The 55,835-nt window shown below is 67.7% G+C and carries 56 protein-coding genes (2 of these 56 only partly in view); 25 read left to right on the forward strand and 31 right to left on the reverse strand.

Features of this window, described 5'->3' with window-relative positions:
• The 17 genes from sdhD to accD form a co-directional block, all read left to right on the forward strand.
• Positions 1 to 49: the 3' portion of a succinate dehydrogenase, hydrophobic membrane anchor protein gene (gene sdhD / locus AC1DMS_RS11190; RefSeq protein WP_012746574.1), read on the forward strand. Its footprint begins 317 nt before the window's first position; only the last 49 of its 366 coding nucleotides appear in the window; its start codon lies beyond the left edge, outside the window; it ends in the stop codon at positions 47 to 49.
• Positions 50 to 56: 7 nt separating this feature from the next.
• Positions 57 to 1,865 carry a succinate dehydrogenase flavoprotein subunit gene (gene sdhA / locus AC1DMS_RS11195; protein ID WP_478181004.1) on the forward strand — a complete coding sequence of 603 codons (1,809 nt, stop codon included), beginning with the start codon at positions 57 to 59 and terminating at the stop codon, positions 1,863 to 1,865.
• A gap of 27 nt (positions 1,866 to 1,892) precedes the next feature.
• Complete coding sequence (locus AC1DMS_RS11200) at positions 1,893 to 2,594, forward strand: succinate dehydrogenase iron-sulfur subunit (RefSeq protein WP_012746572.1); 702 nt, start codon at positions 1,893 to 1,895, stop codon at positions 2,592 to 2,594.
• Positions 2,595 to 2,613: 19 nt separating this feature from the next.
• Positions 2,614 to 2,937: an FAD assembly factor SdhE gene (locus AC1DMS_RS11205; RefSeq protein WP_012746571.1), complete on the forward strand. Its 324-nt coding sequence runs from the start codon at positions 2,614 to 2,616 to the stop codon at positions 2,935 to 2,937.
• 24 nt (positions 2,938 to 2,961) lie between these two features.
• On the forward strand, positions 2,962 to 4,272 hold the full coding sequence (gene gltA / locus AC1DMS_RS11210) for a citrate synthase (protein WP_012746570.1): 1,311 nt from the start codon (positions 2,962 to 2,964) through the stop codon (positions 4,270 to 4,272).
• Positions 4,273 to 4,421: 149 nt separating this feature from the next.
• A complete protein-coding gene (locus tag AC1DMS_RS11215; RefSeq protein ID WP_012746569.1) occupies positions 4,422 to 4,562 on the forward strand; it encodes an entericidin A/B family lipoprotein in 141 nt (46 codons plus the stop codon).
• 182 nt (positions 4,563 to 4,744) lie between these two features.
• Complete coding sequence (locus tag AC1DMS_RS11220; RefSeq protein WP_062362750.1) at positions 4,745 to 5,692, forward strand: LysR family transcriptional regulator; 948 nt, start codon at positions 4,745 to 4,747, stop codon at positions 5,690 to 5,692.
• Positions 5,693 to 5,739: 47 nt separating this feature from the next.
• Positions 5,740 to 7,161: a 3-isopropylmalate dehydratase large subunit gene (gene leuC / locus AC1DMS_RS11225; RefSeq protein ID WP_062362753.1), complete on the forward strand. Its 1,422-nt coding sequence runs from the start codon at positions 5,740 to 5,742 to the stop codon at positions 7,159 to 7,161.
• Positions 7,162 to 7,179: 18 nt separating this feature from the next.
• Entirely contained in the window at positions 7,180 to 7,830 is a 651-nt protein-coding gene (gene leuD / locus AC1DMS_RS11230) for a 3-isopropylmalate dehydratase small subunit (protein WP_062362756.1), read from the forward strand.
• A 41-nt stretch (positions 7,831 to 7,871) separates the two neighbouring features.
• Entirely contained in the window at positions 7,872 to 8,960 is a 1,089-nt protein-coding gene (gene leuB / locus AC1DMS_RS11235; RefSeq protein ID WP_012746565.1) for a 3-isopropylmalate dehydrogenase, read from the forward strand.
• A gap of 90 nt (positions 8,961 to 9,050) precedes the next feature.
• Positions 9,051 to 10,193 carry an aspartate-semialdehyde dehydrogenase gene (gene asd, locus AC1DMS_RS11240; protein ID WP_012746564.1) on the forward strand — a complete coding sequence of 381 codons (1,143 nt, stop codon included), beginning with the start codon at positions 9,051 to 9,053 and terminating at the stop codon, positions 10,191 to 10,193.
• Positions 10,194 to 10,417: 224 nt separating this feature from the next.
• The gene (locus tag AC1DMS_RS11245; RefSeq protein WP_418156337.1) at positions 10,418 to 13,168 is read left to right on the forward strand and encodes a FimV/HubP family polar landmark protein; all 2,751 of its coding nucleotides are present in this window, start codon (positions 10,418 to 10,420) and stop codon (positions 13,166 to 13,168) included.
• Between the two features lie 33 nt (positions 13,169 to 13,201).
• The gene (gene truA, locus AC1DMS_RS11250) at positions 13,202 to 14,014 is read left to right on the forward strand and encodes a tRNA pseudouridine(38-40) synthase TruA (protein ID WP_012746562.1); all 813 of its coding nucleotides are present in this window, start codon (positions 13,202 to 13,204) and stop codon (positions 14,012 to 14,014) included.
• Positions 14,011 to 14,706, forward strand: coding sequence for a phosphoribosylanthranilate isomerase (locus tag AC1DMS_RS11255; protein WP_018903261.1), 696 nt, complete (start codon positions 14,011 to 14,013; stop codon positions 14,704 to 14,706). The genes truA and AC1DMS_RS11255 overlap by 4 nt, the downstream gene beginning before the upstream one ends.
• Positions 14,707 to 14,755: 49 nt before the next feature.
• Positions 14,756 to 16,033 (forward strand): tryptophan synthase subunit beta, encoded by a 1,278-nt coding sequence (trpB, locus tag AC1DMS_RS11260; RefSeq protein ID WP_062362763.1) that lies wholly within the window; start codon positions 14,756 to 14,758, stop codon positions 16,031 to 16,033.
• Between the two features lie 71 nt (positions 16,034 to 16,104).
• Complete coding sequence (trpA, locus tag AC1DMS_RS11265) at positions 16,105 to 16,962, forward strand: tryptophan synthase subunit alpha (RefSeq protein WP_049808435.1); 858 nt, start codon at positions 16,105 to 16,107, stop codon at positions 16,960 to 16,962.
• A gap of 63 nt (positions 16,963 to 17,025) precedes the next feature.
• Entirely contained in the window at positions 17,026 to 17,898 is an 873-nt protein-coding gene (accD, locus tag AC1DMS_RS11270; RefSeq protein WP_012746558.1) for an acetyl-CoA carboxylase, carboxyltransferase subunit beta, read from the forward strand.
• A gap of 12 nt (positions 17,899 to 17,910) precedes the next feature.
• Here the strand turns inward: accD and AC1DMS_RS11275 are convergent, their stop codons facing one another.
• A complete protein-coding gene (locus AC1DMS_RS11275; RefSeq protein ID WP_012746557.1) occupies positions 17,911 to 18,471 on the reverse strand; it encodes a YggT family protein in 561 nt (186 codons plus the stop codon).
• A 49-nt stretch (positions 18,472 to 18,520) separates the two neighbouring features.
• On the opposite strand from AC1DMS_RS11275, the gene AC1DMS_RS11280 reads away from it, so the two are divergent.
• The 4 genes from AC1DMS_RS11280 to AC1DMS_RS11295 all read left to right on the forward strand — a co-directional run bounded on the left by AC1DMS_RS11280 (position 18,521) and on the right by AC1DMS_RS11295 (position 22,654).
• Positions 18,521 to 19,168, forward strand: a complete 648-nt coding sequence (locus tag AC1DMS_RS11280; protein WP_230537723.1) for an LON peptidase substrate-binding domain-containing protein — start codon at positions 18,521 to 18,523, stop codon at positions 19,166 to 19,168.
• 123 nt (positions 19,169 to 19,291) lie between these two features.
• The gene (gene lysS, locus AC1DMS_RS11285) at positions 19,292 to 20,854 is read left to right on the forward strand and encodes a lysine--tRNA ligase (RefSeq protein WP_478181005.1); all 1,563 of its coding nucleotides are present in this window, start codon (positions 19,292 to 19,294) and stop codon (positions 20,852 to 20,854) included.
• A complete protein-coding gene (locus AC1DMS_RS11290) occupies positions 20,851 to 22,119 on the forward strand; it encodes an Hsp70 family protein (RefSeq protein WP_478181006.1) in 1,269 nt (422 codons plus the stop codon). The genes lysS and AC1DMS_RS11290 overlap by 4 nt, the downstream gene beginning before the upstream one ends.
• Position 22,120: 1 nt before the next feature.
• Entirely contained in the window at positions 22,121 to 22,654 is a 534-nt protein-coding gene (locus AC1DMS_RS11295; protein WP_478181007.1) for a M48 metallopeptidase family protein, read from the forward strand.
• Between the two features lie 7 nt (positions 22,655 to 22,661).
• On the opposite strand, the gene nagZ is transcribed toward AC1DMS_RS11295, so the two are convergent.
• The 22 genes from nagZ to AC1DMS_RS11405 form a co-directional block, all read right to left on the reverse strand.
• Positions 22,662 to 23,768, reverse strand: a complete 1,107-nt coding sequence (nagZ, locus tag AC1DMS_RS11300) for a beta-N-acetylhexosaminidase (protein ID WP_012746552.1) — start codon at positions 23,766 to 23,768, stop codon at positions 22,662 to 22,664.
• Complete coding sequence (gene acpS, locus AC1DMS_RS11305; RefSeq protein ID WP_012746551.1) at positions 23,765 to 24,157, reverse strand: holo-ACP synthase; 393 nt, start codon at positions 24,155 to 24,157, stop codon at positions 23,765 to 23,767. Before acpS ends, nagZ begins: the two co-directional genes overlap by 4 nt.
• A gap of 13 nt (positions 24,158 to 24,170) precedes the next feature.
• A complete protein-coding gene (locus AC1DMS_RS11310) occupies positions 24,171 to 24,935 on the reverse strand; it encodes a pyridoxine 5'-phosphate synthase (RefSeq protein WP_436287356.1) in 765 nt (254 codons plus the stop codon).
• Complete coding sequence (recO, locus tag AC1DMS_RS11315; RefSeq protein WP_012746549.1) at positions 24,932 to 25,705, reverse strand: DNA repair protein RecO; 774 nt, start codon at positions 25,703 to 25,705, stop codon at positions 24,932 to 24,934. Before recO ends, AC1DMS_RS11310 begins: the two co-directional genes overlap by 4 nt.
• A gap of 1 nt (position 25,706) precedes the next feature.
• On the reverse strand, positions 25,707 to 26,672 hold the full coding sequence (era, locus tag AC1DMS_RS11320) for a GTPase Era (protein WP_018903253.1): 966 nt from the start codon (positions 26,670 to 26,672) through the stop codon (positions 25,707 to 25,709).
• A 7-nt stretch (positions 26,673 to 26,679) separates the two neighbouring features.
• The gene (gene rnc, locus AC1DMS_RS11325; protein ID WP_012746547.1) at positions 26,680 to 27,366 is read right to left on the reverse strand and encodes a ribonuclease III; all 687 of its coding nucleotides are present in this window, start codon (positions 27,364 to 27,366) and stop codon (positions 26,680 to 26,682) included.
• Between the two features lie 17 nt (positions 27,367 to 27,383).
• Positions 27,384 to 27,752, reverse strand: a complete 369-nt coding sequence (locus AC1DMS_RS11330; protein WP_478181008.1) for a DUF4845 domain-containing protein — start codon at positions 27,750 to 27,752, stop codon at positions 27,384 to 27,386.
• 31 nt (positions 27,753 to 27,783) lie between these two features.
• Positions 27,784 to 28,749 (reverse strand): signal peptidase I, encoded by a 966-nt coding sequence (gene lepB, locus AC1DMS_RS11335; RefSeq protein ID WP_436287355.1) that lies wholly within the window; start codon positions 28,747 to 28,749, stop codon positions 27,784 to 27,786.
• Between the two features lie 8 nt (positions 28,750 to 28,757).
• Positions 28,758 to 30,569, reverse strand: coding sequence for a translation elongation factor 4 (lepA, locus tag AC1DMS_RS11340; RefSeq protein WP_012746544.1), 1,812 nt, complete (start codon positions 30,567 to 30,569; stop codon positions 28,758 to 28,760).
• Between the two features lie 522 nt (positions 30,570 to 31,091).
• Entirely contained in the window at positions 31,092 to 32,582 is a 1,491-nt protein-coding gene (locus tag AC1DMS_RS11345) for a DegQ family serine endoprotease (protein WP_012746543.1), read from the reverse strand.
• A 99-nt stretch (positions 32,583 to 32,681) separates the two neighbouring features.
• On the reverse strand, positions 32,682 to 33,752 hold the full coding sequence (locus AC1DMS_RS11350; protein ID WP_012746542.1) for a MucB/RseB C-terminal domain-containing protein: 1,071 nt from the start codon (positions 33,750 to 33,752) through the stop codon (positions 32,682 to 32,684).
• A gap of 20 nt (positions 33,753 to 33,772) precedes the next feature.
• Complete coding sequence (locus AC1DMS_RS11355; RefSeq protein WP_062362774.1) at positions 33,773 to 34,441, reverse strand: sigma-E factor negative regulatory protein; 669 nt, start codon at positions 34,439 to 34,441, stop codon at positions 33,773 to 33,775.
• Positions 34,442 to 34,458: 17 nt separating this feature from the next.
• On the reverse strand, positions 34,459 to 35,133 hold the full coding sequence (gene rpoE / locus AC1DMS_RS11360) for an RNA polymerase sigma factor RpoE (protein WP_012746540.1): 675 nt from the start codon (positions 35,131 to 35,133) through the stop codon (positions 34,459 to 34,461).
• A 9-nt stretch (positions 35,134 to 35,142) separates the two neighbouring features.
• Positions 35,143 to 35,625: a hypothetical protein gene (locus tag AC1DMS_RS11365; protein WP_012746539.1), complete on the reverse strand. Its 483-nt coding sequence runs from the start codon at positions 35,623 to 35,625 to the stop codon at positions 35,143 to 35,145.
• Between the two features lie 13 nt (positions 35,626 to 35,638).
• Positions 35,639 to 36,883, reverse strand: coding sequence for a beta-ketoacyl-ACP synthase II (fabF, locus tag AC1DMS_RS11370; protein WP_012746538.1), 1,245 nt, complete (start codon positions 36,881 to 36,883; stop codon positions 35,639 to 35,641).
• 95 nt (positions 36,884 to 36,978) lie between these two features.
• On the reverse strand, positions 36,979 to 37,218 hold the full coding sequence (gene acpP / locus AC1DMS_RS11375) for an acyl carrier protein (RefSeq protein ID WP_007830471.1): 240 nt from the start codon (positions 37,216 to 37,218) through the stop codon (positions 36,979 to 36,981).
• 98 nt (positions 37,219 to 37,316) lie between these two features.
• Positions 37,317 to 38,060: a 3-oxoacyl-ACP reductase FabG gene (fabG, locus tag AC1DMS_RS11380; protein WP_012746537.1), complete on the reverse strand. Its 744-nt coding sequence runs from the start codon at positions 38,058 to 38,060 to the stop codon at positions 37,317 to 37,319.
• Between the two features lie 26 nt (positions 38,061 to 38,086).
• Positions 38,087 to 39,040 (reverse strand): ACP S-malonyltransferase, encoded by a 954-nt coding sequence (fabD, locus tag AC1DMS_RS11385; protein ID WP_027729509.1) that lies wholly within the window; start codon positions 39,038 to 39,040, stop codon positions 38,087 to 38,089.
• A gap of 52 nt (positions 39,041 to 39,092) precedes the next feature.
• The gene (locus tag AC1DMS_RS11390) at positions 39,093 to 40,070 is read right to left on the reverse strand and encodes a beta-ketoacyl-ACP synthase III (RefSeq protein ID WP_012746535.1); all 978 of its coding nucleotides are present in this window, start codon (positions 40,068 to 40,070) and stop codon (positions 39,093 to 39,095) included.
• Entirely contained in the window at positions 40,070 to 41,167 is a 1,098-nt protein-coding gene (plsX, locus tag AC1DMS_RS11395; RefSeq protein ID WP_080515724.1) for a phosphate acyltransferase PlsX, read from the reverse strand. Before plsX ends, AC1DMS_RS11390 begins: the two co-directional genes overlap by 1 nt.
• A 61-nt stretch (positions 41,168 to 41,228) precedes the next feature.
• On the reverse strand, positions 41,229 to 41,411 hold the full coding sequence (rpmF, locus tag AC1DMS_RS11400) for a 50S ribosomal protein L32 (protein WP_007830466.1): 183 nt from the start codon (positions 41,409 to 41,411) through the stop codon (positions 41,229 to 41,231).
• A 146-nt stretch (positions 41,412 to 41,557) separates the two neighbouring features.
• A complete protein-coding gene (locus tag AC1DMS_RS11405) occupies positions 41,558 to 42,115 on the reverse strand; it encodes a YceD family protein (protein ID WP_027729511.1) in 558 nt (185 codons plus the stop codon).
• Between the two features lie 83 nt (positions 42,116 to 42,198).
• On the opposite strand from AC1DMS_RS11405, the gene AC1DMS_RS11410 reads away from it, so the two are divergent.
• The 3 genes from AC1DMS_RS11410 to AC1DMS_RS11420 are packed head-to-tail and all read left to right on the forward strand — an operon-like array spanning position 42,199 to position 44,698.
• On the forward strand, positions 42,199 to 42,780 hold the full coding sequence (locus AC1DMS_RS11410) for a Maf family protein (protein WP_027729512.1): 582 nt from the start codon (positions 42,199 to 42,201) through the stop codon (positions 42,778 to 42,780).
• Positions 42,777 to 43,541: an SAM-dependent methyltransferase gene (locus tag AC1DMS_RS11415; protein ID WP_027729531.1), complete on the forward strand. Its 765-nt coding sequence runs from the start codon at positions 42,777 to 42,779 to the stop codon at positions 43,539 to 43,541. The genes AC1DMS_RS11410 and AC1DMS_RS11415 overlap by 4 nt, the downstream gene beginning before the upstream one ends.
• A 2-nt stretch (positions 43,542 to 43,543) precedes the next feature.
• Positions 43,544 to 44,698 carry an MFS transporter gene (locus tag AC1DMS_RS11420; RefSeq protein ID WP_027729532.1) on the forward strand — a complete coding sequence of 385 codons (1,155 nt, stop codon included), beginning with the start codon at positions 43,544 to 43,546 and terminating at the stop codon, positions 44,696 to 44,698.
• 21 nt (positions 44,699 to 44,719) lie between these two features.
• Here AC1DMS_RS11420 and AC1DMS_RS11425 read toward each other — a convergent pair whose 3' ends face one another.
• Genes AC1DMS_RS11425 through AC1DMS_RS11440 form a run of 4 tightly spaced genes read right to left on the reverse strand, consistent with a single transcriptional unit; the run spans position 44,720 to position 47,924 of the window.
• Positions 44,720 to 45,763: a S49 family peptidase gene (locus AC1DMS_RS11425; RefSeq protein ID WP_012746529.1), complete on the reverse strand. Its 1,044-nt coding sequence runs from the start codon at positions 45,761 to 45,763 to the stop codon at positions 44,720 to 44,722.
• 2 nt (positions 45,764 to 45,765) lie between these two features.
• Positions 45,766 to 46,137 carry a Rieske (2Fe-2S) protein gene (locus AC1DMS_RS11430; RefSeq protein WP_012746528.1) on the reverse strand — a complete coding sequence of 124 codons (372 nt, stop codon included), beginning with the start codon at positions 46,135 to 46,137 and terminating at the stop codon, positions 45,766 to 45,768.
• A 10-nt stretch (positions 46,138 to 46,147) separates the two neighbouring features.
• Positions 46,148 to 46,819, reverse strand: a complete 672-nt coding sequence (locus AC1DMS_RS11435; protein WP_012746527.1) for an HAD family hydrolase — start codon at positions 46,817 to 46,819, stop codon at positions 46,148 to 46,150.
• Positions 46,812 to 47,924, reverse strand: coding sequence for an RluA family pseudouridine synthase (locus AC1DMS_RS11440; RefSeq protein ID WP_478181009.1), 1,113 nt, complete (start codon positions 47,922 to 47,924; stop codon positions 46,812 to 46,814). Before AC1DMS_RS11440 ends, AC1DMS_RS11435 begins: the two co-directional genes overlap by 8 nt.
• A gap of 559 nt (positions 47,925 to 48,483) precedes the next feature.
• Between AC1DMS_RS11440 and AC1DMS_RS11445 the strand changes: the two genes are divergently transcribed.
• Complete coding sequence (locus tag AC1DMS_RS11445) at positions 48,484 to 51,702, forward strand: Rne/Rng family ribonuclease (RefSeq protein WP_478181010.1); 3,219 nt, start codon at positions 48,484 to 48,486, stop codon at positions 51,700 to 51,702.
• A 114-nt stretch (positions 51,703 to 51,816) separates the two neighbouring features.
• Here AC1DMS_RS11445 and AC1DMS_RS11450 read toward each other — a convergent pair whose 3' ends face one another.
• The 4 genes in view from AC1DMS_RS11450 to hemC are tightly spaced (at most 17 nt apart) and all read right to left on the reverse strand, a layout consistent with a single transcriptional unit that may run on beyond the window.
• Positions 51,817 to 53,100 (reverse strand): heme biosynthesis HemY N-terminal domain-containing protein, encoded by a 1,284-nt coding sequence (locus AC1DMS_RS11450; RefSeq protein WP_478181011.1) that lies wholly within the window; start codon positions 53,098 to 53,100, stop codon positions 51,817 to 51,819.
• Between the two features lies 1 nt (position 53,101).
• Complete coding sequence (locus AC1DMS_RS11455) at positions 53,102 to 54,193, reverse strand: uroporphyrinogen-III C-methyltransferase (RefSeq protein WP_478181012.1); 1,092 nt, start codon at positions 54,191 to 54,193, stop codon at positions 53,102 to 53,104.
• The gene (locus AC1DMS_RS11460; protein WP_478181013.1) at positions 54,190 to 54,963 is read right to left on the reverse strand and encodes a uroporphyrinogen-III synthase; all 774 of its coding nucleotides are present in this window, start codon (positions 54,961 to 54,963) and stop codon (positions 54,190 to 54,192) included. Before AC1DMS_RS11460 ends, AC1DMS_RS11455 begins: the two co-directional genes overlap by 4 nt.
• A 17-nt stretch (positions 54,964 to 54,980) precedes the next feature.
• Positions 54,981 to 55,835, reverse strand: the 3' portion of a protein-coding gene (gene hemC / locus AC1DMS_RS11465) for a hydroxymethylbilane synthase (RefSeq protein ID WP_478181014.1). 72 nt of this gene lie beyond the right edge of the window; the window shows 855 of its 927 coding nt (coding positions 73-927); the start codon falls outside the window, past its right edge; it ends in the stop codon at positions 54,981 to 54,983.

Here is a 55,835-nt window from a genome sequence, read left to right on the forward strand (position 1 = left end):
GCTTGTCGGTTGTGCGGGTTGGGCCATTCAAGTGCTTTGGAAGATCTGACCCCACCATGACCTACACAAAAGAACAAATCACCAAGCGCAAGTTCGACGTCGTGATCGTCGGTGCCGGCGGCTCCGGCATGCGCGCCTCGCTGCAGCTGGCCCGCGCGGGCCTGAACGTGGCGGTGCTCTCCAAGGTGTTCCCCACGCGTTCGCACACCGTCGCCGCCCAAGGCGGCGTGGGCGCATCGCTCGGCAACATGAGCGAGGACAACTGGCACTACCACTTCTACGACACGATCAAGGGCTCCGACTGGCTCGGCGACCAGGACGCGATCGAGTTCATGTGCCGCGAAGCCCCGAAGGTCGTGTACGAGCTCGAGCACTTCGGCATGCCCTTCGACCGCAACCCCGACGGCACGATCTACCAGCGCCCCTTCGGCGGCCACACGGCCAACTACGGCGAGAAGCCCGTGCAGCGCGCCTGCGCCGCGGCCGACCGCACCGGCCATGCGATGCTGCACACGCTCTACCAGAAGAACGTCGAGGCCCGCACCCAGTTCTTCGTCGAGTGGATGGCGCTCGACCTGATCCGCGACGCCGAAGGCGACGTGGTCGGCGTGACGGCGCTCGAAATGGAAACCGGCGACCTGCACATCCTGCAGGCCAAGACCGTGCTGCTGGCCACCGGCGGCGCGGGCCGCATCTTCCAGGCCTCCACCAATGCCTTCATCAACACCGGCGACGGCCTGGGCATGGCCGCGCGTTCGGGCATTCCGCTGCAGGACATGGAGTTCTGGCAGTTCCACCCGACCGGCGTGGCCGGCGCCGGCGTGCTGCTGACCGAAGGCTGCCGCGGCGAAGGCGCGATCCTGCTCAACAGCAACGGCGAGCGCTTCATGGAGCGCTATGCGCCCACGCTGAAGGACCTCGCGCCGCGCGACTTCGTCTCGCGCTCGATGGACCAGGAAATCAAGGAAGGCCGCGGCTGCGGCCCCAACAAGGACTACGTGCTGCTGAAGCTCGACCACCTCGGTGCCGAGACCATCCACAAGCGCCTGCCCTCGGTGTATGAAATTGGCGTGAACTTCGCCAACGTCGACATCACGAAGGAGCCGATCCCCGTGGTGCCCACCATCCACTACCAGATGGGCGGCATCCCGACCAACATCAACGGCCAGGTCGTGGTGCAGCAGGGCGACCAGAACAGCGCCGTGGTGAACGGCCTCTACGCGGTGGGCGAATGCTCCTGCGTGAGCGTGCACGGCGCCAACCGCCTGGGCACCAATTCGCTGCTCGACCTGCTGGTGTTCGGCCGCGCGGCCGGCAACCACATCGTCGAGTTCAACGACAAGCTCAAGGAACACAAGCCGCTGCCGGCCGATGCCGCCGACCGCACGCTGGAGCGCCTGAACCGCCTCGAGGCCGCCACCGGCGGCGAATACGCACAGGACGTGGCGGGCGAGATCCGCGCCGTCATGCAGCAGCACGCCGCCGTGTTCCGCAAGCAGGCTTCGATGGACGAAGGCGTGGTCAAGATCGCCGCCGTGCGCGAGCGCGTCAACGCCATTGGCCTGAAGGACAAGTCGAAGGTGTTCAACACCGCGCGCATCGAGGCGCTCGAAGTCGACAACCTGATCGAAGTGGCGCAGGCCACCATGGTCTCGGCCGCCGCCCGCAAGGAATGCCGCGGCGCGCACACGGTCGAGGACTACGAACGCCCGGCCGACGACCCGGTCGCGCCGCTCGGCCGCGACGACGCCAACTGGATGAAGCACACGCTCTGGTACAGCCAGGACAACCGCCTCTCCTACAAGCCGGTCAACCTCAAGCCGCTGACGGTCGACTCCGTTCCTCCCAAGGTCCGTACGTTCTAAGCAAGAACAACATCACAAGGTTTCACGATGAAGCGCACATTCCAGATCTACCGCTACGACCCGGACAAGGACGCCAAGCCCTACATGCAGACCGTCGAGATCGAACTCGACGGCCATGAGCGCATGCTGCTCGACGCCCTGATGAAGCTCAAGGCGCAGGATCCCACGCTGTCGTTCCGCCGCTCCTGCCGCGAAGGCGTCTGCGGCTCCGACGCGATGAACATCAACGGCAAGAACGGCCTGGCCTGCCTGACCAACATGCTCACGCTCAAGGGCACCATCGTGCTCAAGCCGCTGCCGGGCCTGCCCGTCATCCGCGACCTGATCGTGGACATGACGCAGTTCTTCAAGCAGTACAACTCGATCAAGCCGTACCTGCAGAACGACAACGTGCCGCCCGAGAAGGAACGCCTGCAGTCGCCCGAGGAGCGCGACGAACTCAACGGCCTGTACGAGTGCATCCTGTGCGCGAGCTGCTCCACCAGCTGCCCGAGCTTCTGGTGGAACCCCGACAAGTTCGTGGGCCCGGCAGGCCTCTTGCAGGCCTACCGCTTCATCGCCGACAGCCGCGACGAAGCCACCGCCGAACGCCTGGACAACCTCGAAGACCCGTACCGCCTGTTCCGCTGCCACACGATCATGAACTGCGTCGACGTGTGCCCGAAGAACCTGAACCCCACCAAGGCGATCGGCAAGATCAAGGAACTGATGGTGCGCCGCGCCATCTGATCCTTTTCCGAGAGAAACCATGCAAACCGCCGCCGACCCGTCCGAGCCGATCAGCGAACGCGCGCTGAGCAAGCTGAAATGGCGCTGCCGGCGCGGCCTGCTCGAGAACGACCTGTTCATCGCCCGCTTCTTCGAGCGGCACGAATCCCGCATGACCAATGGCCAGGCGGGAGCGATGGAGACCTTGATGGACCTGTCGGACAACGACCTCCTCGATCTTCTCCTGCGAAGAAAGGAGCCCGAGCCCGCATGGGCCGGGGCCGAGGTGGTCGAGTTGCTGCAGCTGATGCGCACCGACGGCGCGCAGCGCCCCGCAACCTCCGTTTCCTCTTCGCCCTCCTGAATACTCCTCTGAAAGAAACCCGAAATGAAAGCTTCCGATACCAAGGCCACGCTGTCGTTCAGCAACGGCGGGGACAGCGTCGAACTGCCGATCTACAAGGGCACCGTCGGCCCCGACGTGATCGACATCCGCAAGCTCTATGCGCAGACCGGCATGTTCACCTATGACCCGGGCTTCATGTCGACCGCCGCCTGCCAGTCGGCCATCACGTACATCGACGGCGACAAGGGCGAGCTGCTGTACCGCGGCTACCCCATCGAGCAGCTCGCCACCAACTGCGACTTCCTCGAGACCTGCCACCTGCTGCTGTACGGCGAGCTGCCGGACCAGGCCAAGAAGACCAACTTCACCAAGCTCGTGACCAACCACACGATGGTCAACGAGCAGATGCAGTTCTTCCTGCGGGGCTTCCGCCGCGACGCGCATCCGATGGCCATCATGACCGGCCTGGTGGGCGCGCTGTCGGCCTTCTATCACGACAGCACGGACATCAACAATCCCGAGCACCGCGAGATCGCCGCGATCCGCCTGATCGCGAAGATGCCCACGCTCGTGGCCATGGCCTACAAGTACACCGTGGGCCAGCCCTACATGTACCCGAAGAACGAACTCAGCTATGCAGGCAACTTCCTGCACATGATGTTCGCCACGCCGTGCGAGGAGTACAAGGTGAACCCGGTGCTCGAGCGCGCGCTCGACCGCATCTTCATCCTGCATGCGGACCACGAGCAGAACGCCTCGACCTCGACCGTGCGCCTGTGCGGCTCGTCGGGCACCAACCCCTTCGCGGCCATCGCAGCCGGCGTGGCCTGCCTCTGGGGCCCGGCCCACGGCGGCGCCAACGAAGCGGCGCTCAACATGCTCTACGACATCCAGAAGGAAGGCGGCGTGGAGAAGATCGGCGAGTTCATCAAGAAGGTCAAGGACAAGAACTCGAACGTCAAGCTCATGGGCTTCGGCCACCGCGTGTACAAGAACTACGACCCGCGCGCCAAGCTGATGCAGGAAACCTGCAACGAAGTGCTGACCGAGCTGGGCCTGGAACAAGACCCGCTGTTCAAGCTCGCCAAGGAACTCGAGAAGATCGCGCTGGAAGACGAGTACTTCGTGTCGCGCAAGCTCTACCCGAACGTCGACTTCTACTCGGGCATCGTCCAGCGCGCCATCGGCATCCCGGTGCCGCTGTTCACCGCGATCTTCGCGCTGGCCCGTACCGTGGGCTGGATTGCCCAGCTCAACGAAATGATCGGCGACCCCGAGTACAAGATCGGCCGCCCGCGCCAGCTGTTCGAAGGCTCGCCCAAGCGCGACGTGCAGCCCATCGGCAAGCGCTGAACGCGCGCTGCTTGCGCTCAAGCCGGAAAGCTGCCCTCGGGCAGCTTTTTTGCGTCTTGGCTGACAGGGCCGGCGGCGGGGCGTCGATACGTTGTGCATCGGAGGCTCGACTTCGGGCCGCCTTTCTCAACGCCTTCAGGAGACCCGTCATGAAGCAACTTGCCGCGCTGATCGCCGTCGCTTTCACACTTGCCATTCCGCTGGGGGGCTGCAACACCTTCAGGGGTGCCGGCCAGGACATCCAGAAGAGTGGCGAAAAGATGGAAGACGCCGCCAAGAAGCGCCAGTAGGCACACCCGAGCCCCGCGCGCCCCGCCCCTCGCCGCAAAGCGAGGCGCGGGGCGTTTTGCCGTGTGGGGCGGCCGGGACTCGTCGCCCCAGGGCAATGAACCCATCGCACATGGCGATGGCAGGGCCGTCAAAACCCTGGGAAAATGACGAACTCATCGCCAGACGCGATGCCCAAAGCCCCATGAGCACTTCCGAACGCAATTTCGCCCGGCGCATCGACCTCACGTCGCTGCAGCTGTTCGTGGCCGTTTGCGAACTCGGCAGCATCGGGCGCGCCGCGGAGCGTGAATTCATTGCCGCCTCGGCCATCAGCAAGCGGCTGTCGGACCTGGAAGCCACGCTGGGCACCACCCTGCTCTACCGCCATGCGCGCGGCGTCGATCTTTCCCCCGCGGGCGAAAGCCTGCTGCACCATGCGCGCTCGGTGCTCTACAGCCTCGAGAAGATGCAGGGCGAGCTCAGCGAATACGCCGAGGGCGTGCGCGGCCACGTGCGCGTGCATGCCAACATCTCGGCCATCGTGCAGTTCCTGCCGGAAGACCTCGGCGCCTTCACGCGCGAGCACGATGCGATCAAGATCGACCTCGAAGAGCACTTGAGCAACGAAGTGGTGCGCGCGGTCCAGGAAGGCGCGGCCGACCTCGGCATCTGCCACATACCCGACGGCACGAACGAGCTGCAGACCCTGCCCTACCGCCACGACCGGCTGGTGCTGATCGCGCCCGCCGGGCATCCGCTCACGGCGACGCAGGGGCCGATCGACTTTGCCGCCTCGCTCGATTTCGACCACGTCGGCCTGCACACCAACAGCTCGATCTACGTGGCCATGCACCAGGCCGCGCTCGAGGCGGGCCGCAGCGTGAAGCTGCGCATCCACGTGACCGGGCTGGACGCCATGTGCCGCATGATCGACAACGGCCTGGGCGTCGGCGTGATGCCGCAGCGCGCCTTCGAGCTGCTGCAGGCGGGCATCGGCAGCCGCCTTCGCAGCGTGACGCTCAACGACGCCTGGTCCCGGCGCGAGATCCGCCTGGCGGCGCGCGACTTCTCCACCCTGCCGGTGGCCGCGCGCACGCTGGTCAACCACCTGCACACGCCGGCGGCGGCCGCCGAGCCGCTCGCCGCCTAGAACGCAAGACAATCACCTCCCCACGAAAGACAAGAGAAGATAACGACATGGCACGCACGCTCTACGACAAGATCTGGGACGAACACGTCGTCCACACCGAGGAAGACGGCACCGCGATCCTCTACATCGACCGCCACCTGGTGCACGAAGTCACCAGCCCGCAGGCCTTCGAGGGCCTGCGCGAGGCCGGCCGCAAGCTGTGGCGCATCAGCTCGGTGGTGGCCACGGCCGACCACAACACGCCCACCACCGGCTGGGAGCGCGGCTACGAAGGCATTGCCGATCCGACCAGCAAGGAGCAGGTCACCACGCTCGACAAGAACATCGCGGAATTCGGCGCCGCCGCGTTCTTTCCATTCCTGAGCAAGCGCCAGGGCATCGTGCACGTGATCGGCCCTGAATCGGGCGCCACGCTGCCGGGCATGACGGTGGTCTGCGGCGACTCGCACACCTCCACCCACGGCGCCTTCGGTGCGCTCGCGCACGGCATCGGCACCAGCGAGGTCGAGCACGTCATGGCCACGCAGACGCTGCTCGGCAAGAAGGCGAAGAACATGCTCGTGAAGGTCGAGGGCAAGCTGCCTTTCGGCTGCACCGCCAAGGACATCGTGCTGGCCATCATCGGCAAGATCGGCACGGCCGGCGGCACGGGCTACACGATCGAATTCGCAGGCTCGGCCATCCGCGACCTGAGCATGGAAGGCCGCATGACGGTCTGCAACATGGCCATCGAGGCCGGTGCGCGCGCCGGCCTCGTGGCGGTCGACGAAAAGACCATCGGCTACATCAAGGGCCGGCCGCTCGCGCCCACCGGTGTGGAGTGGGACCAGGCCGTGGCCTACTGGCGCACGCTGCAGTCCGACCCCCACGCCGCGTTCGACGCCGTGGTCGAGCTCGACGCCACGCAGATCCAGCCGCAGGTCACCTGGGGCACCTCGCCCGAGATGGTGGTCGACATCAACGGCCGCGTGCCCGATCCCGACAAGGAAAAGGACGCCAGCAAGCGCAGCGCCATCGAGCGCGCGCTGGTCTACATGGGCCTGGAGCCGAACAAGGCAATGAACGACATCTTCGTCGACAAGGTGTTCATCGGCTCGTGCACCAACAGCCGCATCGAGGACATGCGCGAAGCCGCCGCCGTGGTGAAGAAGCTCGGCCAGAAGGTGGCCAAGAACGTCAAGCTCGCGATGGTGGTGCCCGGCTCGGGCGTGGTGAAGGAACAGGCCGAGCGCGAAGGGCTCGATGTGATCTTCAAGGCCGCGGGATTCGAATGGCGCGAGCCCGGCTGCTCGATGTGCCTGGCGATGAACGCCGACCGCCTGGAACCCGGCGAGCGCTGCGCCTCCACCAGCAACCGCAACTTCGAAGGCCGCCAGGGCGCCGGCGGCCGCACCCACCTCGTGAGCCCGGCCATGGCCGCCGCTGCCGCGGTGCACGGCCACTTCGTCGACGTGCGCACCTTCGCCTGAACACAGAGAGAAATTCACATGCAGAAATTCACCGTGCACAAGGGCCTCGTGGCCCCGATGGACCGCGAGAACGTCGACACCGACGCGATCATTCCGAAGCAGTTCCTCAAGTCGATCCGCAAGACCGGCTTCGGCCAGAACCTGTTCGACGAATGGCGTTACCTGGACGCCGGCTTTCCGGGCCAGGACCCGCAAAGCCGCAAGCCCAACCCCGACTTCGTGCTGAACCAGCCGCGCTATGCCGGCGCCTCGATCCTCTTGGCGCGCAAGAACTTCGGCTGCGGCTCGTCGCGCGAGCACGCGCCGTGGGCGCTCGACCAGTACGGCTTCCGCGCGATCATCGCGCCGAGCTATGCCGACATCTTCTTCAACAACAGCTTCAAGAACGGCCTGCTGCCGATCGTGCTGCCCGAGGCGCAGGTGGCGCAGCTGTTCGACGAGACCTTCGCCTTTCCCGGCTACACGCTCACCATCGACCTGGAGCGCCAGGTGGTCGTGAAGCCCGATGGCGGCGAGTTCGCGTTCGACGTGCAGGCCTTCCGCAAGTACTGCCTGATCAACGGCCTGGACGACATCGGCCTCACGCTGCGCCACAAGGACAAGATCAAGGCCTTCGAGGCCGAGCGGCTGGCGCAGAAGCCCTGGCTCGCGCACACGATGATCTCGTGATCGACCGCATTTCCTTTCTCTAGAAACTTCAGACCCCAATCATGAAAATCGCAGTTCTCCCGGGCGACGGCATCGGCACCGAAATCGTGGCCGAAGCCATCCGCGTGCTCGACGCGCTCGACCTCTCCTTCGAGATGGAAACCGCGCTGGTCGGCGGCGCGGCCTACGAGGCCCACGGCCACCCGCTGCCCGAAGCCACGCTCAAGCTCGCCAAGGAAGCCGATGCAGTGCTGTTCGGTGCGGTCGGCGACTGGAAGTACGACAAGCTCGACCGACCGCTGCGCCCCGAGCAGGCCATCCTGGGCCTGCGCAAGAACCTGGGTCTGTTCGCGAACTTCCGCCCGGCCATCTGCTACGAGCAGCTGGTGGGCGCCTCGAGCCTCAAGCCCGAGCTGATTGCGGGCCTGGACATCCTCATCATCCGCGAGCTCACCGGCGACATCTACTTCGGCCAGCCGCGCGGCCGCCGCACGGCCGTCGACGGGCATTTCCCGGGTGCCGACGAAGCCTTCGACACCATGCGCTACTCGCGCCCCGAGGTCGAGCGCATCGCCCGCGTGGCCTTCGAGGCCGCGCGCAAGCGCAGCAAGCGCGTGACCAGCGTCGACAAGGCCAACGTGCTGGAGACCTTCCAGTTCTGGAAGGACATCGTGACCGAGGTGCACAAGGACTATCCGGACATCGAGCTCGACCACATGTACGTCGACAACGCGGCCATGCAGCTCGTGAAGGCGCCCAAGAAGTTCGACGTGATCGTCACCGGCAACATGTTCGGCGACATCCTCTCGGACGAGGCCGCCATGCTCACCGGCTCCATCGGCATGCTGCCCTCGGCGTCGCTCAATTCGAGCAACCAGGGCCTGTACGAGCCCAGCCACGGCAGCGCACCCGACATTGCGGGCAAAGGGGTTGCCAATCCATTGGCTACAATACTGTCCGCTGCCATGATGCTCCGTTTTTCACTCAACCAAGCCGAAGCTGCCGACCGGATCGAGTCGGCGGTCAAGCACGTGCTCGCCTCCGGGCTGCGCACCGGTGACATCTGGTCAGAAGGCACGAAGCGCGTCGGCACCCGCGAAATGGGCGACGCGGTTGTTGCAGCAATCACCAAAAAGACGATTACCGGCTAACCGCAGCCCGCTTCGTCACGCCCCTCCCCGGCTCGACGAGTCGGGGGCAAGAAAAGACAACTTCTTTCTTTTTCAAAAGGGCAAACTGAAATGGCGAACGCATCTCAACCTCTGGTCGGCCTCGTGGGCTGGCGCGGCATGGTCGGCTCGGTCCTGATGGACCGCATGCAGGCCGAAGGCGACTTCGGGCTCATCGAGCCGGTCTTCTTCTCGACCTCCAACGCCGGCGGCAAGGCCCCGGCCATGGCCAGGAACGAGACCGCGCTCAAGGATGCGAACGACATCGAGGCGCTCAAGAAGTGCGACATCGTCATCACCTGCCAGGGCGGCGACTACACCAGCGAGGTGTTCCCCAAGCTGCGCGCCGCGGGCTGGAGCGGCCACTGGATCGACGCCGCCTCCACCCTGCGCATGCAGGATGACGCGGTCATCGTGCTCGACCCCGTCAACCTGCCGGTGATCCAGAACGCGCTCGCCAAGGGCGGCAAGAACTGGATCGGCGGCAACTGCACCGTCAGCTGCATGCTGATGGGCGTGGGCGCCCTCTACAAGGCGGGCCTGGTCGAATGGATGACCAGCATGACCTACCAGGCGGCTTCGGGCGGCGGCGCGCAGCACATGCGCGAGCTGCTGACGCAGTTCGGCACGCTCAACGCCGAGGTGCGCGCCCTGCTGGACGACCCCAAGTCGGCCATCCTCGAGATCGACCGCAAGGTGCTGCACAGGCAGCAGAACCTGAGCGCCGCTGAAACCGCCAACTTCGGCGCACCGCTGGGCGGCTCGCTGATCCCCTGGATCGACAAGGACCTGGGCGACGGCATGTCCAAGGAAGAATGGAAGGCCGGCGCGGAAACCAACAAGATCCTCGGCCAGGGCGCGGGCTTCGGCACCGCCGCCGTGCCGGTCGACGGCTTCTGCGTGCGCATCGGCGCCATGCGCTGCCACAGCCAGGCCCTGACCTTCAAGCTCAAGAAGGACGTGCCCGTGGCCGACATCGAAGCGCTGATCGCCGCCGACAACCCCTGGGCCAGCGTGGTGCCGAACACGCGCGAAGCGACCCTGAAGGACCTGACGCCGGTGGCCGTGACGGGCACCATGAACATCCCGGTCGGCCGCATCCGCAAGCTGGCGATGGGCCCCGAGTACGTCGGCGCCTTCACCATCGGCGACCAGCTGCTGTGGGGCGCGGCCGAACCGCTGCGCCGCATGCTGCGCATCCTGCTCGAGGCTTGATGGGGGCGCGCAGGCTCTCCACAGACCCAAAGTGTTGCCATCCGGCAACACTGAATGTGTGCGTAAGTATGCGCGCACTGGGTAGAACAGGCGCACCGCCTTGTCAGTACCCGGTGATGATGCTAACGTCCTCTTACAAATTCTGGGCCTGAGCCGCCCCTATCAGCATGACAAGACATCTGTTGCCCGCGGCCCGCCCATCGGCCGCTCGCCCCTCCCTGCCCTTGAACGGTCTTCGCCTCTCCGTTCTGGGCACGGCGGTTGCCGTGGTCCTGGGTATTGCAAGCACCGACGCCAGCGCTTTCGCGCTCGGGCAGCTGAAGGTGCAATCGGCGCTGGGCGAACCGCTTCGCGCCGAAATCGACGTGACCGAAATGGCTGCCGCCGAAGCGGAAAGCCTGAAGATCAACGTCGCCAGCGCCGATGCCTTCAAGAACGCGGGCGTTCCTTACAACGCTGCGCTCAGCGACGTCAAGGCCACGCTGCAGCGCCGCGCCGGCGGCCAGTACGTGGTACGGCTCACCGGCAGCCGTCCGCTCAACGATCCCTTCGTCGACCTGCTGCTCGAAGCCAATGGCTCGTCGGGCCGCATGGTGCGCGACTACACCGTGCTGCTCGATCCGCCGGCCACCCGCCAGGCGGCGCCGAGCGCGCCCATCGCGCCCGCCACGCCCCAGGTGAGCACGCCGCCCGCGGAGCGTCCGGCTGCCGCGGCAGCCCGCGCACGCCGCGAGCGCGCGCCCGTCGCACCAGTCACCGCTCCCGCGGCACCAGCAGCGCCTGCCGCTGCCGCACCGCAGGCGCCCAGCGCCGCAGCACCGGCCCGCCCGGCTGGCGGCGGCGAACAGGTCACGGTCCAGCGCGGCGACACCGCCAGCAAGATCGCCGGGGCCCACAAGCCTGCCGAGGTTTCGCTCGACCAGATGCTGGTGGCCATGCTGCTTGCCAATCCCGATGCATTCGTTGGCGGCAACGTCAACCGCATGAGGGCTGGCGCCGTGCTCGACCTGCCGAGCGCCGCCGAAGCCAGCGCGATCCTGCCGTCGGAAGCGCGCCGCACCATCACCGCGCAGAGCCGCGACTTCGGCGCCTACCGCCAGCGCCTTGCCGAGAACGCACCCACGTCCAACGTGGCCGCCGCCGACCGCAAGGCTTCGGGCAAGCTGCAGGCCAACGTCGAGGACCGCAATGCCGCGGCAAGCGCGCCCGACAAGCTGACGATCTCGCAGGGCGGCGCAGCAGCCCGCGCCGCCGAAGAAAAGGTTGCGCAAGCCCGCCAGGCGCAGGACAGCAACAACCGAGTGGCCGAGCTCTCGAAGAACATCAACGAACTGGCCAAGCTCAAGGCAGCCACTGGTTCGGCGGCGCCAGCCGCCGGCTCGGCGCCGGCACCCGCCCCGGCAGCGCCCGGCATTCCGGTTCCCAACCCGGGTGGCGCCGCAACCACGGCACCGGCCGCAGCGGCGCCTGCAGCCGCCGCACCCGCCCCGGCTGCTGCGCCTGCGGCCGCGTCCGCCGCCCCGGCCACGACGCCTACTGCCGCTTCGGCACCAGCGGCACCGGCAGCGACTCCTGCGCCTGCACCAGCGGTACCGGCAGCTGCCGCTCCCGCCGCTCCGGCGGCCGAGCCCGTGCCTGCTGCAACTTCCGAGGCTGCGCCGGCCGCTCCCGCAGCGGCGGCAAGCGCCCCGGCCGCCGCACCGGCACCCAAGCCGGTCGTCAAGGCAGCGCCTCCGCCGCCCCCGGCCGAACGCGGCTTCTTCGAAGAGCTGATGGACAACCCGCTGATGCTCGGCGGCGCGGCGCTGATCGCCTTGCTGGTCGGCTTCCTGCTTTACCGTGTCCTGGGCCGCCGCCGCGAAGAAATGAGCGAGAGCGTGTTCCTCGAAAGCCGCATTCCGAAGGATTCGTTCTTCGGCGCCAGCGGCGGCGAATCGGTCGACACCAAGCAGCGTGGCGATTCCACCGTGTCGTCGCTGTCGTACTCGCCGAGCCAGCTCGATGCGGGCGATGTCGATCCCGTGGCCGAAGCCGACGTGTACCTGGCCTACGGCCGCGACCTGCAGGCCGAGGAAATCCTGCGCGAAGCCCTGCGCGTGAATCCGGACCGCACGGCCATCCACCTCAAGCTGCTCGAGATCCATGCCAAGCGCCGCGACGTGCGGGCCTATGAAGGCCTTGCCACCGAAGTGCACAAGCTGACCAACGGCGCCGGTGCCGATTGGAACCGCGTGGTCGAGATGGGCAAGGACCTCGATCCGGGCAATCCGCTGTACGACTCGGGCGCGCCCCGCGTGAGCCCGGCCGAAAGCGCCGCCTTTGCAGGCGCCCTGGCCACGGCCGCGGCCAAACCCGCGCCGGCCCCGGTGGCGGCACCCGCCCCCGCGCCCGTCGCGGCCACGCCGGCCTTCGTGCCCTCGGTCGCGCCGCTGGACTTCGATCTGGACCTGAGCCAGCCGCCGGCACCGGCGCCCGCTCCGGCCCCGGTGAGTGCCAGCCTGCCGAAGACGGCCTATGCGCCGCCGGCCGCCAGCAGCGCACCGCTGTCCAACGGCCATGCGCATGCGCCCACGGCACCGGTCGACCTGGAAAACGACTTCGACACCGCCCCCGGCGCGCTGTCGCCGATCACCCGCCCCGGCGCGCTCGGCGAAGCCGATGCCAACACCCGGCCGGCCGGCCTGCGCGGCAACCTGCCCGCGGACTCGGGCTTCATCGAATTCGACATGAGTGCACTGGCCGGCCTGCCCGCCCGCCAGGTGGCCGGTACCACCGATGCAGCAGCCAGGCCCGCCGAAGCCGCGCAGGACGACGATGGCGACGAGAGCCCCCATGCCGTCAAGCTGTCGCTGGCGCGCGAGCTGCAGGCCATCGGCGACGTCGAAGGCGCCCGCTCGCTGGTCGAGGAAGTCGAGGCCGAAAGTGCCGGCGACCTCAAGTCGCAGGCGAGGCAATTGCTCGCCGAGCTGCGCTGACGAGCGGCTTTTTCCGCTGTTCTTCCTGAATTCGTGAGGCTGGCGCTAGGCATCCGCTACAACGGCCAGGCGTACGAGGGCTGGCAGAGCCAGCGTTCGGGCCGCACGGTGCAGGACAAGCTCGAAGCGGCGCTCGCCAAGTTCGCGGCGCAGCCCATCGGCACGCTGTGCGCCGGCCGCACCGATGCCGGCGTGCATGCGCTGATGCAGGTGGTGCACTTCGACACCACCGTCGAACGCGAGCCCTTCTCCTGGATGCGCGGCACCAACCGCTTCCTGCCCGACGACATCGCGGTGCAGTGGGCGCAGCCGGTGCCGGACGAATTCCATTGCCGCGCCAGTGCGCTGGCGCGGCGCTACCTCTACGTGCTGTCGCAGTCGCCCGTGCGGCCCAGCCTCGATTCGGGCCGGGTCGGCTGGTCGATGCATCCGCTCGACGGCGATGCGATGCGCGCCGCCGCCGCCCTCTTGGTGGGCAAGCACGACTTCAGCTCCTTCCGCGCCTCGGCCTGCCAGGCCCGCTCGCCGGTCAAGGACCTGCGGCGCATCGAGATCACGCGAGTCGGCAGCGGCGACCGCTGCCGCTGGCACTTCGAGTTCGAGGCCGATGCCTTCCTGCACCACATGATCCGCAACCTGATGGGCTGCCTCGTGCGCATCGGCCGCGGCGACGAACGGCCCGAATGGATCACCGAAGTGCTCGAGGCGCGCAGCCGCAAGGTGGCGGCGCCCACCTTCTCGGCCAACGGGCTGTATTTTCTCGGGCCGTTGTACGACGCCAAGTGGGGTCTGCCGGCCGAGGCCACGCTGCAGGCCGGCGGCGCTCCTTATGATGGGCCGCCATGACTGCCGCTCCCCGCACCCGCATCAAGATCTGCGGCCTCACGCGCGAGGCCGACGTGGATGCCGCGATCGAGGCCGGCGCCGATGCCATCGGCTTCGTGCTCTACGCGAAAAGCCCCCGCGCCGTGACGGCCGAGCGCGCCGCCGAACTCGCCTCGCGCCTGCCGCCCTTCATCACGCCGGTGCTGCTGTTCGTGAACGAGGATGCTCCCAAAGTCATAGCAGCGCTTTCCCGCGTGAAGGGCGCGATCGCGCAGTTCCACGGCGAAGAAACGCCCGAACAGTGCGAGCAGGCCACCGGCCCGGGGCGCTTTCGCTACATGCGCGCGGCCCGTATTCCGCTGGGCGCCGCCGGAGCCGGCTTCGACCTCGTAAAATACGCGTCCGATTACTCCCACGCCCAGGCCATCCTGCTCGACGCCCATGTCGAAGGTTATGGCGGTGGCGGCAAGGCATTCGATTGGTCACTTCTTCCACCCGCCGTCGACGCTCACCTCGTCTTGAGTGGTGGGCTCACACCTGCAAACGTGAGCGATGGCATTCGCATCCTGCGGACGCGCTGCAAGACGCTGTCCGTTGATGTGAGCTCGGGCGTCGAAATCGACGGTCCCGGGAACAAGGGCCTGAAGGACGCCGGAAAGATCCGGCAATTCGTCGCCGCCGTCAGGGCCGCCGACGCCTCCTTCTCCAGTTAGCCGCCGCACCCGATCGTGATTTCGGGCTGCGGCCCAACGATCGAGAACCATGCGAACCAACTACCAGCAACCCGACGCCACCGGCCACTTCGGCAACTACGGCGGCACCTTCGCGAGCGAGACGCTCACCCACGCGATCAACGAGCTGCGTGACGCCTACGCGAAGTACAAGGACGATCCGGCCTTCCTCGCCGAATTCCACTACGAACTCAAGCACTTCGTCGGCCGCCCCTCGCCGGTCTACCACGCGGCGCGCACCAGCCGCGAGATGGGTGGCGCGCAGATCTACCTCAAGCGCGAAGACCTCAACCACACCGGCGCCCACAAGATCAACAACGTGATCGGCCAGGCGATGCTCGCGCGCCGCATGGGCAAGCCCCGCGTGATCGCCGAAACCGGCGCCGGCCAGCATGGCGTGGCCACCGCCACCATCTGCGCGCGCTACGGCCTCGAATGCGTGGTCTACATGGGCAGCCAGGACGTGAAGCGCCAGAGCCCCAACGTCTACCGCATGAACCTGCTCGGCGCCACCGTGGTGCCGGTGGAGTCGGGCAGCAAGACGCTGAAGGATGCGCTCAACGAGGCCATGCGCGACTGGGTCACGAACGTGGAGAACACCTTCTACATCATCGGCACCGTGGCCGGCCCGCATCCCTACCCGACCATGGTGCGCGACTTCCAGAGCGTGATCGGCACGGAGTGCATCGACCAGATGCCCGCCATGCTCGCGGCCCAGGGCATCACCGGCGAGGCCGAAGGCCGGCAGCCCGACGTGGTGGTGGCCTGCGTGGGCGGCGGCAGCAACGCGATGGGCATCTTCCATCCCTACATCCCGTTCGAAGGCACGCGCCTGATCGGCGTGGAGGCCGCGGGCGAGGGGCTCGACAGCGGCAAGCACTCGGCATCCATCCTGCGCGGCAGCCCCGGCGTGCTGCACGGCAACCGCACCTACCTGCTGCAGAACGAGGACGGCCAGGTGACCGAAACGCACAGCATCAGCGCCGGCCTCGACTACCCCGGCGTGGGCCCCGAGCACGCCTACCTGGCCGACATCGGCCGCGCCGAGTACGTCGGCATCACCGACACCGAGGCACTCGAAGCCTTTCACTACCTGTGCCGCACCGAAGGCATCATTCCGGCCCTCGAATCGAGCCACGCCGTGGCCTACGCCATGAAACTCGCCAAGACCATGCGGCCGGACCAGTCGATCCTCGTGAACCTCTCGGGCCGCGGCGACAAGGACATCGGCACCGTCGCCGACCTGTCGGGTGTCGACTTCTACGACCGGCCGTCGATGCGCGGCCTGAGCGTGAAGGGAGGCAAGTGATGAGCACCGCAGGACCGCTCCAAGGTGCGAACGCCCCCTCGGGGGGCAGCGCAGCACACGAAGTGGCGAGCGTGGGGGCCCGCGCTGGCCGCATTGCCGCCACCTTCGACGCGCTGAAAAAAGACGGCCGCCGCGCCCTGATTCCCTACGTCACCGCCGGCTTCCCCTTTGCCGACATCACGCCCGAGCTGATGCACGGCATGGTCGAGGCCGGCGCCGACGTGATCGAGCTCGGCGTGCCGTTCTCCGACCCGATGGCCGATGGCCCCGTGATCCAGAAGGCCGGCGAGGCCGCGCTGGCGCTGGGCGTCGGCATGAAGCAGGTGCTCGCCATGGTGGCCGCCTTCCGCCAGAAGGACGCGGCGACGCCCGTGGTGCTGATGGGCTATGCGAACCCGGTCGAGCGCTACGACCTCGTGCATGGCAAGAAGGCCTTCATCCGCGATGCGTCGGCTGCAGGCGTCGACGGCCTGCTGGTGGTCGACTACCCGCCCGAGGAGTGCGAGGCTTTCGCCGCCGACCTCAAGGCGGCGGGCATCGACCTGATCTTTCTGCTCGCCCCCACCAGCACCAGCGAGCGCATGGCGCAGGTTGCGCGCATCGCGAGCGGCTATGTCTACTACGTGTCGCTCAAGGGAGTGACGGGCGCCGGCCACCTCGACACCGAGGCGGTCGGCCAGATGATCCCGCGCATCCGCGAGCACGTGAGCATCCCGGTGGGCGTGGGCTTCGGCATCCGCGACGCGCGCACGGCACAGGCCGTGGGTTCGGCCGCCGATGCGGTCGTGATCGGCACCAGGATCATCCAGCTGATCGACGGACAGCCGCGCGAGAAGGTGGTGCCTGCGGTGCGCGAATTCCTCGCCGGCATCCGCGAGGCGCTCGACGCCCTGCCGGCGGCTACCCCCAAGAACGCGGCTGGCCGATAATCGCTGCTGCCCTCACCCAGCCCCTCTCCCGCACGCGGGCGGGGGGAGCTAAATCGGAGTCCTATGAGCTGGCTTGAAAAACTGCTACCCGCCAAGATCGCACAAACCGACCCGTCGGAGCGCCGCCAGGTGCCCGAGGGCCTGTGGATCAAGTGCCCCGCCTGCGAGACCGTTCTCTACAAGACCGACCTCGAACACAACCAGAACGTCTGCCCGAGCTGCAGCCACCACCACCGCATCGGCGCTCGCGCGCGGCTCGATGCCTTCCTCGACGCCGAGGGCCGCTACGAAGTCGGCCAGGAAGTGCTCCCGGTCGACGCGCTCAAGTTCAAGGACAGCCGCAAGTACCCCGAACGGCTCAAGGAAGCGCTCGAGAACACCGGCGAGACCGACGCCCTGGTCGTCATGGGCGGCTCGGTCCACAGCATCAGCGTGGTCGTGGCCTGCTTCGAATTCGAGTTCATGGGCGGCAGCATGGGCAGCGTGGTCGGCGAGCGCTTCGTGCGCGGCGTCGAGACGGCCATCGAGCAGAAGGTGCCGTTCATCTGCTTCACCGCCACCGGCGGCGCCCGCATGCAGGAAGGCCTGCTCTCGCTGATGCAGATGGCCAAGACCAACGCGGCGCTCACGCGCCTCGCCAAGAAGGGCCTGCCCTACATCAGCGTGCTGACCGACCCGACCATGGGCGGCGTCTCGGCCGGCTTCGCCTTCGTGGGCGACGTGGTCATTGCCGAACCCAAGGCGCTGATCGGCTTTGCCGGCCCGCGCGTGATCGAATCGACCGTGCGCGTGACCTTGCCCGAAGGCTTCCAGCGCGCGGAGTTCCTGCAGACCAAGGGCGCGATCGACTTCATCAGCGACCGCCGCGAGCTGCGCAAGACCATTGCGAGCACGCTCGCCATGCTGCTGCGCCAGCCGGCCGACGCGGTCAGCTGAACGAAAGACCGATCAGGCACCCAGCTGGTAAGCCAGCACCAGCAGGTTGCCCAGCACGATCGCAATCACCTGCAGCACCACGATCGCGGCCAGGGGCGACAGGTCCACGCCGCCGATCAGCGGGATGAACCGGCGGAACGGCCGCACCAGCGGCTCGGCCAGCCGCGAGATCAGGTCGAGCAGCATCGGCGACGCGCCCGGTATCCACGACAGCACGGCATAGACCACCAGCAGCGCCGTCAGCCCCGACACCGCGAGCTGCAGCAGCCCCACCAGCGAAACGAGCGGCAGGGTGGCAATCCGGCCCAGGTTGCCGATCAGGAGCCACAGCAGCAGGAACTTGGCCAGCACGAGCAGCCAGGCCGCGATGGCGCTCGCCAGGTCCCAGCGCTTCACCGGCGGCACGATGCGGCGCAGCGGCAGCACGATCCAGTCGGTGATCGCGAATATGAAGCGCCCGAGCGGATTGCCGAAAGGCACGCGGTGGTACTGCATGTAAAGGCGCAGCAGGCAGGCGCCGCCGAGCAGGCCGACGATCACGTCGAGAAGGAACGAGGGGATCTGGTAGAGCATGGGGCGTGGTCGTGAGGGGAATGCGATGATAGCCATGCAAGGTTCATCGATGACCACACAGCCCCTTTTGCATTCACTGCCATTGTTCCCGCTCGGCACGGTCCTGTTTCCGGACGGCGTGCTCCCGCTGCGTATTTTCGAAGTACGTTATCTCGACATGATCGGCAAATGCCGCAAGGCCGACGCGCCCTTCGGCGTGGTCAGCCTCACGAGCGGCAGCGAGGTGCGCAAGGCCGGCGCCGAGGCGGAGAGCTTCGCGGCCGTCGGCACGCTGGCGGTCATCCGCGAATTCGATTCGCCGCAAAGCGGCCTGCTGCAGATCGAATGCGTCGGCACGCAGCGCTTCCGGGTCCGCGCCGCCGAACTGCAGAAATACGGCTTGTGGGTTGCCGAAGTCGAGGCCGTGGCCGAAGACACGGCGCTCGAAATTCCAGGGGACCTCCAGCACACCGCCACGGCGCTGCGGCGCCTCGTCAATACCCTCGAAGAACGCCGCCGCGCGCAGGGCGCCGAGGCCCTGCGCCTGCCCGTCGGCGAGCCCTACCGCTTCGACGATTGCGGCTGGGTGGCCAACCGCTGGTGCGAACTGGTGCCCATGCAGCTCGAACTGCGGCAGCGGCTCATGGAGCTCGACAGTCCGCTGATGCGGCTCGAGCTGGTCAGCGATCTGCTGGCACGTGCGGGCATCACTGAATAGATTGCTACTTCTTTCATAGCGTTTCGAGCAGGATTGGCGGGCACTGGAGGCCGGTTCCGTTTGCACCCGATCGGCTAAAATGCCGGGTTGCGCTCGCTTTTGTTGCGCCCCCACCCGCACTTCATGTCCGACCACCTGATCCCCTCCATTCCCACGCCCGCCGCAGCTCCGGCCGCCGCGCCCGCCGTCGACGACAACCAGCTCATCGCGGAGCGCCGCGAAAAGCTCAAGCTGATGCGCGCCGCCCAGGCCGAGGGCAAGGGGGTCGCGTTTCCGAACGACTTCAAGCCGGGCCACCGCGCCGCCGCGCTGATCGAGGCGCATGGCGCCGCCGATGCCGAAGCGCTCGAGGCGCAGGCCGTTGCCGTGAGCGTGGCCGGCCGCATGATGCTCAAGCGCGTGATGGGCAAGGCCAGCTTCGCCACGGTGCAGGATGCCACCAGCCGCATCCAGCTCTACGTCACGCGCGATGCCATCGGCGAGGAAGCCTACGCCGAGTTCAAGCGCTGGGACCTGGGCGACATCGTGGGCGCCGAAGGCACGCTGATGAAGACCAAGACCGGCGAGCTGTCGGTCAAGGTCACCAAGCTGCGCCTGCTCACCAAGAGCCTGCGCCCGCTGCCCGACAAGTTCCACGGCATGGCCGACCAGGAGCAGAAGTACCGCCAGCGCTACGTCGACCTGATCACCGACGAAACCGCCCGCGTGCGCTTCACCGCGCGCAGCAAGGCCGTGAGCGCGCTGCGCGAATTCATGGTGGGCCACGGCTTCCTCGAAGTCGAGACGCCGATGCTGCACCCCATTCCCGGCGGCGCCAATGCCAAGCCCTTCAAGACGCACCACAACGCGCTCGACCAGGAGATGTTCCTGCGCATCGCGCCCGAGCTCTACCTCAAGCGCCTGATCGTCGGCGGCTTCGAGCGCGTGTTCGAGATCAACCGGAGCTACCGCAACGAGGGCATCTCGGTGCGGCACAACCCCGAGTTCACGATGATGGAGTTCTACGCGGCCTACTGGAACTACCGCGACCTGATGGACTTCACCGAGACGCTGATCCGCACCATTGCCGACAAGGCCGTGGGTACGCAGCAGCTCACCTACCAGGGCAAGCCGGTCGACCTGACCCAGCCCTTCGAGCGCCTGACGATCCGCAAAGCCATCCTCAAGTACACGGAAGCCGGCACCGGCGTCGACGACAGCGCCTGGCTCATCAACGCCCTGCGCAAGCTCGGCCTGAGCGAAGAAAAGGACAAGCTCTCGCAGCGCAGCCTCGCCAGCCTGCAGGTCATGTACTTCGAAGAGACGGTGGAAGAGAAGCTCTGGCAGCCGACTTTCATCATGGAGCACCCGACCGAAATTTCGCCGCTCGCGCGCGCCAACGACGAGCGCCCGGAGGTCACCGAGCGCTTCGAGCTCTACATCACGGGCCGCGAGTTCGGCAACGGCTTCAGCGAGCTCAACGACGCCGAGGACCAGGCCGCGCGCTTCAACGCGCAGGTGGCCGCCAAGGACAGCGGCGACGACGAGGCCATGTTCTACGACCACGACTTCGTGCGCGCCCTCGAATACGGCATGCCGCCCACCGGCGGCTGCGGCATCGGCATCGACCGGCTGATGATGCTGCTGACCGATTCGCCGAGCATCCGCGACGTGATCCTGTTCCCGGCGCTGCGCAGGGAATCTTGAGCGTGAAGTTACCGTCGTCGCTGCCGACGATCGGCATCGACTTCGGCACCTCCAATTCCGCCGTGGCCTGCCGGGTCGACGGCGCGGCCCGGCTGCTGCCCATCGAAGGCGCAGCCACCACGCTGCCGACCGCGATCTTCTTCAACGCCGAAGACCGCACGACGCATTTCGGCCGCGAGGCCATCGGCCAGTACCTCTCGGGCACCGAAGGGCGCCTGATGCGCTCGCTCAAGAGCCTGCTCGGCAGCGCGCTGATGCAGGAGAAGACCGCCATCTATGACGGCCTCGTGAGCTTCGAGGACATCATCGCGCGCTTCCTGCGCGAACTGGCCGTGCGGGCGGGCCGCGAACTGGGCCGGGTGCCGGAGCGCGTCGTCATCGGCCGGCCCGTGCACTTCGTCGATGACGATTCCAAACGGGATGAACGCGCGGAAGAAAGCCTGCGCCACGCGGCCCGAGCAGCCGGGTTCCGCGACATCGCCTTTCAGCTCGAGCCGATTGCAGCGGCCTTCGACTACGAACAGCGCGTTGCGAAGGAATCGCTGGTGCTGATCGTCGACGTCGGCGGCGGCACCTCCGACTTCACCGTCGTGCGCGTCGGCCCGGAGCGCGCCGCGCGCGAGGACCGCAGCAGCGACGTGCTGGCCACCAGCGGCGTGCACATCGGCGGCACCGACTTCGACCAGCGCCTGAACCTGGACCGCGTCATGCCGGAATTCGGCTTTCGCCACACGGGCGTGCAGGGGCGCGAAGTGCCGAGCAAGGTGTTCTTCGAGCTTTCGTCCTGGCACCTGATCAACTGGCTCTATGCGGCCAAGGCGGTGCGGCAGGCCAAGGACCTGCGCACGAGCTACAGCGACACGCGGCTGCACGACCGGCTGATGACGGTGCTGGAAGAGCGCCATGGCCACCGCATTGCGAGCGAGGTCGAGCAGGCGAAGATCGATGCCTCGGTGAACGATGCGCCCACCGCCATCGACCTCTCGTGCGCCGAGCCGGGGCTGGCCGCCTCGCTCTCGCCCGCCGACATGGCGCAGCAGCTTTCCCCGCTGCTCGAGAACGTGGTTGCCTGCGCGCATGCCTGCGTCAAGCGCGCAGGGCTGCGCAGCGGCGACCTCGACGCCATCTACCTGACGGGCGGCTCCTCGGCGCTGCGGCCGTTCCAGCAGGCCTTGCGCAGGAGCTTCGCGGGCGTCAACCTGGTCGAGGGCGACCTGTTCGGCGGCGTGGCTACCGGGCTCGCCTGCGCGGGACCGGTGGCATGAAATGAAATATCTCGCGGGCTACCCATCCGCGCTGCTGGCGCAGGTGCAGCAGCTGGTCGCCACCGAAGGGCTCGCGCCGCTGCTGCGCAAGCGCTATCCCGGCCCGCTTCACGAGGTGCAGACGGACCGTGCGCTCTACGACTACGTGAGCGAGCTCAAGAGCGATTTCATGCGCAAGGCCCCGCCGCTTTCCAAGGTGGCGTTCGACAGCAAGCTGCATGTGATCCGCAATGCGCTCGGCACCCACACCACCGTTTCGCGCGTGCAGGGCAGCAAGCTCAAGACCAAGCGCGAGATCCGGGTGGCGAGCCTGTTCAGGGAAGTGCCGCTGGAATGGCTGCGCATGATCGTGGTCCACGAGCTCGCGCACATGAAGGAGCGCGACCATGACAAGAGCTTCTATGCGCTCTGCGAGCACATGGAGCCGGACTACCACCGGCTCGAATTCGATGTCCGGCTGTACCTGACGCACCTGGATTCGGGCGGCGAGCGGCTGTGGGCAAGTTCGCTGCCGGCGCCGGGCGCCGCGCCGTAGCCGTCCCTCAGGCGCCCTGTCGAGGCGCCGCAAGCCCGGCCTGCGCAAGCACTTGCCTCGCCTGCCGATAGCCCGCCGAATCGGCGAGCGCGTTCCAGCCGAGCGGCGGCGTTTCCGGCAGCAGCGCCCGGCGGCGCGCCTCGCTGTTCGCATCGGGCTGCCAGCGCCCCGCACTGGCCGCGGCGGCAAAGCCGTCGAGCAGTTCGTCGAGCGGGCGGCCATCGCCGATGCTCTGGTTGCACAGCATCGCCAGGTCGCAGCCCGCATCGAGTGCCGCCAGCGCGGCATCGGCATAGCTCAGCAGCTCGCCGTCGATGTAGCGCCCTGCTTCCATGCTCAGGTCATCGCTGAAGATGGCGCCATCGAAACCGAGCCTGCTGCGCAGGATGTCCTCCAGCCACCTGGAAGAAAAGCCCGCGGGCCGCTTGTCGACCTTCGGATAGATCACGTGCGCCGGCATCACTGCGGTGAGCGTGCCCGCGAGCCAGTCGTAGGGCCGCGCATCGTCGGCCAGGATGGCCTTGAGGCTGCGCCGGTCGACCGGGATTTCCACATGCGAATCGGCGGTGACGAAGCCGTGCCCCGGAAAGTGCTTGCCGCAGTTGCGCATGCCCATCTGCAGCATGCCGTGCATCAGGCTCTTGGCCAGCAGCGCCGCCACGCGCGGGTCGCGGTGGAAGCTGCGGTCGCCGATCACGCTGCTGCCGCCGTAATCGAGGTCGAGCACCGGCGCAAAGCTGAAGTCGACGCCGCAGGCGCGCAGTTCGGCGGCAAGTACCTGGCCGGCGGCGGTGGCCGCCTGCGTGGCGCGCATGGCGTCGCGCATCCACAGCTCGCCGAGCGCGCGCATCGAGGGCAGGCGCGTGAAGCCGTCGGTGCGAAAGCGCTGCACCCGGCCGCCTTCATGGTCCACGCAGATCAGCAGGTCGGGGCGGATCGCCTTGATCTCGGCATTGAGCGCGCTCATCTGCGCACGGTCCTGCCAGTTGCGGGCGAAATGGATCACGCCGCCGACCAGCGGATTGGCGATGCGCCGGCGGTCGGCGTCGTTCAGTTCGGTCGCCGCCACGTCGATGATCAGCGGCGCGTGGGTACGGGCGGGCCCGGCGGTCATAGTTTCTCCACCACCACGAAGCTCGCGGCGTATTCGGTTTCGTCGGTCACGGTGACGTGGGCCGTGAGGCCGCGGGCCTCGAACCACTCCTTGAGCTCGCCATGCAGCACGATGACGGGCTTGCCGCTGCGCAGGTTGGCGATCTCGCACAGGCGCCAGCTCATCGGCATGCGCATGCCCAGGCCGATGGCCTTGCTGAAGGCCTCCTTGGCGGAAAAACGCGTGGCGAGATAGCTCAGGCCGCGCTTCGGCCAGCGTTCGCTGCGGGCCTTCCAGACCGCGAATTCCGCGTCGCTCAGCACCCGGTGGGCAAAGCGCTCGCCTTGGCGCTCGAAGGTTGCTGCGATGCGCCGCAGATCGCAGATGTCGGTACCAATGCCGTAGATCATGCCGCTGCAGCGCTCACTGCGCCTCTTGGATGCAGCGCAGGTATTCCTTGGTGGTGGCGGCGTAGCCGAGTTCGAGCGCATCGGCGATGAAGGCATGCCCGATCGACACCTCCTGGACGCCGCGCACCGCACGCAGGAACGGCGTGAGGTTGTCGCGGCTCAGGTCGTGGCCCGCATTGAGGCCGAGGCCCGCCGCCTGCGCCGCGCGGGCGGCTTCGACATAGCGCGCCAGCACGGCCTGCTCGTCCGGCGTGCCGCGCGATGAGGCATAGCCCTCGGTATAGAGCTCGACACGGTCGGCGCCCACCGCCTTGGCCGCGGCCATCATCTCGGGAATGGGGTCCATGAAGAGGCTCACGCGCACGCCCAGCGCCTTGGCTTCGGCAATCAGCGGGCGCAGCCGCTCGGCGTCTTCGGGGAAGCTCCAGCCATGGTCGCTGGTCGACTGGGTTTCGCTGTCGGGCACGAAGGTGGCCTGGTGCGGCTTCAGCGCGCGCACGAAGTCCATCAGGTTGTGGAAGGGGTTGCCTTCGATGTTGAACTCGATCGCGGGCCAGTCCCTGGCCAGCAGCGCGGCCAGGTCGCTCACGTCGTGCGGCCGGATGTGGCGCTCGTCGGGCCGCGGGTGCACGGTGATGCCCTGCGCTCCGGCGGCAAGGCAGGCCTTGGCGGCGGTGAGCACGCTCGGAATGCCGAGATGGCGCGTATTGCGCACCAGGGCCACCTTGTTGAGGTTGACCGACAGCGAGGTGGTAGCGGATTGGCCGGAAGTGCTCATAGGGCTTGCAAATCTCTCATCATCTGCCGCGTGCGCAGCGTGGACACACCGCAATGGTAGTTGAGCAGCGCGCGCAGCTGGTTCCTGAGGGCGCTGTTGCTGCCGGCGTTCATGGTGGCGATCTCGCGCAGCGTGGCCGTGAAGGGCGCGCGGTCGTCGAGCACGCCCTGCAGCGACTGCCAGTCGGCACCGGACAGCGCCGCCTCGCCTTCGGCCGCCAGCCGCAGGCCGGCTTCGGGCACCAGGGTGTAGCGGGCATCGGCCACGAGCGGCTCGAGCGTGAGGGTCTGCACGTCGAGCGACGGCAGGAGGCCCACTTCGCGCAGCAGCAGCAGCTCGAAGGCGCGCAGCGCCGCGGCCTGGGTGGCGGCCTGCGCGCCGGCATGGTCGCCGGCCAGCACCTGGACCACGCCCGCATAGGCATCGAACAGCGCCTCGTGGGCATCGTCCCGCGCCAGCAGGCGCAGCAGCAGTTCGTTGACGTAGTAGCCCGAGAGCAGCGCCTCGCCGGTCGGCATGACGTGGCCGCCCATCCACTCGGCGCCCTTGAGCGTGCGGATCTCGGCGTCGCCGCCGTAGTTGAGCTGCAGCGGCTGCAGCGGCAGCAGCACCGGCCTGAAATTGGAACTCGGCCGCTTCGCCCCCTTGGCCACCAGCGCGATGCGCCCGTGGTGGCGGGTGAAGACCTCGAGGATCAGGCTCGACTCGCTCCAGTCGTAGCGATGGAGCACGTACGCGGGTTCGTGCGAAACGCGGTGGGCAGCGGCCACTTCATTCGTAGCCGAACGAACGCACGCGGGCCTCGTCGTCGGCCCAACCCGAGCGCACCTTGACCCACAGTTCGAGGAACACCTTGGCGTCGGCCAGCTTTTCGAGCTCGACGCGGGTTTCCATGCCGATGCGCTTGATGCGCTCGCCCTTGTCTCCGATCACCATGGCCTTGTGGCCGTCGCGCTCCACCACGATGGTGGCGGCGATGCGCAGCAGGCGCTTCTGGCCCTTTTTCTGCGGCGGCTCTTCCTCGAACTTGTCGATGATCACGGTCGAGGTGTAGGGCAGTTCGTCGCCGGTCAGGCGGAACAGCTTTTCGCGCACCAGCTCGCCCGCGAGGAACTTCTCGCTGCGGTCGGTGAGCTCGTCCTCGGCATAGAACCAGGGCTGCTCGGGCAGGTACTTCTCGCAGATGCCGAACAGGCGCTCGACATCCTTGGCATTCTTGGCCGACATCGGCACGAACTCGGCGAAGGAGTGCTTCGCCTGCATGGTCTGCAGCCAGGGCGCGATGTCGCCGCGGCGATGCACGTTGTCGAGCTTGTTGGCGAGCAGCACGGTCGGGATGCCCTTGCCGAGCAGCTTGAGCACCCGCTCGTCGGCCGGCGTGAAGCTGCCGGCTTCCACCACGAAGAGGATCAGGTCCACGTCGCCGACCGCGCCCTGCACGGTCTTGTTGAGCGACTTGTTGAGCGCGTTGGCATGCAGGGTCTGGAAGCCCGGCGTGTCGACGAACACGAACTGCGTGGCGCCCAGCGTGCGCATGCCCGTGATGCGGTGCCGCGTGGTCTGCGCCTTGCGCGAGGTGATGCTGATCTTCTGCCCCACCAGCGCATTGAGCAGCGTCGACTTGCCCACATTGGGCTTGCCGACGATGGCGATCAGGCCGCAGTGCTGTGGGCCGCTTGCGCCCGTATCGCCCGCCGGGCCCTGGGATTCTGCTGCTGAATTGATAGCGTCGTTCATTCTGATTTCACGCGGCCCCGCGTGCCTTGAGCCGGATCAACATGGCCGCCGCGGCAGCCTGCTCGCCGGCGCGCCGCGAACCACCGATGCCGCGTTCGCGCAGGCCCAGCTCCGGCACCTCGCACTCGACATCGAAGGTCTGCTTGTGCGCTGCGCCGAGCGTGGCCGCCACGCGGTACACCGGCAGCTTCATTTTGTGACCCTGCAGCCATTCCTGCAATTCGGTCTTCGGATCCTTGGCCACCGCGTCCATGCGCGGATTGATCTCGACCGACTCGTAGAGCCGCCGCACCAGCGCCTCGGCGGCCGAAAAGCCGGCATCGAGGTAGACCGCGCCGATCAGCGCCTCGAGCGCGTCGGCCAGGATCGAGGGCCGGTTGGGCCCGCCGGAGCGCGCCTCGCCCTCGCCGAGCCGCAGCAGCGGCGACAGCTGCAGTTCCAGCGCCAGGCGGTGCAGGGTGTCCTGCTTGACCAGGTTGGCCCGCACGCGCGACAGGTCGCCCTCGGGCAGGGCAGAGAGGCGGGTGTAGAGCAGGTGCGAGACCGCGAGATTGAGCACCGAGTCGCCGAGAAATTCGAGGCGCTCGTTGTGGTCGGCCGAAAAACTGCGGTGCGTGAGCGCGAGCTGGAGCAGCCGCGTGTCGGAGAACGAATGCTTGAGGCGCTCCTGCAGCGCCGTGAGGCCGCCGTCCACCTTGCGTGTCGCCGCGTTCAGCGGGTCTGGCCCTTGTACTTGAGCACCAGGAAGGCCGGCCCGAACAAGGGAATCTCGCGCTCGTAGGCATACGAGACGACCACCTTGTCGCCGACCTTCTTGATGTCGAGGTCCTTGCCCGAGACCGACTGGAAGTCGTCGATGGCCTGGGCCCTGTCGAAGATCGCGCGCACTTCGGGCACGGTGGTGCCTTCCTTGGCCTTGTTGGCGGCCTTGTCGATGGCCTGCCATTCGATCAGCGTCGGGATGACCTGCGCGACGACGACGCCGACGCAACCCAGCACCACGGCGACGAACACCAGACCGATGAACGAGATGCCGCGCTGTTGCGCGGCCCTGCTGCGGATGGACCGATTTGTTCTCATGCCCTCTTACCCCTCGAACAATGCTGACTGCTTATTGGAATGGACCGATGCGACCCAGGTCGCCGAAGTTCATCCAGACGAAGAACGCCCTGCCCACGATGTTCTTGTCCGGAACGAAGCCCCAGAAACGCGAGTCCGCCGAATTATCGCGGTTGTCGCCCATCATGAAGTAGTTGCCGGCCGGCACCTTGCAGACCACGCCTTCGACGGAGTAGCGGCAGTTCTCGCGGTACGGGAAGTCGCTGGCACCCTGCACGAAAGCCGGACCGGCATCGTCGTTGAGCAGCCTGTGCTGCTTGCCGCCGAGGTCTTCGTTGAACTGCCGGAGCAGGCGCATCGACTCGCTGTCGAGGTAGTCGGGCATCGGGGTCTTGGAGACCGGCTGGCCGTTGATGGTGAGCTTCTTGTTCAGGTAGGCCACTTCGTCGCCCGGGATGCCGACCACGCGCTTGATGTAGTCCATGCTCGGCTTGGGCGGATAGCGGAACACCACCACGTCGCCGCGCGCCAGCGGCGTGCCGTCGGTGATCTTGGTGTTGATGACCGGCAGGCGCAGGCCGTAGGTGAACTTGTTCACCAGGATCAGGTCGCCCGTGAGCAGCGTCGGCATCATCGAACCCGACGGAATCTTGAAGGGCTCGTACAGGAACGAGCGCAGCAGGAACACCACCAGGATCACCGGGAACAGCCCCGCGGTCCAGTCGAGCCACCACGGCTGCATCAGCAGGCGCTCGCTGGCCTTGGCGTCGACGGTGTCGACCTGCGTGATGCCCTGGCCGGCCAGGCGCGTGTTGCGCTCGCTCAGCGAGGCCTCGAGCGCCGCGGCGGCGCGCTCGCGCCGGGGCAGGAAGTAGAAGCGCTCGGCCAGCCAGTACAGGCCGGTGACCACCGTCGCCAGGAACAGCAGGAGCGCGAAATTGCCCTCGATGGCACCAAAGTACCAGGCACCGACATAGCCGGCAAAGGCCGCGAGGACCAGGGAAGTGATGAATGCCATTTTTGAGATCAGTCTTCGACTTGCAGAATCGCGAGGAAGGCCTCTTGCGGGACCTCGACGGAGCCGATCTGCTTCATTCTTTTCTTACCCGCCTTCTGCTTCTCGAGCAGCTTCTTCTTGCGGGTGATGTCGCCGCCGTAGCACTTGGCAAGAACGTTCTTGCGCAGCGCCTTGATTGTCTCACGCGCAATGATGTTGACCCCGATGGCGGCCTGGATCGCCACGTCGAACATCTGGCGCGAAATGATCTCGCGCATCTTCGAGACCACCGCCCGGCCGCGGTACTGCGACTGGCTGCGGTGCACGATGATCGACAGCGCATCGACCTTCTCGCCGTTCAGCAGGATGTCGACCTTGACCACGTCGGACGCGCGATATTCCTTGAACTCGTAGTCCATCGAGGCATAGCCGCGGCTCACCGACTTGAGCTTGTCGAAGAAGTCGAGCACGATTTCGCCGAGCGGCATCTCGTAGGTCAGCATGACCTGGCGGCCGTGGTAGGCCATGTTCATCTGCACGCCGCGCTTCTGGTTGGCCAGCGTCATCACCGCACCGACGTATTCCTGCGGCATGTAGAGGTGCACGGTGACGATCGGCTCGCGGATCTCGCTCATCTTGCCGACGTCGGGCATCTTGGACGGGTTCTCGACCATGATGACTTCGCCGTCGTTGCGCACCACCTGGTAGACCACGCTCGGCGCGGTCGTGATCAGGTCCTGGTCGAACTCGCGCTCCAGCCGCTCCTGCACGATCTCCATGTGCAGCAGGCCCAGAAAGCCGCAGCGGAAGCCGAAGCCCAGCGCCTGGCTCACCTCGGGCTCGTAGCGCAGCGACGAATCGTTGAGCTTGAGCTTTTCGAGCGCGTCGCGCAGCGAGTCGTACTCGCTGGCCTCGGTCGGATAGAGGCCGGCAAACACCTGCGGCTGGATTTCCTTGAAGCCCGGCAGCGCCTCGGTGGCGGTGGCGGCCGCGCCGCCCGTGCCCGGCTTGATCAGCGTCACGGTGTCGCCGACCTTGGCGGCCTGCAGCTCCTTGATGCCCGCGATGATGTAGCCCACCTCGCCGGCCTCGAGCGATGCGCGCGGTTCGTTGGCCGGCGTGAAGACGCCGATGTTGTCGGCGTTGTACATGGCGCCGGACGCCATCATCTTGATGCGCTCGCCCTTCACCAGGCGGCCGTCCACCACGCGCACCAGCATGACCACGCCCACGTAGGGATCGAACCAGCTGTCGACGATCATCGCGCGCAGCGGGCCGTCGGGATTGCCGCGCGGCGCGGGCATCTTGTGCACGATGGCTTCGAGGATCTCGTCGATGCCCAGGCCCGTCTTGGCGGAACACGGAATCGCATCGGTCGCGTCGATGCCGATCACGTCCTCGATTTCGCTGCGCGCGTTGTCCGGGTCCGCGTTGGGCAGATCCATCTTGTTGAGCACCGGCACCACCTCGACGCCGAGGTCGAGCGCGGTGTAGCAGTTGGCCACGGTCTGCGCTTCGACGCCCTGCGATGCATCGACGACGAGCAGCGCGCCTTCGCACGCCGACAGCGAACGGCTCACTTCATAAGAGAAGTCGACGTGGCCCGGCGTGTCGATCAGATTGAGGTTGTAGACCTGCCCATCGAGTGCCTTGTAGTGCAGCGCGGCGGTCTGCGCCTTGATGGTTATCCCACGCTCTTTTTCGATGTCCATCGAGTCGAGCACCTGCGCTTCCATCTCGCGTTCCGCGAGGCCGCCGCAACGCTGGATCAAACGGTCCGCGAGCGTCGACTTGCCGTGGTCGATGTGCGCAATGATCGAAAAATTTCTGATGTGATTCATCAACGGGAACGCTTAAGTACTTGAATTGGCTCGTGCGCAGAGTGCGACAGGCAAGAAAAAAGGGCGCGTCTTCTGGAGACGCGCCCTGAACCAACAAGCAATGGCAACTGCAGTAGTTGGAACTTCATTGTAGGCAAAAAGGGAGGCACGTACATCCGGGGACAGGGTCAAAACGGGTCGTTGCAGGTCCACAACATCAAAGATATAAACAACTTATCCACAAGATCGGTGGAGCACTCCATGAACAACTTGTGGGCGATCTGTGGAGCGCCGGTGGACTGCTGTCTGAGATCTCGCATGGTGGAGGAAAGCTCTCCCCTTATGCGCGGACCCGCTGCCCAATGGCTTCTATTCTACCGAAAATCGTCCTAAGCCTCTTAGAAAGTTAGTGGACGCAAACAAATCTGGGCCGCTTTTGGCCCGGAAATTTTTTTGAAACCGGGCGCTCCAGCGTCGCAAACACCTCAAAAAATAGGCCCCAAACCCGAGTGACGGGTGGGGCCACTTGACGGAAAGGCCGGATCAGCGTGCGGGGCGGATCAGGGCGTACTGGGCCCACTCGCCGCGACGGAACAGCACGCTCAGGGGCTTGCCCTTGTCGGCCTTGGCGACCGCGGTCTCGAACTCCTTGACGCTCGAGACCTCGATGTTGCCCACGGCCAGGATCACGTCCCCTTCGCGCAGCCCGGCCCGCGCAGCCCCATCGCTTGCCGCCTCGATGCGCACGCCGCCGCGCATCTTGAGCTCCTTCTTCTGCGCGTCGGTCAGATCGCTCACCACGAGGCCGAGTGCCTTGCCGGCCGCCGACGGCTTGGCCTGCGGCTCCTCGCGCTCGGGCTGGCGCTTGCTGGACGGCTTGGCTTCCGGATCGCCCTCGGCCACGGTGACCGAGAGCTCGCGCGTGCTGCCGTTGCGGAACACCGTCAGCGTGTTCCTGGCGCCGGGCTTGGTGCTGGCCACCGAGCGCGACAGGTCGCTGGGGGTTTCGATGAGCTTGTCGCCGTACTTGGTGATGATGTCGCCCTCGCGCACGCCGGCCTTGTCGGCCGCCGAACCCGGCACCACGCTGCTCACGAGCGCACCGCGCGCCTTGCCCAGGCCGATGGATTCGGCCACGTCCTTGGAGACCGAGCCGATGGTCACGCCGATCAGCCCGCGCGAAACGCGGCCGGTGGCGCGCAGCTGGTCGCTGACGCGGATCGCCTCGTCGATCGGGATCGAGAACGAGATGCCCATGTAGCCGCCCGAGCGCGAATAGATCTGGCTGTTGATGCCCACCACTTCGCCGCGCAGGTTGATCAGCGGGCCGCCCGAGTTGCCGGGGTTGATGGCCACGTCGGTCTGGATCAGGGGCACGAGGTCGCCGGTGTCGCGCTGCTTCGCGCTCACGATGCCGGCGGTCACGGTGTTCTCCAGGCCGAAGGGCGAACCGATGGCCATGACCCATTCGCCGACGCGCAGCTTCGAGATGTCGCCGATCTTCACCACCGGCAGGCTGGTCGCCTCGATCTTGACCACGGCAACGTCGCTGCGCTTGTCGGCACCGATCAGCTTGGCCTTGAATTCGCGCTTGTCGGTCAGCGTGACGAGGATTTCGGAGGCATCCTCGATCACGTGGGCATTGGTCATGACGTAGCCGTCGGCCGACAGGATGAAGCCCGAGCCCACGCCGCGCGGACGCTCTTCCTCCTGCGGCTGCTGCGGCCGGTTCGGGCGCGGGCCCGGACGCGGGTTGCCCGGCAGCGGCTGCCCGAAGAAGCGGCGGAAGAACTCCTGCATCTCCTCGTCCATTTCGCCGCTGCCGCCGCCCGAAGTCACTTTCTCGACCGTGCGGATACCGACCACCGCCGGCCCCACCTGCTCCACCAGATCGGCGAAATCGGGCAGTCCGCGCGCCTGCGGCGTCTGCGCCATGGCCGGCGCGGCCGGCACGAACGCCACGGCAGCCGAGCAGGCCATGCCGAATGCGAAGAGATAGGAACGAAGCTTGTGTCCCTCGACTTTGAACATCATCGGTTTTCTTTCAAAAGAACAGAGCGGCCAAAAGAAGAAGAGCTATGAGTCGGTGATATCGACTTGGTTCAGCGCCATCCGCAGCGCAAGCGCAGCGGGTCAGCGCGTGCGCGCCAGGCTTTGAGCGAACGCATTGAGCGTCTGCTGCGGCACCTCGCCCACCGCGGTCAGCCACCAGTCGCTCGCCGGCTCGGGCAATCGCCGGCGAATCGCGTTGGTGGCCCCGATCGTCAGCACGCCGTCGCGCGGCGCACGCTTTTCATCGTAACGCTCGATGAAAAGCGACACCGAGGCCAGGCCATCGGAGAATGTCCACTGGACGGTGCGGTCCTGCCCCGCCTTGCTGTCGCTGCCGGCCGGACGCCGGTAGAAGCTGCGCGGCTTGAAGCCGGCCACCGGGGCCTTGAGCACCCAGCCTTCGTCCTGCGCGCTGGTGCGTTCGAGCTCCAGCTTTTCGACGCGGTAGCCGCTGGTGTTGCTCATCATCTGCGCGAGCGCCTGCGCCTTGATCGGTGCGTCGAGCTGCAATTCGGAAAACGCCGATTGCTCCACCACGCGGGATTCGGCGTCCACGGTCTGCAGCTTGACCACGAGGCCGGAGCGGCGTTCGCTCCAGATGCGGTAGCCGAAGCGCAGTCCGTCGTGCGGCACCAGCTGCACCACGTCGGCATCGAAGCCCGCCACGCGGTCCTTGCCGACGGCGCGAACGTCGTAGAAATCGCCGATCGACGAATCGGGCTTGTCGGGCAGATTGGGGAACAGGTCGAGGTTCTCGCGCTTCTCGACCTTCACGACCTTCGCCTCGGGCAGGAAGGTCATCACATGGTGGTTGCGCCTGAACGTGGAGCGCGGCGGCCCCGACAGCGCCTCGATGCGCTCGATCTGCAGGTCGCCGTCGCGCACATGCCAGATGCGCGCGCTCGACAGGTCGCCGCCCGCGGCCGACACCACGAAGGTGCCGATGTAATTGCGCTGCCGCGCCCCGGTGTGCATGCGCTGCAGCCATTCGACGACGCTCATCGGGGGCGGCGCATCGCCCGCCTGGGCCGAGGCCGTCCCCTTGGCGTTCGCCAGTCCGGGCCGGGTCTGCGCGGCCGCGATCTGCGCAAAACAAAAAGCAGCGAACACCAGCGCGAACGCGCGTGCGGAGATCGGCATCTGAACGGTCATTGGAGAGAGACGGGCGCGGCTCAGCGCGCAGGGCCTTCGAAGGTCGCGTTGCGCAGGAAGCCCGAAGGCATTTGCGATGCGCCGCCAGCTTGCTGGTGCGCTTCGAGCAATTGGTCGAGCCGCGGATCGCGCAGCATGACCTGCGGGCTGCCGTTTCCGACCATCACGCGGGTTGGCGTGAGCGCGGCGGTGGGCGGAAGCTGGCTGTTGGCGGCCGCGGCGGCCAGCACGGAATTGGCGGCCGGCTGCGGCTGCGCTGCTGCGATCTGGGCACCCGGCGAAGGCACGCCGATGCCGTTCCCGACCAGGGTCCAGCTGATCGCGGCAACCGCCACCAGCGACGCCGCGCCGGCCACCAGCTTCCAGCGGAACACCGGCTCATTGGCTGCCTCGGCCCTGCGGCGCGCCGTCAGCACCGCGGGTTCAGCGGCCGGCACCCGTGCCGGCGCCGCAATGGCGGGCTCCGCGGCCAGGCGCTGCTGGAAGCGGGCCAGGAATGCGTTGCTGTCGCTGCAGGGCGAATGGGCACCCGAGCGCAGGATGTCGCCCACCAGGTGATAGGCGCGCCAGGCACCGCGCGCGTCTTCTTCCGCGCAGACGGCGTCGATGGCCCGCGCGAACTCCTCGCCATGCAAATGACCGTCCGCCAATGCGGACACCTGTTCACGAACCGTCATCGTCTGATTCATTTCATTCACCTGCTTACCTACCAACGCTTGCCGGACTGGTTGTCCAGCAGCGGTTTGACCCTGGCCGAAATGGCCTCACGCGCCCGGAAAATACGCGAGCGCACCGTGCCGATAGGGCAATCCATGACCTCGGCGATCTCTTCGTAACTCATGCCCTCGATCTCCCGCAGGGTGACCGCCTGGCGCAATTCGGGCGGCAATGCTTCCATGGCCGCCTCGACGACCTGGGCGATCTCGTTTGCTGCCAGGACTGATTCGGGGGTTTCGTCGCTGATTGGTTCGTTTCCGGGGCGGTAAGTTTCATCGTCCTCGTCAGAAGACGGCCGCAGGGCGCTTTCGGAGATGGTCGGGTCGCGCTTCATGTCGACCAGCGCCTTCTTGGCGGTGTTGACCGCAATCCGGTAGAGCCAGGTGTAGAACTGGGCGTCGCCGCGGAACTGGTGCAGCGCGCGGTAGGCCCGGATGAAGGTTTCCTGGGCGATGTCCTCGACCAGGTCGACGTCGCGCACCATGCGCCCGATCAGGCGCTCGATCCGGCGCTGGTACTTGATGACCAGCAGTTCGAAGGCCTTCTGGTCGCCCGCGACCGTGCGCTGGACCAGCTGAAGGTCGACCTCGCCCGGGCGCGGCGCCTCGGCGGACCCATCGGGCAAGCCGGAGTCCGGTGGCACTGGCGGGGGAGAAGTTGTCATCGGGGAGATTCAGGGCGCATCGGCAGGCGCGGTTGCTCGCCACGGCTCGCCCGCAGGCGAGGCGGACGGGGCGCGCGAATATACCGCACGGCGTACATCGCGCCAGCGCTCGGGCATGGCGCGCTGTTCGATCCATATCCATCGCCCGGCGCGGCCCGGCTGGGTCAGGCGGACCAGCAGCAGCGATTGCAGGTCGAGCGCCACGGCGGCGCGCGCCGCATGAACGGCCCGGCCATGATCGGCGCCCGTCAGGCTCCAGCACAGGCCGTCGAAGTGCAGCACCGCGGCACCGTCGCTTCGCAGCCCGAGTCCGGCTGCAACGCCGGAAAACAGCACGCTCAGGACCAGCAGCAGCTGGCGCCAGCCAACGCTATCGATCAAAAAGCACGAGAGACCTGCGCAGCAGGCGCCCAGGGCCCAGGTGGCAATCAGGATCCGGGTCGCACCGCGCGAGCGCCCCACCGGATAGGTCACCGAGGGTGCGCTGTACATGGAAGAGCAAGATTCAAACGCGCTTGAACACCAGCGTGCCGTTGGTGCCGCCGAAGCCGAAGTTGTTCTTGACCGCGACATCGATCTTCAGATCGCGCGCCTGATTGGCGCAATAGTCGAGGTCGCACTCCGGGTCCTGGTTGAAGATGTTGATGGTCGGCGGGCTCTTCTGGTGATGCAGCGCGAGCACCGTGAACACCGATTCGATGCCGCCGGCGCCGCCCAGCAGGTGGCCGGTCATCGACTTGGTCGAGTTGACGACGAGCTTCTTCGCGTGATCGCCGAAAGCCAGCTTGACCGCATTGGTCTCGTTGACGTCGCCGATCTGCGTGGAGGTGCCGTGCGCATTCAGGTACTGGACCTCGTCGGGGTTGACGCCCGCATTGGCCAACGCCATGGCCATCGAACGGCGCGGGCCGTCGACGTCGGGCGCGGTCATGTGGTACGCGTCGCCGGTCATGCCAAAGCCCGAGACTTCCGCATAGATCTTGGCGCCGCGCGCCTTGGCGTGTTCGTACTCTTCGAGCACCAGCACGCCGGAGCCCTCGCCCAGCACGAAGCCGTCGCGGTCCTTGTCCCACGGACGCGAGGCCGTGGCGGGATCGTCGTTGCGGGTGCTCAGCGCGCGGGGCGCGGTGAAGCCGCCGATGCCGAGCGGAGAAATGGTCGACTCGGCGCCGCCCGCGATCATGACGTCGGCGTCGCCGTATTCGATCATGCGCGCCGACGTGCCGATGGCGTGCAGGCCCGTGGTGCAGGCGGTCACGACGGCGATGTTCGGGCCCTTGAAGCCGTACTTGATCGAGACGTGGCCCGAGATCATGTTGATGATGGAAGCCGGCACGAAGAACGGCGAGATGCGGCGTGGGCCGCGACTCGCGTATTCGCCGTGCGTCTCTTCGATCATCGGCAGGCCGCCGATGCCCGAGCCGATGTTGCAGCCGATGCGCACGGCTTCTTCATAGGACAGCGCTTCGCCGGTCGGCAATCCGCTGTCCTGCACCGCCTGGATGGCGGCGGCAAGCCCCAGATGAATGAAGCGGTCCATGTGGCGCGCTTCCTTCTCCGAGATGTATTGGGTGATGTCGAAACCCTTGACCTCACCGGCGAACTTGCAGGCGAAGGCGCTTGCATCGAACGCGGTGATGTTCGCAATGCCCGACTTCCCGGCCAGCAGATTGGCCCAGGATTCGGCTGCGGTGTTTCCGACAGGAGCGATGCAACCGAGTCCGGTCACGACGACGCGGCGTTTGGTCATGCCGGCAAACCTTTCTGGAAGCGCTGAACAGCTGCCGAGCGGCGCGGGCGGTTGAAAAAAGGCCGCCGGCCGTCGTTGCAGTGTCAGCTGGCCGATCAGGCCTTTTGATTCTTGGTGGCGTAGTCGACGGCGTTTTGCACCGTGGTGATCTTCTCGGCGTCTTCGTCGGGAATTTCGATGCCGAATTCGTCTTCGAGTGCCATCACCAGTTCGACCGTGTCGAGCGAGTCTGCACCGAGGTCGGCCACGAAGGCCTTCTCGTTGGTTACTTGGGACTCTTCCACGCCGAGCTGCTCGGCGATGATTTTCTTGACACGTGCTTCGATATCGCTCATTTGGTTCCCTCTGAGGGTTGTAGGTAACAGTGGATTTTAGCCGGGCGCATTGTGGCATTTGCCGTGCGCCCGGTACGGGAAAAGATTGCGCCTTGCGGCTACATGTGCATGCCGCCGTTGACGTGCAGTTCCTGCCCCGTCACGTAGGACGCCTGGGGCGACGCGAGATAGGCCACGGCATGCGCGATGTCGGCCGGCTTGCCCAGGTGGCCCAGCGGGATCTGCTGCAGCAGCGCCTGCTGCTGTGCCTCGGGCAGGCTGGCCGTCATGTCGGTTTCGATGAAGCCCGGCGCCACGCAGTTGACCGTGATGCTGCGGCTGCCCAGCTCGCGCGCCAGTGCGCGGGTCATGCCCGCCACGCCGGCCTTGGCTGCCGCGTAGTTGGCCTGGCCGGCATTGCCGGACGCCCCCACCACGCTCGTGATGCTGATGATGCGGCCGTAGCGCTGCTTCATCATCGGGCGGATCACCGCGCGAGAGAGGCGGAAGACGGCCTTGAGATTGGTGTCGAGCACCGCGTCCCAGTCGTCGTCCTTCATGCGCATGGCGAGCGTGTCGCGCGTGATGCCGGCGTTGTTGACCAGCACGTGGATCGCGCCGTAGGCCTTCACGATCTCGTCGATCAGCGCCTCGACCGCGACGGCGTCGTTCACGTCGAGCGCACGCCCGCGGCCGTCGAAGGCGCTGAGCGCCGAAGTGATCTTGGCCGCGCTGTCCTCGGTGGTGCCGGTGCCGACCACCTTGAGGCCGCGCTGCGCGAGCTCGAGCGCGATGGCCGCGCCGATGCCGCGCGACGCGCCGGTGACCAGGGCGACCTGCCCTTCGAATTTGGGAATGCTCATAAAAGAAGTGTCTGGGCCCGCACCGTTCAGCCGGCGAGCGATTGTCGGGTGTCCGCGAGCGTTGCCGGGTCGTACACCGACGCGGCTTCCAGCTCGGGGGCGATGCGCTTGACCATGCCGGCCAGCACCTTGCCCGGCCCGCACTCGATGATGGAGGCTACGCCGCGCAGTTTCAAGGCCTGCACGCTTTCGACCCAGCGAACCGGGCCGGCGGCCTGGCGCACCAGGGCGTCGCGGATGCGCGCGGGATCGGTCTCGACCGCCACGTCGATGTTGTTCAGCACCGGAATCTGCGGGGGCGCCAATGTGAGGGTGGCGAGCTTTTCGCGCAGCGCCTCGGCGGCCGGCTTCATCAGGCTCGAATGGAATGGCGCCGACACCGGCAGCAGCAGCGCGCGCTTGGCCCCGCCGGCCTTGAGCAGCTCGCAGGCCTTGTCGACGGCTGCCTTGCTGCCGGCGATCACGGTCTGCATCGGATCGTTGAAATTCACAGCCTCGACGATTTCGGCGCTGCCTTCGCCGAAGGACGCCGTGGCTTCCGCGCAGCCCGCCACCACCTTGGCGGCTTCCATGCCCAGCACCGCCGCCATGGCGCCGACGCCGACCGGCACGGCCTGCTGCATGGCCCGGGCGCGAAAACGCACCAGCGGCGCGGCCTGCGCGAGCGTCAGCACGCCGGACGCAACCAGCGCCGAATATTCACCGAGCGAATGTCCCGCCACCACCGACGGGGTGGGCCCGCCTTCGGCCAGCCAGGCGCGCCAGGCGGCCACGCCGGCCACCAGCATCACCGGCTGGGTGTTGGTGGTCAGCGCCAGTTCTTCCTTCGGGCCGTTCTTGATCAGCCCGCCGATGTCTTCGCCCAGCGCCTCGGAGGCTTCGCGCAGGGTTTCGGCCACGGCCGGGTGATCGCCCCACGCATCGAGCATGCCGACGGCCTGGGAGCCCTGGCCCGGGAAGACAAAAGCAAAGGATTTCATTTTTATCAAAAGCGTCGTGTCGCATCGCAGCCCGAAGGGGCATCGCCATGCACTACAGATTCAATAGCACCGCGCCCCAGGTGAAGCCGCCGCCCACGCCTTCCAGCATGACGGTTTCGCCCTTCTTCACCTTGCCGGACCGCACGGCCTCGTCGAGCGCCAGCGGAATCGAGGCGGCCGAGGTGTTGCCATGCTCGTTGACGGTGACGATGAGTTTTTCGCGCGGAAGCTTCAGCTTCTTGGCCGTGCCTTCCATGATGCGGATGTTGGCCTGGTGCGGAATGAGCCAGTCGATGTCGGCCTCGGTCTTGCCCGCCTTTGCGAGCGTGGCACGCGCGGCGTCCTCGAGCACGCGCACCGCGAGCTTGAACACGGCCTGTCCGTCCATGTGCAGCAGCGGCGTGCCCAGCACGTTGCCGCCGGAGACGTGGCCCGGCACGCAAAGGATGCCGACGTGCTTGCCGTCCGCATGCAGGTCGCTCGCCAGGATGCCCGGCTCCTCGCTGGCCTCGAGCACCACGGCGCCGGCGCCGTCGCCGAACAGCACGCAGGTGGTGCGGTCGTTGAAATCGAGGATGCGCGAGAACACTTCGGCGCCGACCACCAGCGCGCAGCGCGCGGTGCCGGTGCGGATCATGGCGTCGGCCACGGTCAGCGCATAGACGAAGCCGCTGCAGACCGCCTGGACGTCGAAGGCCGGGCAGCCGGCCACGCCGAGCTTGTTCTGGAGAATGGCCGCCGACGACGGAAACACCATGTCCGGCGTCGAGGTCGCGACGATGATCAGGTCGATGTCTTCGGCCTTGCGGCCCGCGGCTTCGAGTGCGTGCCTCGCGGCCTCGAGGGCGAGATCGCTGCTCGTGACCTCGGGCGCCGCGAAGTGCCGCGCGTGGATGCCGGTGCGCTCGACGATCCACTGGTCCGAGGTTTCGATGCCGCGCGTTGCCAATTCCTTGGCAAGGTCGTCATTGGTCACCCGGCGCGGCGGCAGGTAGCTGCCGGTGCCGGTGATGCGTGAATAAGAGCTCATCAAACGTGAAGGGCCGTCGCGTCGGCTGGCACCGCGGGCTCCTGCCGCGCGAGCAATGGCGCGGCGTGAGCGATGCGGGCCCGCACGCGATCGAGCAGGTTGTTGCGAGCGGCATCATAAGCGCGATCCAGCGCATGCCCGAAAGCCACTTCGTCAGCCGAGCCATGGCTCTTGAAAACCAGGCCGCGCAGGCCCAGCAGCGCCGCTCCGTTGTAGCGACGGTGATCGAGCCGGTTTTTAAACGCTTTTAAAACCGGATAAGCAACAATTGCCGCGGCCTTCGTGAAAATGCTCCGCGAGAATTCGACGCGAATGAACTCGCCGATCATCGAGGCCACGCCTTCGCTGGCCTTCAGCGCCACGTTTCCAACAAAACCGTCACATACGACGATATCTGTCGTGCCCTTGAAAATATCGTTACCTTCGACGTTGCCGTAGAAGTTCAGATCCTTCGAGTTGGCAGCCGTACGCAGCAGTTGGCTGGCCTTTTTGATTGTTTCGCTGCCCTTGATGGCTTCTTCGCCGATGTTGAGCAGGCCGACCGAAGGCGCCTCGTTGCCCGTGAGCGCCGATACCAGCGCGGAACCGAGCACCGCGAACTGGAGCAGGTCTTCCGCGTCGCAGTCGACGTTGGCACCCAGGTCGAGCACCGTGGTGGCGCCGCCCTTGGCGTTTGGAAGCTGGGGCGCGATGGCGGGGCGGTCGATGCCGTCGAGCGTCTTGAGCAGGTAGCGGGCAATGGCCATGAGGGCGCCCGTGTTGCCGGCCGAGATGGCCGCCTGGGCGGCGCCATCCTTGACCTGCTGGATCGCGATGCGCATCGAAGAATCCTTCTTCTTGCGCAGGGCGATTTCGATCGGGTCGTCCATGCCCACCACTTCGCTGGCCGCGACGATGCGGGCACGCGGATGCGCGGCAAAGCCCGCCAGCGCAGCCGGCGCACCGACCAGCAGCAACGAGGCTTCGCTGTGCCGCTCGAGGAACGCGCGGCAGGCCGCAAGCGTGACGCGCGGCCCATGGTCGCCTCCCATGCAATCCACGGCGAGCGTGATTGCGGAAGGCGCAGCAGTGGATTCGGGGGAAGAAGGCGTAGCCATCAAAACAAAGGCCCGACGCTACGGCAAAAGTAGCTTCGGGCCTCGGCCTTGGGATGCGAGATCAGGCTTCGGACTTGTTCTTGAGCACCTGACGGCCACGGTAGAAACCGTTGGGGCTGATGTGGTGGCGCAGGTGCGTTTCGCCAGTGGTCGGCTCAACGGCAATGCCGGGCACGACCAGCGCATTGTGGGAACGGTGCATGCCGCGCTTGGAAGGCGACTTCTTGTTTTGCTGGACGGCCATGATGGCTCCTGGACTGTTAGGTGAGTGATTGGATGCGCTCTCTTGCGGTGGCAATCCAGGGGCATGCATGGAATGCCCTTGCCTGTCTTGCTGCTCACGGCGGCGCGCGCGAAGCCCATGATTATAGCCCAGGTGCCGAGAAAGGGCTACTTGCCCTCTTCCGGCTTGCGCGAACGCAACGCCCCGAGCACCGCGAAAGGGTTCGGCTTGGCCTCTTCGGCCGCCTGGAAGTCGTCGTCGCTGGACGAGAGCCGCACCGGGACCGGGCAGACCTCGTGCACGGGCATGACGGGAATCTCCATCAGGAGTTCGTCTTCGATCAGGGTGGGCAGGTCGAAGTCCCGGCTCACGACGAGCAGGTCTTCCTCGGATTCCTCGTCCTCGGCTTCTGCCGTCGCCTCGTCGGCGACGAAGCGGAACCAGCGGTCCACCGCCAGCGGCGTCTCCACAGGCGTCAGGCAGCGCTGGCAGGTCAGCGGCACGGTCGCTTCGGCTTCCAGATGCAGCCAGGGCACGGCTTTGCCATCGGCGCCCGGTCGCTCTTCGCCGGTCGCCGTCCAGCGGACCACGGCGTCGGGCGCCGGGGCCGCCAGTTCGGCGGCAAGGCGCACATAGTTGGGCACCGGGTCGGTGGCAGCGAGGGTGGCGGCAGCGGCGGCAAAGCCGGCCACGTCGAGCCGTTGGGGAACAAATTCTCTCTTCATCCACGCCAGTCTAGCGCGCCGGCCGCTTCACCGCCCCAAAGGCATGCCTGAGGGTTTTGCGCGGCTCCCGCACAATCTGGCCCATGCAACGCCCCCTGATCCTCGCCTCGACCTCGCGCTACCGGCGCGAACTGCTGAACCGCCTGCACCTGCCCTTCGATATACAGCCGCCTGAAGTCGACGAAACGGCGCTGGACGGTGAAACGCCGCGCGAGCTGGCCGAGCGGCTGGCGCTCGAAAAAGCGCGCGCCGTGGCCGCCCGCTTTCCCGAAGCCGTGGTCATCGGCTCGGACCAGGTGGCCGAGCTGGCGGGCGAGGCGCTCGGCAAGCCCGGCGACCACGCGCGCGCCACGGCCCAGCTGCGCCGGATGCGCGGCCAGACGCTGGTGTTCCAGACCGCGGTGGCTGTCGTCTGCGAGGCCACCGGTTTCGTCCAGCGCGACCTGGCGCCGGTGCGGGTGGTGTTCCGCGAACTCAGCGACGCGGCCATCGAGCAGTACCTGCAGGCCGAGCAGCCCTACGACTGCGCAGGCAGCGCGAAGAGCGAGGGCCTCGGCATCGCCCTGCTGAGCGCGATCGACAGCGACGACCCGACGGCCCTGGTCGGCCTGCCCTTGATCCGCACCTGCCGGATGCTGCGCGCCGCGGGGGTCGAACTCCTGTGACGCACGGCAAGCTCTACCTCGTTCCGGCGCCGCTCGACTTCGGCTGCGACATCCAGGCGCCGCTGCAGGACGCCCTGCCCCTGGGCACGATCCAGGCCGCCGCCGGGATCACCCACTGGATCTGCGAGAACGCCAAGTCGGCCCGCGCCTACCTGAAGCGGATCGATGCCGTCGCGCCGCTGGCGGCGCCGCTGCAGGCGCAGGACATCCGCGAACTGCCGCGCGAGGTGCACAAGAAGGGCGACCACGCCGGCCAGTTCGACGCCCGGCCGCTGCTGGCCGCCGCGCTCGAAGGCCACGACATCGGCCTGCTGAGCGAGGCCGGCATGCCGGCGGTGGCCGATCCCGGTTCCTCGGTGGCGCGCGCCGCGCACGACCTGGGCATTGCCGTGGTGCCGCTCACCGGCCCCGTCTCGCTGCTGCTGGCACTGGCCGCAAGCGGCCTCAACGGGCAGAACTTCGCCTTCGTCGGCTACCTGCCGCAGGACGCCGGCGAGCGCCAGGTGCGCATCCGCGAACTCGAGGCGCTGGCGCTCAAGACAGGCCAGACGCAGCTGTTCATCGAGACGCCCTATCGCAACGCGGCGCTGCTGCAGGCGCTGGTGCAGACGCTGCAGCACAACACCCGGCTCGCGGTGGCGCGCGGCCTCACGCTCGCCAGCGCCCACGTGCGCAGCGAAACCGTGAAATCCTGGCGCGCCAAGGCGCAGCCGGGCACATTGGACGAACGCCTGCCTGCCGTGTTCGCGATCGGGCGTTGACGATGGGAGTGACCGCCGGCACGCGCTGGGCCTCGCGTGCGCAATTCTTTTCGTCCGGATTCATCTTTGCGACCTGGGGCGTCCACGTTCCGACGGTCAAGGCGCACTACGGCATCGACGAGGCCGAGCTCGGGCTGGCGCTGCTCGCGGCCGGCGCCGGCGCGATGTTCGGGCTGACCAGCGCCGGCCGCTGGATCGGCCGCCACGGCCCGCGCCGCATGGCTGCGCTCTGCGGCTCTATCTACGCCCTGCTGCTCGCCGGCCTGATCGCGATGCCGGGCTATCCTTTTCTTTTGGCGTTGCTGGCGGCCTTCGGCCTTGTGACCAGCGTGTTCGACGTGGCCATCAACACCGAGGCGGCGCAGCTCGAGCTGCGCGGCGGCACGCCCCTGATGAGCGGCATGCACGGCATGTTCAGCCTGGGCGGCATGGCCGGCGCCGCGAGCGGCAGCGCGGCGCTGGCCGCCGGGCTCGGGGCGCAGGCGCATCTGCTCTGGGTGGCTGCGGCGATGGTGCTGGTCGTCGCCTTCTCCTCGATGCACATGCTGCCCAAACCGCCCATAGCGAGCGATGCGGCCCCGGCAGACCATCGCTTCCGGCTGCCTCGCGGCACGCTGGCGGTGCTTGGCGTGCTCGCCGCGCTGGGCCTGATTGCCGAGGGCGCCATCTACGACTGGAGCGTGCTCTACATGCAGCAGGAACTCGGCAGCCCGCAAAAGCAGGCCGCGCTGGCCTACGCGAGCTTCTCCGCCGCCATGGCGGCCGCGCGCTTCGGCGGCGACGCCCTGCGCGCGCGCTTTTCGCCGACGGCGCTGCTGCGCGGCAGCGGCATTCTTGCGGCGGCTGCCATGGCGCTGGTGCTGCTGACCGACCTGCCCTGGCTCGCGCTGGTCGGCTTCGCGGGCGTCGGCATCGGTTTTGCGAACGTGGTGCCGATCCTGTTCGGCGCCTCGGCGCGCGTGCCCGGCGTCGAACCCGCCATCGGCATTGCCGCCGTCTCGGCCGTGGCCTACCTGGGTTTCATGGCCGGCCCGGCGGTGATCGGGCTGCTCGCGCGGGCCAGTTCGCTGACGGCCGCGCTCTATGTGGTCGTGGTGTTTGCCGCGGCGCTGGCGGCCTCGGCGCGCTTCACGGGCGACGAGAGCCGCCGCGCCTGAGACGCCTCGCCGCTGCCGGCCTCAGCGCAGCGCCGGCGTGGCGGACTGCAGCGAGCGCACGGTGGCCGCGCCCATGGCCGCGCCGAATTTCTTCGCGAGCTTCTCGGCCACGTTGTCGCGCCGGGTGTAGTCGGTGACCTCTTCGGCCTTGATGACTTCACGTGCCACGAAATCGACATTGCCCAGCTGGTCGGCCAGGCCGAACTCGACGGCCTGCTCGCCGCTCCAGAAGAGGCCGCTGAAAAGCCCCGGGGTGTCGAGCTTGAGCCGGTCGCCGCGACCGTTCTTCACCACGTTGATGAACTGCGTGTGGATCTGGTTCAGCATGGCCTGCGCATGGGCGCGCTGCGCATCGCTCATCGGGCTGAACGGGTCGAGGAAGCCCTTGTTCTCGCCGGCCGTCAGCAGCCGGCGCTCGACGCCGACCTTTTCCATCACGCCGGTGAAGCCGAAGCCGTCCATCAGCACGCCGATGCTGCCGACGATGCTGGCCTTGTCGACGAAGATCTTGTCGGTGGCAGCGGCAATGTAGTAGGCGGCCGAGGCGCAGGTTTCCTCGACCACCGCGTAGATCGGCTTCTTGTGCTTGGCCTTCAGGCGCTTGATCTCGTCGCTGATGATGCCCGCCTGCACGGGGCTTCCGCCCGGCGAATTGATCAGCAGCACGATGCCCTTGGCGCCCTCGTCCTCGAACGCGGTCTTCATGGCCGCGACCACGAATTCCGCGCTGGCGTCGCCGCCGTTGGCGATCTCGCCCTTGATCTCGACCACTGCCGTGTGGGCCGTGGTCTTGGCGGTGCTCGGCGTGCTGCGCGACATCGCCAGCCAGACCAGGAAGATGAAGAAGGCGAGCCACGACAGGCGCGTGAAGGTCTTCCAGCGGCGCGCCGCCTTTTGTTCGTTGAGCGAGGCGAAGGCGAGTTTCTCGAGCGTTGCGCGCTCCCATCCGGGACGCTGCGTGGGGTCTTTGGCCATGTTTCTCGGCGCGCCCTGCGAGGACGCAATGGGGGTGGCCGGCTCAAAAGGATCAAAACCTTCGGGTTCCGTGCGGTTCGGGTCGGTCATTGTCAAAAGCTCAGGGGATGGAGGTTCCAGGCAGTATGCCAGTGCACCACGCCGTCACGTTCGCTGAGGGCGATCTTCACGAGCCCGCCGCGGCACGGGCCGCCGGCGCATTCGCCGGTGTCCGGCCGGTAGACCGCGCCATGGGTGGCGCACAGCAGCCACTGGCCGCTGTCGTCGAAGAAGCGGTCGGGCTGGAAATCCAGCTCCATCGCCACGTGGCTGCACCGGTTGAGGTAGGCATGCGGCTGCCCCTCGAAGCGCACCGCGAAGGCCCGGCAGGTTTCGCCGCCATAGACCACGTCGAAGGGAACGGCCCGGCTGCCTTCGACCAGGTCCGAGGCATTGCACAGGGGAATGCGCTGTTCTTCGCTCATGCCGCGATTTTCAGGCGTGCTCCAGAAGCCATGCCTCCAGGCTGGCCACCGAGTGGGCGACAAACAGCGGCTTCAGCTCGTCGAAGCTCTCGGGCTCGTGCGCGCCGTAGCTCACGCCCACGCTCGCGCAGCCGGCATTGAGCGCCAGCTGCAGGTCGTGCGTGGTGTCGCCGATCATCAGGGTGCGTTCGGGCGGCACCTCGAGTTCTTCCATGAGTTCCAGCAGCATGCGCGGATGCGGCTTGCCGAAGGTCTCGTCGGCGGTGCGCGAGGCGTCGAAGCGGTCGCGCAGCGCGACCGACTTCAGCGCCTCGTTCAGGCCGCGGCGCGACTTGCCCGTGGCCACCGCGAGCTTGTGGCCGCGCGCGCGCAGCGCATCGATCATCTGCAGCACGCCGTCGAACAGCACGAGGTCGTCCTGGTGCTGCAGATAGTGGTAGCGGTAACGGGCGCCGAGCTCGGCGTATTTTTCCTTCGGCACGTCGGGCGCGGCGCGCGCAAGAGCCTCGGCCAGGCCCAGGCCGATCACCCATGCGGCATCGTTCTCGCTCGGCTTGGCGCCGCCGACGTCGATCACCGCCGCCTGGATGCAGCGCACGATGAGCCGCGTGGAGTCGTAGAGCGTGCCGTCCCAATCGAAGGCGATCAGGTCGAAGCGCAGGGGTCTGGAGGAATCAGTCATTGGCCGTGGCAGTGGGATGTTGGGCGAGCGCTTCGATCGCCTGGGGCGGCATCAACGCATGCAGTTCAGGAGGCAGGCCGGCCTGCAGCGCCACGCGCTCGCCGGTGGCGGGATGGTTGAACTGCAGCCGCCAGGCATGCAGGAACATGCGCTTGAGGCCGAGCTTTTGCAACACGCGCTGGCGCTCGAAGTCGCCGTACTTGTCGTCGCCCGCAATCGCATGGCCGGCCGATGCAAGGTGCACGCGGATCTGGTGGGTGCGGCCGGTCTTGATGGTGACCGCCAGCAGCGACAGCGGCGCGGCGTCACCCGGCAGCGTGAGCCGCGCCAGCACGCGCACCAGCGTCACGGCCCGCATGGCGTCGGGATGGTCCTTGGCGACCACGCGCACGCGGCGCTCGCCGGCGCCCGCGCCGTCGCCCGGCAGCAGGTACTTGGCGAGCGGCGCATCGAGCACCTTCTTGTTGACGGGCCAGGCGCCCTCGACCAGCGCAAGGTAGGTCTTGCCGGTCTCGCGTTCGCGGAACTGGTCCTGCAGCGCCACCAGCGCGCTGCGCTTCTTGGCCACCAGCAGGATGCCCGAGGTCTCGCGGTCGAGCCGGTGCACCAGTTCCAGGAACTTGGCGCCCGGGCGCGCCGTGCGCAATTGCTCGATCACGCCAAAGCTCACGCCGCTGCCGCCATGCACGGCCACGCCGGCGGGCTTGTCGATGGCCAGCACCGCGTCGTCCTCCAGCAGCACCGGGAATTCGCGCGCCGGCGCGGGCGGCGTGGCGCCCTCTTCGGCGCGCGGCGATATCCGGATGGGAGGCAGCCGCAGCACGTCGCCGGCCTCGATGCGGGTCTCGGCCTGCGCCCGACCCTTGTTGATGCGCACCTCGCCCGAGCGGATGATCCGGTAGACATGCGTCTTGGGCACGCCCTTCAGATGGCGGAACAGGAAGTTGTCGAGCCGCTGGCCCGCGGATTCCGCATCGACGGTGATGAACTTGATGGCCGCATGCGGCGCGCCGGCCTCCGCCGCAGCCTTTTGGACTGCGGGGCCTGGAACTGCGGGATTTGGAGCGGCCGCGGGGCCTTGCTTCGCACCTATAATGTTTTTCACCAGCGCGGTCGTGTAAGTGCTTGATTAGACAGAAGTTTAGATCACTGCAGTCAAACGCCCAGGACCATGCTGCGAGGTCGATGCCGCTTTGGCGCCGAACCTGCAAACCCCGCGCAATTGCGCAAAGTGGCAGGCGTGGCGCCCAAGTCAAGCCGACACCCACGAAACACCGATACGGAATACCCAGCCTGCAGCTTCCAAGCTGCCGGCGGATCGAAGCGAGTCCCTTGTGTTGATGCTGCTGATTCAAATGTGCCTGCGCTGGCCCACCTGGCTTCTGCCAGCGGCCTCAGGCATTGAGTCATCCGCACCGCGCGCCACCATTGCGCAACCAGCTATCAATAAGATAGCTGCTCAACACCGAACCTGGCTCGCGCCCATCCACGCGCCCCCACCCCGGCTGTCTTCCTGAGCTGACGCTCAAGAGGCCTGTCCGCGCTCGGCGCGGCAGCGACAACATCCGGGGCCAAGCGGCAATTCCCCTCGTTTCGCGGGCGTCGTCCGTGCATCGTTGGCCCGTCATGGGCCTGTAGAACGATACATATAAGGACAACGCATCATGAAGCGGATGCTGATCAATGCCACGCAGGCCGAAGAACGCCGCCTGGCCATCGTCGACGGGCAAAAGCTCCTCGACTACGAAATCGAGATCGAAGGGCGCGAACAGCGCAAGGGCAACATCTACAAGGCCGTCGTGACGCGCGTCGAGCCTTCGCTCGAAGCCTGTTTCGTCGACTACGGCGAAGACCGCCACGGCTTCCTGCCGTTCAAGGAAATCTCCAAGCAATATTTCGCCGAAGGCGTTTCCGCCAACCAGGCGCGCATCCAGGACGTCATCAAGGAAGGCCAGGAACTGGTCGTCCAGGTCGAGAAGGAAGAACGCGGCAACAAGGGCGCGGCCCTCACCACCTTCATCTCGCTGGCCGGCCGCTACGTGGTGCTGATGCCCAACAACCCGCGCGGCGGCGGCGTGAGCCGGCGCATCGAGGGCGACGACCGCGCCGAACTCAAGGAGGCGATGGACCAGCTCGAGTACCCCAAGGGCATGAGCATCATCGCGCGCACCGCCGGCATCGGCCGCTCGGCGCCCGAACTCCAGTGGGACCTGAACTACCTGCTCAAGCTGTGGACCGCCATCGACGGCGCGGCCAAGGGCGGCAAGGGCGCCTTCCTGATCTACCAGGAATCCTCGCTCGTCATCCGCGCGATCCGTGACTACTTCAATCACGACATCGGCGACATCCTGATCGACACCGACGACATCTACGAGCAGGCGCAGCAGTTCATGGCGCACGTCATGCCCGAGCATGCCGCCCGCGTGAAGCGCTACCGCGACGACGCCGCGCTGTTCAGCCGCTTCCAGATCGAGCACCAGATCGAATCGGCCTATGCGCGCACCGTGCAGCTGCCCTCGGGCGGCGCCATCGTGATCGACCACACCGAGGCGCTGGTCTCGGTCGACGTGAACTCGGCCCGCGCCATCAAGGGCGGCGACATCGAGGAAACGGCCACCCGCACCAACCTCGAAGCCGCCGACGAAGTGGCCCGCCAGATGCGCCTGCGCGACCTGGGCGGCCTGATCGTCATCGACTTCATCGACATGGACGAGTCGAAGAACCGCCGCGAAGTCGAAAGCCGCCTGCGCGACGCGCTGCGCCAAGACCGCGCCCGCGTGCAGTTCGGCTCGATCAGCAAGTTCGGCCTGATGGAAATGAGCCGCCAGCGCCTGAAGCCGGCGCTCAGCGAAGGCTCGTCGATCCCCTGCCCGCGCTGCGGCGGCTCGGGCCACATCCGCGACACCGAATCGAGCGCGCTGCAGATCCTGCGCATCATCCAGGAGGAGTGCCTGAAGGACAACACGGCCGCCGTGCACGTGCAGGTGCCGGTCGAGGTGGCTTCGTTCCTGCTGAACGAAAAGCGCCCCGAGATCGCCAAGATCGAGCTCAAGCAGCGCGTCACCGTGCTGATGGTGCCCAACAAGACGCTCGAAACGCCGAACTACAAGCTCGAGCGCCTGAAGCACGACGACCCGCGCCTGGACCACATCGAAGCCAGCTACAAGATGGCCGACGAGATCGAGGACCCGACCTCGGTCACGCGCCGCTCGCAGGAGCCCACCAACAAGCAGACGCCGGTCATCAAGGGCGTGCTGCCCGATGCGCCCGCGCCCGTGGTCCCGCCCCGGCCCGAGCCGGTGCGTGCGCCGGCCGCCGTGGCCCCGGCACCGGTCGCGCCGCCCGTCGCGAGCGCACCGGCACCGGCCGAGACCGGCTTCTTCGCCCGCATCAAGAGCTGGTTCGGCGGCACGCCGGCACCGGCACCCGCACCGGCCGTGATCCCGGTCGAGCCTCCGAAGCCCACGCGACGTGACGGCGGCCGCCCGGGCCGCGACGGCGAAGCGCGCGGCGCCCGCGATGGCGAACAGCGCCGCGGTGGCCGCGGCGGCGAAGGCCGCGGTGAAAACGGCAGCCGCTCCGGTGGCCGCGACGGCGAACGCCGCGGCGGCCGCGGTGGCGAGCGCCGCGAAGGCCGCGGCAGCGAGATCCGCAGCGAAGCAGCCGCCCAGCCGCGCGAACAACGCGAGCCCCGTGAACAACGCGAACCTCGCGAGCCCCGTGAAGCACGCGGCCCGCGCGACGGCGAACAGCGCCGCGGTGGCCGCGGCGAGCGCCGCGAAGGCGAAGGCCGCGAGGCACGGCCGGCACCGGCCGAGCCGATCGACGGCAGCCTCGAAGCCCAGCAGCTGGCATCGGGCGCACCCGCCGGCGATGAAGGCAATGCGCCGGCAGAACGCGCGCCCCGCGGCCGCGGCGAACGCCGGGATCGTGGCGAACGCGGTGAACGGACCGAACGCGGCGAGCGCAATGGCACCGATGCACCGCGCGATGCCTCCGGCGGCGACAACGTGGCCGCGCAGGACGGCACGCAGGCCGAACGCACCCCGCGCGGTGGCCGCGAAGAGCGCGCGCCGCGAGGCGAGCGCAGCGACGGCCGCCGCGAGCGCCGCAGCGAAGGCCAGCCGCGTTTTGCCAACGGCGAAGCGGCACCGGCCAATCTCGACGAAGCCGACATCCGCATCGCCGAAGCCGCCGAAATGGCACCCGCCAATGAAGGCGAAACCGGCAGCGGCGAGCAGCAGGCACCGCGCCGCGAAGGCGAAGAGCGCCGCGGCCGTTCGCGCGACCGCTACGGCCGCGACCGCCGCGAGCGCGGTCCGCGCGACGACAGCGAAGCCAGCGTGGCCGGCGCATCGGCCGACAACGCCGAGGCGGGCGAAGCACCGGCACGCCAGCAGCCCCAGCCGCTGGCAACAGCCGAACGCGCCGCAGTGCGCGAAGAAGAAGCACGCGAACCGGCACCACGGAGCTACTTCGATCGCCCGGCCGCAGCAGCTCCTGCCGCTCCCGCAGCTCCCGCAGCCACGGTCGCTGCAGTCGCGGCGGCGCCTGTCGCCGTCGAGAGCAGCAGCAGCAAGCCCGCGGCTGCAGCCAACGGCCGTGCACTGCCGAAGGTGCAACCCTTCGAGCTGCCGCTGAGCGAACTCGCGCAGATCGCCGAGAGCTCGGGCCTGCAGTGGGTGAACTCGGATGCCGAGCGCATTGCACAGGCCCGCGCAGCGATCGCGGCCGAGCCGAAGCCGGTGCACGTGCCGCGCGAGCGCCCGCCTGCGATCGTGCTCGACGACGGTCCGCTGGTGCTGGTTGAAACCCGCCGCGAACTCGGCGCGATGACGCTGCCGTTTGAAAAGGCACCTTCCGATGCGCAAGGCGTGAACTGAAGAAGAAGCCCGGGCCCGAGGGCCCGGCGGCAATGAAGAACGGCGCCACATCGGCGCCGTTTTTTTATGGGGAATGCAAGAGCGGCAAACGCCGCAGCGCGTTGCCGATGCCGGTCAGGCCTTCTCGGTCTGCGCTGCGCGCTTCCAGGCTGCTGCGGCCTGCTCTTCGTCGCCGCGCGTTTCGGCCAGTTCGGCCAGTGCCAGCCAGGCGCGCCGGTACAGCTCCGTGTCCTGCAGGCCCAGGCCGGCCTGCATCAGCAGCTGCTGGGCCTTGCCCCAGAGCTGGCGCTTCATGCAGGCCATGCCCGCGAGGTACTGCAGGTTGGGGTCGCGCGGGTTGTTGCGCTGCGCGGTTTCGATGCGGGCCAGCCAATCGGCATCCACCGAGTCGAGCCCCGCCTCGAGGGCACGCGCCATCTTGACGCGCAGCGTGTCGCCCAGGCCCCGGGGCTGCGACACCATGCGCTCCCAGGCCGGCAGCAGCCAGCCGCGCGCCAGCGACAGGTCGCCGCGCAGCGCCACCATGCGCTGGGCGGCGTGAATCGCGACCTCGGGCATTTCGCGCTCGGCCGCGTCGAGCTCGGCCCAGGCGCGAAGCAGCTGCGCCGGGTCGTGCGCGCCCGACAGCAGTTCGGTCGCGAGGCCGCGCACGATGCTCAGCGCCGCGCCATCGGAAAAGGCCCGGTGCTTGGCGAGCAGGCGCGCCGTTTCCAGCGCTTCGAGCGTGCGCCCGTCCTGGCGCGCCGCCTTCAGCCGGATGCGCAGCGCGAGCGTGCGCCGCTGCACGCCTTGGGGAAGCTCCTCGAGCCGGGCCAGGGCTCCCGCGGGATCGTGGTCTTCGAGTGCCCAGCGCGCAGCGCGCAGCTGCACGCCCTCGCGCGTTTCGGGACTGGCGAGCACGTTGCGCTCGACGCTTTCGTTGAGCGCCTGCTGCAGGTGGGCGTCGCGCGCGGGCCGGTCCTGCAGGGCCTGCGCGCTCTCGGCAGCCAGCAGGTGGGACAGCACGCGCACCTGCTGGGACTGCGGCAGGCTCGCGCCGAGCGCAGCCAGCGTTTTCTCCTGCACCAGCGCGGCCTGCGCGGCCTTGCGCGCGCGCGAGAAGCGGCCCGACAGCAGCTGCACCATGGCGTCCAGCAGGGCCGAGTGCAGCATGCGTTCCTTTTGCTGCAGCCGCCATTGGCGCGCCTGGGTCGGCAGCGAGAACAATGCCGCCAGGCCGCGCAATGCAAGATGGAGCAGCACGAACGCGGCCAGCAGGATGACCAGCACCAGGTTCAGCGACAGGTCGACCCGCCAGGGCGGCCAGAACACGGTGATCGTGCCCTGGTTGTTGCCCGCGAACAGCGCCACCGCCGCCGCGACGGCGAACAGCGCGAGGAGCCAGAGGGCGGCTCTCACCTCAGCGCCCCGCCGCGGCCGTGGCCAGCGCCGACAGCGTGTCGTCGATGCGCGGGGGTTCGGCGGTTTTCATCAGCGCCTGCAGTTGCTGCAGCTGCGTGGCGGCGGCCTGCGTGCGCCGCGATGCGGGATCGAAATAGCGGTTCAGCGATGCGGCCACCGTGGCGAGTTCGCTGCGCGCGGCATCGACCTGCCGCGACAGCAGCGAAAGCCGCGCATTGAGCAGCTTGAGCTTGAGGTTCTCGCGCAGGAAATAGGTCTGGTCGGGTGCCAGCAGCACCGCCTCGGGCCGCTCGATGCGCCCGACCCGCACCAGCGACCGCGCTTCGGCGCGTATCGTCAGCAGCACCCTCTCCCACCAGGCGGCATCGGCGGGAATGGGTTCCGGCTGCCAGGCATTGAGCCCCGAGCCGCGCATGGCCACGGCGTTGAGCGGCGGCAGGTCGTCCACGCTGCGCATCAGCTCGTCGAGTTTTTGCAGGGCTTCGCCGCTGTCGGCGCTCGCGCTGCTGCGCAGGCGGTCGGCGTCGCGCTGCATGGCGCGCTGCAGCGGCGCCAGCCGGGGCTGCGCGGCGCGCGCGATGCGCAGGTCGCCGGACTTGAGGGCCGCGAGCAGGGGCTCGACGCTGCCCGTGACCTGCGCCTGCTGAAGGGCGAGGCGCACGGCCGATTCGATGTCGACCACCAGGTTCTCGTCGCGCGAGCGCGAGAGGCTCTGCATCAGTTCTTCGAGCTGCGAGCGCTGCAGCGCGACCTCGGCAACGCGGGTTTCGGTGAGCGCAGCGCGCGCCGCGGTCTCGCGCACCGTGTCGATGGCCTGGCGGGCGAGCGTGCGCGCCTCGAGCGATTGGGCCAGCGCATCGGCGCTCTGGCGCGCCAGCTGCTCCTGCATGCCGCCGACCTTCTGCCACAGCGAGATGGTCATCACCAGGGCCGCCAATGCCACGATGGCCAGCAGTCCGAAGCCGATGCGCGAGAGCATTGTTGCGGCGGCCGCCTGCGACTCGGGCGACTGCGCCATCGCCAGCGTGGCGGGCACCGGCGCGGCGGCAGATGGGGGGGAGAAGTCGTCGGACGGGGACGCGGCACTCATGTGAAGGATTCTATCGACGCGACCAGGGCTTCCCGCAGCGGCGGGCACACGCGCACCGCACCGAATCCCGCGGCCCGCGCGGCTTCGCCGATGCGCGCATGGGTCGCCACCGCGCATGCCGCATGCCAGCCGGTGCCCGGCATGGCATCGCACAGGTTGGCAATGGCCTCCGAGCTGCTGAACAGCCAGACCGCGCGCCCCGCGGCGCCGTCGAGTGCCAGTGCACGCGCCGCGTCGTCGAAGGATGGCGGCAGGCGCCGGTAGGCGACCACCGTGTCGCGCAACCCCTTTGCGGCGTCGATCTCGCGCGCGAGCCAGTCGCGTCCGCTCGGCTGGCCGGCCGCATCGCCGCCGCGCACGATCAGCACGCGCACGCCCTGGCCGACCTGCCCTTTCACGCGCTCCCACAGCGCCTCGGAGTCGAAGCGGGCGGCGTCGGGAGGCGGTGCGTCGATGGCGTCTTGCGGCACGCCGGCCCGCAAGAGCGCGCGCGCCGTGCCCGGTCCCGTGGCCCAGAAGCGCGGGCCGGTTGCGCGTTGCCCTTCTTCCGCATGCAGGAAGAAATGCTCGACCGCCGTGGCGCTCACGAACATCAGCGCCGCGTAGTCGGGAAGATGCTTCCACGCTGCGCGCAGCGGCTCCACCTCGATGGCGGGCTCGATGGCGATCAGCGGCAGCACCTCGGCATCCAGCCCGGCGGCCCGGAATTCGTCCGCCCATTGCGCGGCCTCGCGCGCCGGCCGCGTGACGATGACGGGCTTGGCAGCCATCGCTCTTTGAAGAATCTTCAGTGCGCGCCGGCGTCGCGCAGCAGCGCGGCGGCACGCTCGCCGAGGGCGCCGGCCTGCGCGAAGTCGGCGGCCGGCGCTTGCGCATGGACCCGCACCAGCGCAGCGTTGCCTTCGGGGTCGCCCCAGGCCGCATCGACGCGCAGCGCACCGTCGGCCTGCCAGCGCGCATGGGCCGCCAGCGGCATGGAACAGCTGCCGCCCATCGACCGGCTCACCGCGCGCTCGGCGGCGGTGGCCAGCCAATCGCGCGGATGCGACAGCGTGGCCAGCAGCGCGATCAGGTCGCTGCGGTCGGCCCGCACCTCGATGCCGAGTGCGCCCTGCCCCGCGGCCGGCAGCATCGTGTCGGGATCGAAGGCGACCCGGATGCGATGCTCGAGCCCGAGCCGCTTGAGCCCGGCCGCCGCGAGCACGATGGCGTCGTAGTGGCCTTCGTCGAGCTTGCGCAGGCGGGTGTCGAGGTTGCCGCGCAGCGGCTCGATGCGCAGGTCGGGCCGCAGGGCGCGCAGCAGCACCACGCGCCGCAGGCTGGAGGTGCCGACGACGGCGCCCTGCGGCAGCTCGTCGAGCGAGGCATGGCGCGGCGACACCAGCGCATCGCGCGGGTCTTCGCGCTCCAGCACGCAGGCCAGCACGAAGCCCTCGGGCAGGTCCATCGGCACGTCTTTCAGCGAATGCACCGCGACGTCGGCGCGGCCTTCCTCGAGCGCGAGTTCGAGTTCCTTCACGAAGAGGCCCTTGCCGCCCACCTTGCTGAGCGACTTGTCCAGGATCTGGTCGCCGCGCGTGGTCATGCCCAGCAGGCTGACCGCGTGGCCCCGTTCCTGCAGCAGCGCCTGCACGTGCTCGGC

It is taken from the genome of Variovorax sp. 05T418 (genome assembly GCF_056396385.1).

Coding starts and splice junctions, on each gene's coding strand:
- AC1DMS_RS11350 (WP_012746542.1), bottom strand. CDS start 33,752: ATGACCGTTCAGATGCCGATCTCCGCACGCGCGTTCGCGCTGGTGTTC.
- AC1DMS_RS11355 (WP_062362774.1), bottom strand. CDS start 34,441: ATGAATCAGACGATGACGGTTCGTGAACAGGTGTCCGCATTGGCGGAC.
- AC1DMS_RS11345 (WP_012746543.1), bottom strand. CDS start 32,582: ATGATGTTCAAAGTCGAGGGACACAAGCTTCGTTCCTATCTCTTCGCA.
- AC1DMS_RS11390 (WP_012746535.1), bottom strand. CDS start 40,070: ATGAGCTCTTATTCACGCATCACCGGCACCGGCAGCTACCTGCCGCCG.
- AC1DMS_RS11410 (WP_027729512.1), top strand. CDS start 42,199: ATGCAACGCCCCCTGATCCTCGCCTCGACCTCGCGCTACCGGCGCGAA.
- gltA (WP_012746570.1), top strand. CDS start 2,962: ATGAAAGCTTCCGATACCAAGGCCACGCTGTCGTTCAGCAACGGCGGG.
- fabF (WP_012746538.1), bottom strand. CDS start 36,883: ATGACCAAACGCCGCGTCGTCGTGACCGGACTCGGTTGCATCGCTCCT.
- AC1DMS_RS11460 (WP_478181013.1), bottom strand. CDS start 54,963: ATGGCTGCCAAGCCCGTCATCGTCACGCGGCCGGCGCGCGAGGCCGCG.
- leuB (WP_012746565.1), top strand. CDS start 7,872: ATGAAAATCGCAGTTCTCCCGGGCGACGGCATCGGCACCGAAATCGTG.
- leuC (WP_062362753.1), top strand. CDS start 5,740: ATGGCACGCACGCTCTACGACAAGATCTGGGACGAACACGTCGTCCAC.
- lepB (WP_436287355.1), bottom strand. CDS start 28,749: ATGGCATTCATCACTTCCCTGGTCCTCGCGGCCTTTGCCGGCTATGTC.
- accD (WP_012746558.1), top strand. CDS start 17,026: ATGAGCTGGCTTGAAAAACTGCTACCCGCCAAGATCGCACAAACCGAC.
- AC1DMS_RS11200 (WP_012746572.1), top strand. CDS start 1,893: ATGAAGCGCACATTCCAGATCTACCGCTACGACCCGGACAAGGACGCC.
- asd (WP_012746564.1), top strand. CDS start 9,051: ATGGCGAACGCATCTCAACCTCTGGTCGGCCTCGTGGGCTGGCGCGGC.
- AC1DMS_RS11255 (WP_018903261.1), top strand. CDS start 14,011: ATGACTGCCGCTCCCCGCACCCGCATCAAGATCTGCGGCCTCACGCGC.
- AC1DMS_RS11425 (WP_012746529.1), bottom strand. CDS start 45,763: ATGACCGACCCGAACCGCACGGAACCCGAAGGTTTTGATCCTTTTGAG.
- acpP (WP_007830471.1), bottom strand. CDS start 37,218: ATGAGCGATATCGAAGCACGTGTCAAGAAAATCATCGCCGAGCAGCTC.
- AC1DMS_RS11280 (WP_230537723.1), top strand. CDS start 18,521: ATGACCACACAGCCCCTTTTGCATTCACTGCCATTGTTCCCGCTCGGC.
- AC1DMS_RS11215 (WP_012746569.1), top strand. CDS start 4,422: ATGAAGCAACTTGCCGCGCTGATCGCCGTCGCTTTCACACTTGCCATT.
- acpS (WP_012746551.1), bottom strand. CDS start 24,157: ATGATCTACGGCATTGGTACCGACATCTGCGATCTGCGGCGCATCGCA.
- rpmF (WP_007830466.1), bottom strand. CDS start 41,411: ATGGCCGTCCAGCAAAACAAGAAGTCGCCTTCCAAGCGCGGCATGCAC.
- AC1DMS_RS11420 (WP_027729532.1), top strand. CDS start 43,544: ATGGGAGTGACCGCCGGCACGCGCTGGGCCTCGCGTGCGCAATTCTTT.
- AC1DMS_RS11430 (WP_012746528.1), bottom strand. CDS start 46,137: ATGAGCGAAGAACAGCGCATTCCCCTGTGCAATGCCTCGGACCTGGTC.
- AC1DMS_RS11365 (WP_012746539.1), bottom strand. CDS start 35,625: ATGTACAGCGCACCCTCGGTGACCTATCCGGTGGGGCGCTCGCGCGGT.
- AC1DMS_RS11275 (WP_012746557.1), bottom strand. CDS start 18,471: ATGCTCTACCAGATCCCCTCGTTCCTTCTCGACGTGATCGTCGGCCTG.
- AC1DMS_RS11295 (WP_478181007.1), top strand. CDS start 22,121: ATGAAATATCTCGCGGGCTACCCATCCGCGCTGCTGGCGCAGGTGCAG.
- AC1DMS_RS11220 (WP_062362750.1), top strand. CDS start 4,745: ATGAGCACTTCCGAACGCAATTTCGCCCGGCGCATCGACCTCACGTCG.
- AC1DMS_RS11330 (WP_478181008.1), bottom strand. CDS start 27,752: ATGAGAACAAATCGGTCCATCCGCAGCAGGGCCGCGCAACAGCGCGGC.
- leuD (WP_062362756.1), top strand. CDS start 7,180: ATGCAGAAATTCACCGTGCACAAGGGCCTCGTGGCCCCGATGGACCGC.
- AC1DMS_RS11205 (WP_012746571.1), top strand. CDS start 2,614: ATGCAAACCGCCGCCGACCCGTCCGAGCCGATCAGCGAACGCGCGCTG.
- lysS (WP_478181005.1), top strand. CDS start 19,292: ATGTCCGACCACCTGATCCCCTCCATTCCCACGCCCGCCGCAGCTCCG.
- AC1DMS_RS11405 (WP_027729511.1), bottom strand. CDS start 42,115: ATGAAGAGAGAATTTGTTCCCCAACGGCTCGACGTGGCCGGCTTTGCC.
- fabD (WP_027729509.1), bottom strand. CDS start 39,040: ATGAAATCCTTTGCTTTTGTCTTCCCGGGCCAGGGCTCCCAGGCCGTC.
- AC1DMS_RS11310 (WP_436287356.1), bottom strand. CDS start 24,935: ATGAGCACTTCCGGCCAATCCGCTACCACCTCGCTGTCGGTCAACCTC.
- sdhA (WP_478181004.1), top strand. CDS start 57: ATGACCTACACAAAAGAACAAATCACCAAGCGCAAGTTCGACGTCGTG.
- trpB (WP_062362763.1), top strand. CDS start 14,756: ATGCGAACCAACTACCAGCAACCCGACGCCACCGGCCACTTCGGCAAC.
- AC1DMS_RS11445 (WP_478181010.1), top strand. CDS start 48,484: ATGAAGCGGATGCTGATCAATGCCACGCAGGCCGAAGAACGCCGCCTG.
- AC1DMS_RS11435 (WP_012746527.1), bottom strand. CDS start 46,819: ATGACTGATTCCTCCAGACCCCTGCGCTTCGACCTGATCGCCTTCGAT.
- nagZ (WP_012746552.1), bottom strand. CDS start 23,768: ATGACCGCCGGGCCCGCCCGTACCCACGCGCCGCTGATCATCGACGTG.
- AC1DMS_RS11455 (WP_478181012.1), bottom strand. CDS start 54,193: ATGAGTGCCGCGTCCCCGTCCGACGACTTCTCCCCCCCATCTGCCGCC.
- lepA (WP_012746544.1), bottom strand. CDS start 30,569: ATGAATCACATCAGAAATTTTTCGATCATTGCGCACATCGACCACGGC.
- fabG (WP_012746537.1), bottom strand. CDS start 38,060: ATGAGCATTCCCAAATTCGAAGGGCAGGTCGCCCTGGTCACCGGCGCG.
- era (WP_018903253.1), bottom strand. CDS start 26,672: ATGAACGACGCTATCAATTCAGCAGCAGAATCCCAGGGCCCGGCGGGC.
- rpoE (WP_012746540.1), bottom strand. CDS start 35,133: ATGACAACTTCTCCCCCGCCAGTGCCACCGGACTCCGGCTTGCCCGAT.
- plsX (WP_080515724.1), bottom strand. CDS start 41,167: ATGGCTACGCCTTCTTCCCCCGAATCCACTGCTGCGCCTTCCGCAATC.